Raw genomic sequence first — 57671 nt, forward strand, 5'->3', positions numbered from 1 at the left:
GATAACCCTGATGAAAGCATCACCTGGGAAATCCGGTCTGTGCCTGGAGTTACCAGTATCGATAACAGGGCTATCATGCTCAATTTTTTCAATTATATAAACAGCCCAGCAGAATTAGATCAACTGATCGGTCCTCCGTTGGATCTTTCCGGCGCACGCTCTGCCACACTCTCTTTCAGGCTTGCCTACGCCAATCGCCCTAATAATCCTGACCGCCTCACCGTAGCAGTATCTACCGACTGCGGTAACAACTTTGAAAATGTGATTTTTGATGAGTCCGGCGAAGACCTTGCCAGCACAGAATCCGTGCAAGGCGCGTTTGTTCCCGAAGACCGGTTTGCATGGAAAACAATCACCCTGGACCTCAATGATTATCTTGGTGCCAATGAGGTTCTGGTAGCCTTCAAAGCCCAAAACGCCGGCGGTAATAATTTGTATCTGGATGACATCAGGGTCACTGCGGAGCAGCAATATGACGTCGACTTAAGTATTGAGGAGATCATCGCACCGGCCGTTATCTCTTGCGAAAATACCGTAACACCGAGTATTCTGATCAAGAACCTGGGCGCGGTGCCTGTAAACAACTTTAGTGCCGGATATAATGTAAACGGAGAGCCGCAAACCGGTTTAGAAAGCCTTACACTGAATCCCGGAGAAGAAAGGACGCTGGAATTTCAGGCAATTACGCTGGAAGACGGCGACTACGCGTTCGATTTCCGTTTGATCAACCCATCCGGGCAGGCTGACCAAAACCCTGATAACAACAGCGCCGTTATTAATCAAAGAACAGATAATTTTAAGGTTGAAATTCCCGTACGGGAAAGGTTTGATGACACCAATCCAGGGAATTCGGGGTGGCGGATTTTCAATCCGGATGAGGACATAACCTGGTTGGTGTCACCAGCTAACGGAAATGGCAATGACAATAATGCGGCTTTTATCAATGGCTTTAACTACGAAAACACAGGAGAGGAAGATTGGTTGATAAGCCCCCTCCTGGACATGAGCAAAGCCGACAGGGCCAGCATGACTTTCAAATTTTCTTATGCGAATGTGACTAACTATGTAGACCGCCTGAAGATATTTGTTTCCGGAAATTGCGGTGAATCTTTTGATAACCTTATTTACGTACTGGAAGATGCCTCACTGGGTGTTATAGCGTCTGATCGACCCTGGTCACCAGAGTATGAAAACGACTGGGAAACCGGGTTCATCGACCTAAACGCCTACGCAGGTAATGATGCGGTGAGGGTAGCCTTTGTCTTTGAAAACCAATTTGGTAACAATCTCTACCTGGATGATATCGAATTTTTCCTTACCAGTGACGAAAATCTTCCGGTTCCGGAAACCAATACATTTATCCTGTATCCCAACCCGATTGTTACCAATACTTTTAATACCAGCTTTAATTTATCGGATAAAGAAGACATCCGTCTCGCCATTGTAGATACCAAAGGAAAGGTGGTTTATGAAAAAATACTGGAAAGTACTTTGAACCAGACCTATACGTTGGAACTTCCGCAATTACGTAATGGTGTGTATTTTGTAAAGGCAACGGGGCGTGGGTTGAGCGAGGTCCAGAGGTTATTAATCCAGAGATGATGGGAGGTATGGAATGGTGGAATGAGGGAGTGGATAGAATGAAAGAATGATGAGGGGGTGGACTGAGGTGTCGATAGGGGGACGGGGTGAAAAATTTTTGTGGGGGTTGTCGGTTATCTGATTTTTTTGATGATAAATTAGGTGGCTTTTGTAAATTGCGAAATATATTCAGGAGAGAAAATGGATTATTTAGATAACCTTAATGAGCCGCAGTTGGAAGGGGTCATGAATACCGGAGGGCCCTGTATGATCATTGCAGGGGCTGGCTCGGGAAAGACCAGGGTATTAACGATGCGCATCGCGCATCTGATCAAGGCAAAGGGCGTGGATCCATTTCATATTCTGGCACTCACCTTTACGAATAAAGCAGCAAAAGAGATGCGTGACAGGATCGAGGGTGTAGTGGGCAATGAGGCCAGGAATATATGGATGGGTACTTTTCACTCAATTTTTGCCCGTATTTTAAGGGCAGAGGGCGGAAAACTGGGATACCCGGGCAACTTCACCATCTACGACACCGAAGATTCCAAATCATTAATCAAAAGTATTGTCAAGGAAAAAGGGTTAGATGACAAAGTTTATAAACCCAATACAGTAATCAACAGAATATCTGCCGCCAAAAACAGGCTGGTCTCCTGGCAGGAATACCTGAGTAATCCCATCTATCTTGCCGATGATGAAAGTGCTATGAAACCGGAGGTCGGCAATATCTACCGGATCTATGCAGACAGATGCTTCAAGGCCTCTGCCATGGATTTTGACGATCTGCTGTTTAATACCAATATCTTGTTCAGGGATCACCTGGACGTGCTAAATAAATACCAGCAACGATTCAAGTATGTACTGGTTGATGAATTTCAGGATACCAACCTGTCCCAATACCTGATCACCAAAAAACTGGCAGCGGTCCATCAAAACATTTGTGTAGTAGGAGATGACGCCCAAAGCATTTATGCGTTTCGAGGGGCTGACATTCAGAATATTCTGAATTTCGAAAAAGACTATGCCGATTTGAGGGTCATCAAGCTCGAGCAAAATTATCGTTCCACGCAAAACATCGTTGAGGCCGCCAATTCAGTGATTAATAAGAACAGGGCACAATTGAAAAAAAATGTGTGGACGCAAAATACACAGGGTGACCTCATTGAAGTCATCAAAGCCACCAGTGATAATGAAGAAGGTAAACTGGTCGCAAGCACTATCTTTGAAGAGAGAATGCACCATCAGCTCAGTTACACCGACTTTGCGGTGCTCTACCGGACCAACAGCCAGTCACGGGCCATTGAAGAAGCCCTGCGCAGAAACAATGTCAAATATAAAATCATCGGTGGTCTGTCATTTTATCAAAGAAAGGAAATCAAAGACATACTGGCTTATCTGAGATTCGCTATTAACCAGCAGGATGAACAAGCCCTGAGAAGAATTATCAACCTGCCCAAACGTGGCATTGGGCCCGCATCGGTTGACAAGGTAGTGGTGGCTGCCTATGAACATGACATGTCGATCTGGGAGGTGCTTGAAAATATCCACAGTTTTATCAGTGGCAGAACAGCCAACGCTATCGCCGACTTCGTCACCATGATCAAGGCCTTTAAACTGGAGATAGAAAGAAAGGATGCATTTGAGGCAGCTACGCATATCGCGAAAAATTCGGGCATTTTAAGGGCGTTGTATGAAGATAAGACCATTGAAGGACTCAACCGGTATGAAAACGTACAGGAGCTGTTGAATGCTATCAAGGAATATGTGGATAATCCGGAAAATGAGGATAAAACCCTGGGCGCATTTCTGCAGGAAATAGCCCTGCTTACAAGTGTGGATCAGGATAACAATGAAGACAACGAACTGGTTACCCTGATGACCATTCATATGGCCAAAGGACTGGAATTTAAATACATCTTCGTGGTCGGCATGGAAGAGGATCTCTTCCCTTCCCAGATGATGTTAACCAGCCGTGCAGATCTGGAGGAAGAACGCCGCCTTTTTTATGTTGCCATCACCCGGGCAAAAGCTAAACTATATCTTTCCTATGCCCTGAACAGATACCGGTTCGGAAGACTCAAAAACTGCGAACCCAGCCGGTTTCTGGAAGATATCGATCCTCAGTTTATCAAAGTTAACAGACTGTTTAAGGGCAGTGAAGCAAACAACTTTAACCCTGTCAGTCAGGTGCAGGGTACCCATAGTCGATATGCCAAAAACCTGGTAAACAGTATCCGCAAAACCTCCGGGCCTGCCTCACAAAACTATCATAAACCGGGCAAGGATTTCATACCGAGTGATACCTCCGGACTGACGGAAGGTATGAAGGTGGAGCATGCTAAGTTTGGATTTGGGGTGGTGACGATGATGGACAATCTGGGTGCCAACAGAAAAGCAAAAGTTAACTTCGAAAACTTTGGGGAAAAAACGTTGTTGCTTAGCTTTGCTAAACTTAAGATACATGACAGCTAAAATCAAATAATAACCTATTTTCCAGTGTTTTAAAAAAAATCCTGTATTTTTAAATTTTGTAAACCATTATTTTAAAGAAAAAATCACAATGAGTGAATATAATACGCAGAAGCCACGGTTAATATTAAGGGAATATGGAAGGAATATTCAGAAACTGGTTGAATATATGAGCGGGGTAGACGACAATGAAAAAAGAAATGCCTACGCTGCTGTGCTGGTAGATTTAATGCGGCAGATAAACCCCAATATCAAGGATAGTAACGAGTACAACCAAAAGCTGTGGGACGACCTCTTTATCATGTCAGACTTTAAGGCGGAGGTTGACAGTCCCTACCCCAAGCCGGAAAAAGAAATACTGAGCAGAAAGCCACAAAAGGTAGACTACAACGTCAACCGGATAAAATACAAACACTACGGGCGGAATATAGAACTCATCGTAGACAAGGCTGTGAAAACCGAAGACCCGGAAGAAAGGGAGTCATTTATTATTTATCTGGGTAAATTGATGAAAACCTTTTATGCTAGCTGGAATAAAGAGGTGGTGAGTGATCAGGTAATCATCGATCATATCAAAGAGCTTTCCAAAAACAAGCTGGATATCGACCCGCAAAATGTAAAAGAGGAAAACCTTTTCGAAGTTCTTTTTAAAGAAAAAGCCGCCAAACCCAAAAAAGAAAACATTGGAAAGAGAAGCGGCAACGGAAAAAAAAGGCGAAGAAATTAATGACATCATTCAAAATTAAAGGTGGCAACCGGCTAGGGGGAGAAATTGAACCACAAGGTGCCAAAAATGAAGCCCTGCAAATTTTAAGTGCCACGCTTTTAACCGAAGAACCTGTTACCATCCACAAGGTACCGAACATCAGGGATGTTAATAAACTGATAGACCTTTTAAAACTTATGGGGGTTGAAGTTGAAAAACTTGGATCGGAATCGTACCGGTTCATGGCAAAAAATGTGGATCTGTCTATCCTTGAAACTGAAGAATACAAGGCCATGGCCTCCTCATTAAGAGGATCCATCATGGTGCTGGGACCTTTACTGGCAAGATTTGGAAAAGGCAAAATCCCCAAACCCGGAGGTGATAAAATCGGAAGGAGGAGATTGGACACCCACTTTATAGGTTTTCAAAAACTCGGCGCCAAATTTGTATACCATGCCAGTGACAAATTCTACCATATAGATGCCTCCAACCTCAACGGTACCTATATTTTGATGGATGAAGCCTCGGTTACAGGTACAGCCAACATCATCATGGCCGCAGTACTGGCCAAGGGAAGTACAACGATATACAATGCTGCCTGCGAGCCTTACGTACAACAGTTATGTAGTATGTTAAATGATATGGGCGCTGATATTCATGGCATTGGCTCCAACCTTCTTAAAATTAACGGTGTCAAGGAACTGCATGGTACTGAACACCGTCTTTTGCCGGATATGATTGAAATCGGGAGTTTTATCGGCATGGCTGCCATGACGCAATCGGCGTTGAAAATCAAAAATGCAAGCGTAGATCAATTGGGGCTAATCCCTGATGTATTCAGAAAGTTAGGCATTCAACTGGAGATTACCAACGATGATATCCTCATTCCGGCACAATCCAATTACGAAATTGAAACTTTTATCGACGGGTCAATCATGACAGTAGCCGATGCCATTTGGCCGGGTTTTACACCGGATTTGCTGAGCATCGTGGTAGTCGTGGCCACACAGGCTAAAGGCACAGTGCTGGTGCATCAAAAAATGTTTGAAAGCCGTCTGTTCTTTGTCGATAAACTGATTGATATGGGGGCTCAGATTATTTTATGCGATCCGCACCGCGCCACTGTAATAGGGCTGGACAGGAAGCAGCCACTACGGGGTATCCGCATGAGCTCTCCGGATATCAGGGCAGGGGTTTCACTTTTAATCGCCGCACTTTCGGCAGAAGGAACCAGTATTATAGACCATGTGGAACAAATCGACAGAGGATATCAAAATATCGACGGGCGTTTAAAGGCATTAGGCGCTGACATTACCAGGATCGATTAGCTGATTTTTAGAGGATAAGTCATGTTTTTGCAAAAGTGGCTTAAAACTAACGCGATACTCGTTGTGGCATGCCTGCTTCCCCAATATAATTGGGGTCAGGGTAAGTATGTGGAGTTGGAATTAATAGAACTGAGCCAAATGAATAACGCTCAAAAAAACCGGTTTGATTTGAGTGGAATTGCCAGAAAGGATGGCCGCATTTATGTTGTGGCTGACAAAGGCTGGAATAACTACATCTATGAAATCGGCCTGCAGGGTAATTCCTGGAAGGTGATCCATCCGCCTGGGATTGACCGAACCGATCGATCTGGAAGGCCTGGACTATTGCAACGGAAGTTTTTATTTGATCAACGAATATAACAACAAAGTTTATACGCTGGACGCCAAAGACCATATGAAATCGGTTTTTATTCATTATGAAGGAAAAGGTATTAACCAGGAAACATGGAAAAAAAATACCGGTTTGGAGGCTATTGCGGTCAATTGCGAAGACGCTGTGCTATACCTGGCCAAGGAGAGGGAACCGAGATTTCTACTGGAGGTGGACATGAGGTATGGCACTATTGCCAACCAGTTTACCATACCCGAGGTTGAAAGTAATGACTTCTCTGATATGAAATATGAAAATGGCTCTCTGTACATGCTGGAAAGAAATGGTAGTTGTATTAGTAAAATAGATGTCCGGTCCAGGACAGTAGTAGAAAAGGTAAGCTACAAATACACCAGCAACATGCCGGCAGGAAAGCTTTATGAACCTACCAAGTACGGGATGGCTGAGGCATTGTTATTAACCGGCGATGAAATATGGATTGGCATCGACAACAATGGTCTCAAAGCATCCAAAGGCGCTGAAGACCGGTTTGGGCTGAAAGGTAACCAACCTTCGATCCTGAGATTCAAAAGACCTGCCGGTTTTTAATCAGCCACGGAAGTTTCATACTTAATGACTCCCTCCAGAAACCAATTGGCCAGGGCCTGTCTGTTCGACTCCAATACCAGTCTTTTCTGATCCTTTTCGTTTCTGATATTGCCTAATTCAACATACACGGAAGTAGGCAATGTTTTTTTCAACATATAAAGATTCCTTGCGGCAACGGTACCGTTGTAGCCCCGGTTTTTTTGGTGTAAACCATACTTTTCATCAATATGCTGCCTTAGGCTATTGGCAAATCTTTTTCCTGACCTGCTATTGCCGGCATGGTAAAAAAACAAATCCACACGTTCTTCGGTACTTCTGGAGTCTACGTGAAATATTAATACCCGTTGAATTTTTTCCCCTTCTTTTTTGTGTTTTCTATATAAGCGGTTAATGGCATCGGCCCTTTGCTTCAACCTTGCCAGTTGGTTATAAGGTATTTTACTGCCGCCGTGAACCACCTCGTCCGAATCGCAGGGCAAAACTACCTCATTCCGTATCCCGTCATTCTCATCCTGAACAATCAGATATATGGTGGCTCCGTGCCTGACAAGGTGATTGGCCAGTCTGAGGGTTACGTCATAGGCATATTCATCTTCACACAGATTATACCCCCCGTACCTTCCTATAGCTCCGGGATCCGGCCCCCCATGCCCGCTGACAAGATAATAAATATGATTTTTTAACTTGTCGCTCCTGATATCGACGACTTCATCCTCTTTACCCAACAAGGGAAAAATGATGGTCTCAACCGGTTCATCAATGGTTTTTCCATTATTTAAAGCCAGTGAATCACTTCCTTCTGCCACCAGCAGCCTATCACAGTCAAAAAACCGGTGTGGTACCCAAAGTTGGTCATTAGTCCTGTAATCCCCTGATTTTACACCCTTTGCCAGGAGCCTGTCATTATAGGTTTCAATTGTTTTTGCCCGTTGATAATCGTTTATTCCTATAGTTGTCCGGATACTCTTACCGTTATAATCGTATATTCGGATAGGTAATTGATATAAACGATCCAGATTTAGTCCCTCTTGTTCATCGATATCGTTAATTTCATAAAAGTGCCTGCGGTCACAGGAATCGAGTAATTCGTAGCGGTTCAAAAACGACAGGATACCATCTCCCGGCATGGGCCGCAGAGTCAGGTAGGTGGAGTCCTGGGCATGTGCCCCGGTGAGGCCAGCAATTAGTAGTAAACAAAAAAGTATGAAGCGAGATTTTATAACAACCACTCTTTTATTCTATCGATGTTGATAACTGCCTTTTAAAACGACAAATTTATAATAAAATGATGGTTGAAGAAGTAAAAAAATCGTAAATATACATGCTGTTGTTATTACACAAAATCTACTTAATGCACCCAGTCTACCAGTTCTGCCGAGTCATTCTATGACTTGGAATCATAGTATGACTATCAATCGGAATTTATCCTATGAAACAAGTAATTCATTCAACACTACAATTAATCAGGCTTGCCGAAAGGTTAAAGTTTGAACTACGTCATAGCTGGCTTTCCAATGGCCGCCGTGAAAGTGTTGCCGAACATACGTGGCAAATGGCTTTAATGGCTGTTTTAATGCATCGGTACCTCTCACAACCTGTAAACCTGGAAAAAACTTTAAAAATGATATTAATCCATGATCTCATTGAAGCAGAAGCCGGAGACATTCCCTTTTTTGAGAAAAGCGCACGGAAAGCAGCCAAGCAAAAAATGGAACAACAAGCCATCGAAAACATAAAGCATACCTTAAACAGTGAAACCGGCGATGAAATATATGAGCTTTGGTACGAATTTGAAGGAGCAGCAACTCCCGAGGCCAGGTTTGCCAAAGCATTGGATAACCTGGAAGTGCAGATTCAGCATAACCTGGCAGCATTCGACACCTGGGAAGAAATCGAATATGACCTGGTTTATAATAAAATGGACAAATATTGCGACCATGACCCCTTTTTGAAGGAATTATGCAACCAAATCAAAGAAGAAGCCGAAAACAAAATGATCGATGGGGGAATAGACGTAAAATCAGTAAAAGCCAGGGCTTTGAGACAAAGTTGATGCCAGGTTTGAGGAGGAAACCCGCTTTTAGTTTTTGATATAGTCCAGTTGTTGATTCACCTGTTTTGGGAATACGGCAAATTCCTGATACTGAGTTTTTCCCAGGGTGCTGTGTCCAAGGAAATGATAGATATTCGGATCCCTGAATTTCAGTACCAGGTATTTTCGCTCTAATTTTTCCAGGGTTAAATGCTGCCCACTTACCTTATGCCTTACCTCCTTAAAAAATTTGCATGTTCTGAAAAGTTTTCTGCGTTTTTTGCTATACAAAGTTTCATGTATGACGATAATATTATAGGCATTGAGGTAAAAGGCCTTAATTTCTTCCCTGGACCTGCCTTTCAGACTTATTTTTCCAATGTCTTCATATAATTGCCTGATTCCGGTAGGTTCAATTCGCATCCTTTTGTAGTCAACCTTACCGTTGTTAACATACGTTTGCAGAAGTCGATCGGCCTGCTTGAAGAATTCTTCCAGAGTACTACAGGTACCGGTTTTGATACAACAAAGCAGCAGGCATAACAGAATGATTTTTTTCATTTTAACTTATTTTAAGCCTTTGCAAGAACATCAATTCCGAAGTTTTCCCCAAAAGCATTTGACAAAGTTTTCAGGTGTAGTAAGTATTTGGCAGTTTTTTACCTGATTGACCAACATCCGGGGCTATTGCTTAGGTGTTAATGCCTAATTTTAAGAGAATCTCTTACGGAAAACAGCCCGCCAGCTTTTGGGATAAAAAAACAAAAAAAAGTTTTTTTGAGAAAATTGATCAAAAATTACGGGCGGGCCGCAAAATATTGCCTTACCCTCTGTGTAGAACAATTGCTTTCAAATCCTTATCTTTGTGAGTGCGGATGGTTGCCAAGGCCTCGCTTCTGGGCTAAAATGACTTTCCACGCACTATCACAGCACAAGAAAGTGGGAGCAATCAGGTCACTAAGCCTATGAGAGGGATTATTTTCTTTGTCTTACTACTGGTTTCGGAAATTGCCTCAGGGCAAAAAGCTACCGGGATTTTCCTGACCGTAGACACGGATCTGTCAAACTGCAAAAACAAATACGTATTGCTGAACGGACTAACCGAACATTGCCTGTCCAATGAACCTGCCATAAAGTTTGAAGAATTTGCCGGGTTGAGTGAAATTTATTACCATCCTACGGAAAAAAAACGGCTATTGGACATACACCTGACACCGAAAGGGTCGAAACTCCTCAAAACCATCACCACCACCCTGGGATACAAGGAAATAGCCATTGTCGTCAATGGCAAATTGGTCAGCGTAATCGGCGTCGACGGCGCTTATCGAACCAGGTCCATCTCTATCTGGGATCAATATGATACAAAAACCCTCGAGTGGATTCATAAAAGCCTTATAAAACACATTCCAAGACCTGGAGAGGATTTGAAATTCGAGCGGTGACCTGCAGATTTTAATTTTTTCAATCATCAAGTAAATGGCTAAAGCTTATCAGACTAATTAAATCAGGCGTAGGTAAAATTACCTTTAAACTAAAATGGTCTGCGAGAACCTGTTTTTATGATTAGCTATATTCTTTAGCCGTTTACTATCACTTCGATGGTTTGTGATGCTTCAAATAATGGCTTAATGCGTAAATCAAGTCCTTTCCGAAGTACCGGGTGTTTTGGGCGGTAATGGGCTGAGGGCCGTTGAGGGCATAGGGAAATTCTATGGTAGTGGTGACCAGCAATCCTTTCCCGAAATACGAAGCGGCCCATTCACTAAAAGGCCAGCCCTTCTGATAACTGGTGGATTTATTCCACGACTCGCCAAAGGTCAAAAAATTGTGGTCCTTTTCGAAGCTTAATGGTCCCCTTCTGGTAACAGCGAGTATATGGGCTAATTTTTTTTGTTCCTTATGAAGTGCGGGCTGACTTTTGCCGACAAAAAAAATCTTTTCATGTCCTTCACCTTTGATTCCGGGATTGTGTAAATCAATGGCAACCCAAGGCGTATTACCGGTCCATTCCGGTATTTTTTTTCTGATAGCCGCTGTGGTAGCATACAGGCTGGCGCCGGAGTAATCCCTGTTATGATCCCTTGGCAAACGGTTTTTTCCCTGGTCGCCTTCTTCCACACCATCTTTGTCAACGAATGGAATGATCATGATTTCTGCTTTGGCCAGCAAAGTATCCATTTCGGGAGCGCCGCTTAATAAGGCGTCAATGATGCCTTCAATTAGGTAGTTGGCCATCATTTCACAGGCGTGATTCCGGGCTACAAATAGGATCTTGTAATCAGGCTCATTTTCAAAATCGCTGATCAGGATTTGCTCCACTTCCCTGCCTTTGCCGGAGTGGCAGAAAGTCGATATTTTTAATTGGGAATCACCCTGATATTTTTTAATGAATCTTTCAAAATTTCGTTGGGTGTAGGGCTGTCCAAAACTAAATCGCACGGACTGATCCCCCTTGGTAAAGGTATGGGAAAACAGGTTTGTGCTCAAATGATCATCCGGGTCGATCCTTTGCCAGGTGTATCCCCCATCCCTTGAATAATTAGCTCCTGACGAGGTTAATATATTGGTTTGAGTAGCTTTGAAGTACCAGGTCTGAGGCTCTTCACTGGTAGCCCTGAAATACCAGTAAAACCATTTTCCCTGGGTTCCGGTAAGGTCGGGCCTGAAATATACAGTATCGGAAGATATTTTGTCAATGACTACATTGCCACCGGCAAAATCAGCATCAATCCTGATTTGTGCACAAACCGGGGCGCATGAAATCATCATAAGGGCTGTGATGAATCGCTTCATAAAAATCTACGAATAAACAGGTAAATAATTGTATTAAATCAGATCAAGAACGTAAATCAGGTTAAGACATTAAACAGTAAAGATGTAGTCCGGATCAGGAATAATTAAGAAGGCCTCATTTAATGTTGCGAGGCCTTCTTAAAGAATTGATAAAATATTCAAAAGTCCCGGAAAAAGTCCCCAAGTTTAATTAATAAACAGGCACCCTATCAAACAGTCCCGGTACCGGAGAAGGTATGTTGGCGTTTGAGTTAAGCTCACTCTGCGGAATTAAAAACCTTGCCGGAAGCTGAGACCCCTGGTTTGGCGTGAGCTTGACGCCCATGGCTTCGTCGCGATTCCTTCTCTCGTCACTCCATCCCAAAATCTGGCCATAAAAAGTAATGTACCGCTCTTCGAGGATTTCCCTTAACAAAGCATCGGATGTTGATTGGTTATCCTGATTTTCAATCCCTCCCACTTCAAAATCAGCCAATATATAAGGGTCATACAGTCTGGTAAAAGCATCATTTACACCCTCACTAAAATAGGTACCATCATTCAAAAAAGCTCTGTAATCGTTTAAATGCGCCAGGGCCCGGGCAATATCCTGGTTTCGAAGGGCTGCTTCGGCCAGGGTTAAAAGGTTTTCCTGATAAGTAACCAATGGAAAATCAGCGGCCATGGCAAAGACCCCGTCAAACATTTGCCCCTGACTGGTTGACATGGTATTTGGTTCCAGCTCTGTGGTCTGAAAATTTTCTGCGAAAAAATAATTAAACCTGGCCTCTTCGTTGGTTTTGGCGTTTCCCCGGGAATTACCGGCCAAAGGATCCAGCAATTGCGAGAGATATTGACCGTCGGCACCTAAATCCCCCGAGGCGTTAAATACCCAATAAGTGTTGGCCTTACCTGTGATAGCTTCATGAGGACCCATCAGGGAAGCTTCAGGATCATCAATCCCAAGCAAGGCTGCCGTGTAAGCGGCTGCATAGTCACCCAAATCCAGGTGATACCTTGCTTTTAATGTATTTATCACCTTTACCCATTTTTCAGGGTCACCATTAAAATGAATATCTGCCTCCAAAGGTACTGCCCCGGTTTCTGAAAGCAGATCAGCATTGGCCTCGTCGAGTAAAGCAAGCAGGGCGGCATAAATTTCCTGTTGCTGATCAAAACGGGGATCTTCAAATGGATCGATGTCAGCCGCTTCCGTATAGGGAATATCGCCAAATAATTGCGTAGCTGTTCCCATCACATTTGCCTTGATCACTTTGGCTACACCGGTCAGTAACCTGTTATTGTTTTGTGTTGCTTTTTCAATTACCAGTTCTGATTGTGCGAGTGTTTGTTGGTAGATCCCGTTCCAGGAAAATGTGCCGGCATCGACCTGGTACTGCCAATAGGCAGAAGGCTGCCTGGCAATTCCTCTGAAATAGCCATTCCATAATCCGGCAATGCGTGAGAATTCTCCTTCATGTACCCCCATATTGCCCAGCGCTGCCATGGTTAACAGCGCACCCTCATCAGCATCGACCTGATTGTTAGGGTCCTGGTTAAGATCATCGGTAAAATCGGTGCAGGCGCAAAAGAACAGGCTGACTGCCATGGTACAAATTGTATATTTTAGTTTCGTGATCATGGTCATATTTTTAGTAATTAATTTTAACAGTGAAAGCTGCTGAGCGTATTCCAGGGCTGTTGAAATAATCAATTCCCCTCGAAAGCGCCGCCCCGTTCAGGTTGGTTTCAGGGTCTATACCTACCACATCTGTCCATAAAAACAGGTTTTTTCCGGTGACATAAAATTCCACTGAACTCAGTTTGGTCAGCTCCCTGAAGCGGGCCGATTTCAGGGTATACCCGAGGGTAATTTCACGCAACCTTGTCCATGACCCATCGGTGATATAGGGCTCTATTAAACCATTGAGCCCCCCACCAATGCCCGTATAATAGGATTCATCAAGTAAAACAGCACCGCCACCAAAATCTCTAACCTGTCCCCGCACTGTGCTTCCGGCTGGAATTACCTCGCCGGCATAATTGCGCAAGTCCCGATCCAGGGTTATTTCCTGCCCTGTATCTTCATGCGTTCCGAACTGGTTCAGCACACTTCTGGTACCTTCAAAAAAATCAGCCCCCTGAAAGGTTTCGAAAAGTACGTTGAGTGACCAGTTTTTGTACGACAAGCTGGTGCCAAAACCGCCTCTCCAATCGGGATTCGGATCACCGATCACCTGGGATTCCGGCGCCAGCAGGGGGAAGCCGTTATCATCCAAAACGAGACTTCCGTTATTCTCATCACGCAGATAGCCACCATCGAAGAATACTCCCAATTGCTCACCCGGTATGGCCACAACCCTGGAGATACCACTTCCGCCAATATCAATGGAGGCATTTCCGCCAATATCCAATACTTCATTGCGGTTGGTATTACCATTCAGGTTTACGGTCCATTGCCAGTTTTGATTCCTGATAATATTATACGTCAACTCAAGTTCAAAACCCCTGTTTTGCATCGATCCGGCGTTGGTATATTGGGTATTGAACCCTGTACTGGCAGGCACCTGCACCAACAAAAGCAGATCTTCGATCTTATTTTGATAGTAGGTCAGGGCAGTAGACAGGCGGTTGTCAAAAAACCTCAGATCTGTCCCGATTTCCCATTCGGTTTTAATTTCAGGAGATAAATCTGCGCTTCCCCGGGTAGAACTTTGAATGAGGGCTCCATTGCCATACAGTCCGCCGTTGAGGTTGATCCCAAAAGCCTGTACACTTCCCGAAGAAAAAACCGTATTGGTCCGGTAAGGGTCGGGTTGAACACCGACCGACCCGGCAGAACCTCTCAGCTTTCCGAAAGAAAACCAGTCAAGGTTTTGAAACAATCCAAGACTGTTAAAGGTCCAGGCCATTTCAACAGAAGGGTATAGATAAAGGTCATTGGAAAGATCTCCAAAAGTGGAGGAAGTCTCGGCGGCCAAAGAGGCGCTAAAAAATATATGCTCGAATAAGTCCAGGTTCAGGCTTGTATAGCCGCGGCTATTTCTGATCAGTATTTCGGTGTCAAACGGGTTTCTTGTGTTATTGACAGCATTGGAAAAGTCCCGCGGACCATCGGGTACAATAAAATCTGTCATGACGCCGCCCAGCATCCGGGTTTCTCTTTGGTTTAAATTCATGCCTACCAACCAATCGGCCATCACGTTTTCACTAAGCCTCTTGTTAAATTTACCGATGAGGTCAAAGTTGATTTCGGTGTAGTTGGTAATCATTTCCTCATAGGCACCGGTTCTGCCAGGCTCCAATGCACCACCGCTGATCCGGGTATTCACCGGAAAGTAGGTGGTGGTTTCATCGGAATAAGTATCAACACCCGCCCTGGCTATAATATCAAAATTATTTACCGGGCTGAGAATAGCTTCGCCGCTCATAATGAACCGGTTGATGGATTGGGTATTTTCCAGTTCATTGACAATCCATAATGGGTTACTGTATACCGGTGTGGCACTTCCCAAAGCATTGCGGTAAGCCCTGTGGGCAAATGGCACACCACCGGCATCGGGTGAGGGAAAGTAAGCGCCTTTGTAATCACGAATGTCGAAATCAGGCGGTGTACGGTATAATGCCAGGCCCAGGCCTGATAAATTACTCCCCCGTTGAATGCGGTTAGAGGTCGTGGTAATATAGGATGCATGGGTGGTTAGCTGAAGTAGCTTGCCAAAATTCTTGCTTGAATTAAACCTGACAGAAGTTCTTCTGTAATCGCTGTTTCTGATAACGCCGGTATGGTTGACATCACCCAGGCTAAAGTAATAGGCAGCATCGTCTTTGCCACCGCTCAGGGTCAGGACATTTTCAAAATAATGGCCGTTACGAAATACAGCATCTATGTTGGATCCGGTAAAGGTTTCCCGGGAGTTTTTGGAAGTAACAGGATAATACACATCGCCGGATTCGGCAACAAAAAATTCGCCTGTATTGTCCACCACATCAGCGCCACCGGCACGATCAGCTATTCGATCTCCCCATGAGTGTATGAAGTTTTCCTGAAACTCACCATTACTTCCCTGGCCAAAACGGTTCTGAAGCGGGTGAATCACATTGGCTTCTTCTATCGACAAGGTAGAGCGAAAAGAGATGTTTACTTTTTCTGAAGCTTTTCCACTTTTGGTGGTAATCATGATGACCCCATTGGAAGCCCTTGATCCCCATAAAGCCGCTGCTGAAGCCCCTTTCAGCACCTGAATACTTTCAATATCGTCTACATTGATGTCGTTAAGCCGCGATTGTTGCACCACACCTTTGTCGGTGTCACCACTTCCGGCCCTTTGAAATGGAACCGACCCGTCTACCGGTATACCATTGATGATGATAAGCGGCTGAAAACTTCCGGTGATTGTATTCTGACCCCTGATTTGAATGTACGACCCCGCTCCCGGATCGCCCGCCGACTGAATGATTTGTACACCCGAAGCCTTGCCGGCCAAACTGCCCAACAAACCCGGCTGAGAAGCTTTTACGAGATCATCACCGGAAACCTTATCGACCGAAGCGCCCATTTTATCAGATTCCTTTTTAAATCCCAGTGCGGTAATGGTTATATCTTGTAGCTGCCGGATATCGGGCAGCATCACGATATTAATGACAGATTGATTGGTAACCGGCACCTCTTCCGTGACATAGCCCACCGAGCTAAATACCACTGTGGCCCCCTCAGAAACCTCAAGGGAATAATTACCTTCCACATCCGTGACAGTTCCGTTAGTAGTGCCTTTTTCGATCACATTCACCCCCGGCAACCCCTCATCATCTTCATAGGAGGTTACTTTGCCGTTGATTACACGTGTTTGGATGTGCACCTCAATTTTTTCAACGTGGCCTTGTCTTGTATTCTTTTTTACATAAATATTGTTGTTAATCTGTTTAAATGTGAGATCACAGATTTTGGATAAATGTTTTAAAACATCAGATACTGCCGAATTGCCATCACTCAGATTAACTGTGACACTTTTACCAATATCTTCTTTGTCAAATATAAATCTGTAAGACGTTCGGGACTCGATAGCACGAAATGCCGTGATCAGGCTGGCATCTTTTAACCCAATACTGATGCGTGCCTTAAAAACACTTTCAGCCTTTTGGGATCTGACATCCACTGCAAAAAGCAGATTTATCAGAAACACCTGTATGACCAATCCGTAAAATGAATACTTTGACAACATAAGCAATAGCTTAGTCAATTTGTTTTTCATAACTTTACAAGAGTTTAATGGATAAAATCCGTTAACAAACATTCAATGAAGATACCTGCAGTCGCGACCTGCAGGTATCGCTTTTTATTCTTCTTTTTACTTGATAGTTTTACATTATTTATTAAATTCAATTGCTACTACCTTGCCGGATATCCGAAAGGAAATACCTTTCATAAACCTGATACCTTCCAAAACATTTTCCAGGGGTTCGTTATTAAATGATCCGCTGAACCGCCAGTCCTTTTGAGGGGAATTTTTTAAATGGATAGTTACACCATACCACTTTTCCAACTGCCGTACCATGTCTTTGACGTTGGCTTCATCAAAATACAGATTGCCGTCCTTCCATGAAATCCGTGACAGATAACGGAACTTTTTCTTCTCGATTTGCTGATGCTCTACCCGGTAAACCACTTCAAATCCCGGGGTCAACTCAACGGGTTTAAGACCCGGTGAATTATCCACGGGGTTTATCCTCACGGCGCCTGAAACGAGGGAAACCACAGTTTTTTGTTTCTCCGCATCATGCAGAACGTTAAAGGATGTACCCAACACTTTTGTTTCCAAACCTTGTGTTTTTACAATAAAAGGGGTGTTTTCATCTCTGACCACATCAAAAAAAGCCTCACCAATGAGGGTTACTACCCGGATAGAGTCATTAAAAGGGCTGATGTCCAGCTTACTGCCGGCATTTAATATGACCTTGGTACCGTCGGGCAATTCGGTGGTGAGCTTTTCTCCATTTTTAGTTTTTTTGATAATAGACATCTCCGTTTGGGCCAAAGGGGCATTGTCTTTACCATGAGGGCCGCCTGTGTAATATAATACGACCGACGCGCAACATATCAAAGCAAAAACCGCAGCTATCTTCAATATTCTGTTCCTCTTCTGCTCCTTAAAGCTTATGTGATTAACCTGAATACCAGCTAAAATTTTTTCAAATTGCCGGTCAAAATCGATATCCGGGTCCTCGCCCGGTTCCGCCTTCCAATCCTGCTTCATCAGATCGTGAAGCTGACCGGATAACTTATTTTCCTGAATCCATTTGAGCACTTGTTGTGCTTCTTCCGGACTGGATTGTTTTTGCAGATAACGTTTCAGTAAATCAACATCGATCATATTAGCAAAGATTTCTTTATTTACGATTAAAAGGCTCTTTTACCCCCATTCGTAGAAAATAATATCCGGATATTCTTCCGGCAGGGGCCTGTTCGTGAATTTGAAAGCGCCGGATTGGTTACGGAAGGTTACGGGGTTAAAAGTATGGCGCAAGCGTAATTGAACCGGACTAAAAAACAGCCCGGGAGTTTAAGCGGTTAAAAAAATGATAATCACAACCACCAGAAGCTTGTAACCTGTCAGCTTCTTTTTGACCACCTTTAAGGCTTTTGACATTTGCTTTTCTACGGTGCCGCTTGATATTTGAAGCGCCTCGGTTATTTGTTGATAAGTATATCCTTCCAGACGATTCATTTCAAAAATCCTTCTTCTTTTGGGAGGGAGTTCGATCAGGACTTCAGCCAGCAGTTGCTGTAATTCACTGTATAGAATGTGCTGTTCGGTTTGATCAGTAGCAACAGGTTTGTGATGGACGAAATATTTCGATAAGTTTTCTTTTTCCAGCTTGTAGCTTTTAATTTTATCCAAAACAGTGTTTTTGGTGATGGTAAAAATGAAGTTGTCAAAATTTTGACAGGGGTTGATTTTTTCTTTGTTGTTCCAAAGCTTCATAAACACATCCTGCAACACCTCTTCTGCATCGGCTTTCTCCAAGCAATACCGGTAAGCGAGCCGCGTAACTTTTAACCTGTATATATCATAAATTTCCTTAAATGCTTTTAAATCCCCCAAGCGTAATTTAGTAATCAAAGAATCAGGTATGTTGCTTTTCTTATTCAAGGTATATCTTCCTGTGGATAAATACAATCTTAAGAAATTCTTCTTAAAAAGTCCATTCACCTTTTGAAATTACCGATTTTAAAGTTCTACGCTTACCTTTAGGATTTCGTTTTCCTCAAAATCCGACGTTGAATATACGCTATGTTGAGCGGTTAAAGTTGTCAAGTAATGCTAAGCCCTGTAAAAATCGCCTTTTCTCAACCGGATCAAACTTATTTGGACAGTCCCGCTTATCGGCAAATAGCGCAGCATTTCATATAATACCTATTAATTTCCAGCAAGCTAAACATATCTTACCGTTTGTAGGTATTTACAGGAAAAATATCGAAATTTCTTTATCCAAAAAACACATGCCACCATGGTCAAGCAAATAGAAATGATTTTTTTTACCAGCATTTTTCTATGGACCACCGCCTGCAGTTATCAGCCTAAGGAACCAAAACCTCAATTTCAAAAACAAGTCATCGACGATAAGGTACAGATTGGATATGGTTTGGGAATCGGGGATGTTGACGGTGATGGGAAAAACGATATTTTGCTGGCCGACAAGAAGCAGTTTGTTTGGTACTGCAATCCGGACTGGCAGCGTTTTGTGATGATTGAAAATATCACTGAAAAGGATAATGTGTGCCTTGCTGTCAGGGATATTGATGGTGACGGCAAGGTGGAGGTGGCTGTAGGGGCGCAGTGGAATCCAGGTGAAACCAGTGACGTGACCCAATCCGGATCGGTTCACTATCTGATTCGCCCTGATGATCCGACCCGGATGTGGGAGGCTATTCCTTTGCACCATGAGCCAACCGTGCACAGGATGAGGTGGGTAAAAGTTGGAGAATCACATCACTTGGTGGTGCTGCCTTTACACGGCCGGGGCAATAAAAACGGCGAAGGGGCAGGTGTGAAAGTATTGGCTTACACAATGCCAGACAACCCAAGGGAAGAATTTCATCAACATCCGGGAGTTAGTACAATATAATTCGGATGGACAGCATGTAACGAAGGTGGTTAATTATACCGCTAACATACAAAAGAAATAATCTATTGTTACCTCACTCCATTTCCCTGTGTAATCCATTTACAAACTTCACAGCTACTTATTTCGTTCATTACATGGGTACGGATGTTTTGTGATTTAACTTAATTCTATTAAATATTACGATTTAATTTTATTGGAAATATAGAATTGTGAAACAAACGATAATTAACAATTCAGTAGTAATTTTGGCCAGTTCACATAATCCAACCTTAATATCCGACGTATTCTTAATTGAGTCGGGAATGATTTCAGATATTAAGGAAATAGTGCCACAGAACAAGTTTATAACGCCGGGATATACTCAACTTACTTTTACCTCAGGCGTTAATTTTACTCTTGAACCAAACAGGTTGGTAATATTAAAGCCAAAAAAAGCATAGAAGAAATACTTAACAAAAAAAATTAGCATTCATAACAAAAATCAGTCATTCGTAAATGGTAGTATGATCATATAAGGGATCGCCTTAAAGCTCACCTATATCCTCATTCCACAACGCCGGCTTGTCGGCAATAAACTCTTCCATCATTTGGATACATTCGGAAAGGCTGAGGTCTATCACCTCCACACCATGTGATTCCATGAAGTGCCGGGCACCGGAAAAGGTGACGGACTCCCCTACTATCACTTTGGGTATTTTAAATTGAACAATAGTTCCTGCACACATATAGCAAGGCATCAGGGTAGAATACATGACAGTATCTTTGTAGCTCCCAAACCTTCCGGCGTTATTCAAACAGTCCATCTCGCCATGAAGGATGGGGTTTTGTTCCTGCACCCGTTTGTTATGCCCTCTCGATATGATTCGATGGTCCTGAACAAGGACAGCACCGATCGGAATCCCTCCTTCCGATAAGCTTTTTTGCGCCTGTTCAATGGCTGCTTTCATGAATTCGTCCATTTTATAACAAAATCTAATGATCCTTATTGGTTTTTAACGAAAATTCATCTGTCGAATCTAACAATCACTCAACTTTTCTACTGTAATTTTTGTGCTTAACTTTGAGGAGGCACTCCCCCGGAAATTTCCACTAACAGGTAATGTATTTTGGGGAAAAGCACTACAGGCAACAGGTACATAGCGACTGTCTACCGCCAGGCCCGTACTGGGATCGAAGCCAATCCAGCCTGCTCCGGGTAGAAATACTTCCACCCAGGCATGTAGTTCGAAATCTTTTTCAATGGTCTCGTCCAGAACATATCCGCTTACAAACCTGCAGGCCAACCCACTGTTTCTTCCCAATGCCATTTGTAAATAGGCCAGATCCCTGCAAGATCCTTTCTTGGCCTTCTCCAGGACTTCAGGCATTAAAGGGGGGCCATCATGCCTGTGAATCTTTTGATATTGCTCATGAATCGTATTGGTCAACAAAATAAGATATTGTATGGTATCATAGTGGCATTCCTTCAGCAGTGATTTATTAAGTGCTGCCAATGCGCTGGAAACCTGAATCTCTCTTAAAGCAGCATACAACACCGCCTCATGTGCCTCATCATACTGAAAACCGACCTTCAAATACTGGTCCGGGAAAATAATAAAACCAAAAGGATTGAAATCGGCAATTAATAGCTCAGAGGTGCTGATAATTTCCATCCGGTTGTATTTATTTTCAAAACTCACCGATAAAACGTGGTTGTCTTCAGCGTCAATCATTTCCGTACTCACCGCCGGGTTGGGTCGGATCTTTATAGCATGTGCTTTTGATCGAATATGTGGATTCTTTCTGACCGCAAACCTGAGCAGATGCGGCTCAAAAAAAATAGGGGCGTCATATTCATAAAACGTATGGTGTGTAATAATAAACCCTTTGTCAAAATGCTTCATTTATTTCAGGGTGGTTACTGTTGCCAAAAACCGTATCCAGGGACTCCGAAGGTAAGGTATTGATGGCCTCTGCCAACCTGCCACTCCAAAACTCTGAAATATAGTTGAGCTCGTTTTGGGTGAACCTTTTTTCCGTAAAACAATAGCTGTCCTTTTTGTATAAAGCAATATCCACCGGGTAGCCGACATCATTCGCACTAATCCTGGTAGCATCAAAAGAAAGGAAGGCACACTTAAGGGCAAACTCTAACGAGGAGTTGTATTTCAGTGCCCGGTTTAATATGGGCTTGCCATAACCTGAATTCCCGATAATCACAAAAGGGGTACCGACACCCACTTCGATCCAGTTGCCCTGTGGGTACAGCAGATACAATTTGTGTGTGTCATCATGTTCCAGTTGCCCACCCACAATAGCATAGAGGTTAAATTGAAATCCGGCTTCCTCCAATGATTTTTGGTCTTCGCTGGCAACCCGTTTAACCTGCTCGCCAAATGCATTGACAGCCTGATACATTTTGTTAAACCCCTCATCCTTTTCGTCGATGACTTCATTGAAATAGGTAATAGCCTTGTCACGTACCGATCTCAAACCGGAAGTCATAATGAGCATAGCGTGTTTAGGCCGGTTAATGACAACCGCCTTTCTGGCAGTAGTGGTTTCCGTTCCTGTGGTGATGCGGGTATCGGCAAATCCCAAAATTCCTGAAGCCGTCCTGATCCCTAAGCAGTAAGTCATAATCGGTTAAATCTTTCTGGAAAAATAAACATCAAATAGAGCCTCCGAAATTGATATGATCTTCACCTGAATATCGTCCAGGTATTCATGCAGGCCGGTGCTGAAGATATCGTTTATCTCAGTATATTCCAAATGTGATCTCACACTTCCGATCTTCTTTTCCGCATGGTTTTTAAACCCGTAGTGATCACCCCCCGAAATCTGATGCAATGAATGCTCCGCCTGAATAAGGCAATGTAAAATAGACCTCGGGAATTTTTTATTCAACATCAGATATTCGGCAATATTTGCGGGCACTATTTTCCCATATGACCTGCGATAGGTAGTATAGGCACTTACTGATTTTAGCAGTGCAGCCCAGTGGATCAGGTCGATGGGTGAACCGACCGAAGTCACAGAAGGCAATATAATGTGGTATTTTACATCCAGTATGCGCGAGGTATTGTCCCCTCTTTCCAGGTATTGGCCGATCCTGCCAAAATGCCAGCCATCGGTCCGGGCCACAGTGGCCTGTGCGATTCCGTTCAATAGTTGGCACCGTTTCTTCACTTCGTCAAAAAACTTTCTGGGATCTTTAAGAATAGACTTTTCTTTTCTTTCGCCTCTTTTCACAAGAAAGTACAGTTCGTTGATCTGTTCCCAAATTTCCCTCGTGATATTTTCCCTGATGATCCTGGCATTCTCCCTCGCTTTTGAAAGGCAGCAAAAAATAGAACTGGGGTTTCCCTTATCAAAGCCCATAAAATGAATAACATTTTCTCTGGTTGCTTTACTGTACAGTGATTTAAACAATTCAATATTGCCCGTAGCCACCACAAGCGGCTCCCACTGCTCGAAAACATATTGGGGTAAATCCAGGGTGAGGTTAAAATTCACATCCATAAACCTGGCATTGTTTTCAGCCCGCTCAAGGTATCTATTGGTCCAGTAAATGGAATTAGCTACTCTGCTCAGCATAGATAATTGTTATTCGTCAATGACCCAGGTATCCTTGCTCCCCCCTCCCTGTGATGAATTAACCACCAACGATCCCTTCTTCAATGCCACACGTGTCAACGCCCCCGGGACAACTTCAATTTTTTCACCATAAAGAATGTAAGGACGCAGGTCCACATGCCGGGGTTCCAACTTTGTGTTTCCTGCAATGGTCGGTACTGTTGATAAGCTGATGGTTGGCTGGGCAATGAAGTTTCTCGGGTCGGCTTTTATTTTTTCAATAAATAACTTTTGTTCGGCTTTGGTGGATTTAGGGCCAATCAACATACCGTACCCGCCCGCCGCGTTGGTTTCCTTCACCACCAGTTCGGCAATGTTGTCCAATACAAAAGCCTTGTCTTCTTCAAAGGAACAAATGTAGGTTTTAACATTGGGTATGATCACTTCCTGGTCCAGGTAGTATTTGATTATTTTCGGAATGTAAGCATATACGGCCTTGTCATCGGCCACTCCGGTACCGGGCGCGTTGGCCAGTGCGATATTTCCTTTTTTATATACATCGAATAATCCCGGTACCCCCAGCACCGAATCAGGGTTAAAATGCAATGGATCGATAAACGTATCGTCTATCCGCCGGTACAACACATCTATCCTTTGTAATCCGTTTGTGGTGTACATGTAAAGGTAATCGTCCTTTACAACGAGGTCATTGCCCTCAACCAACTCAATGCCCATCTGCTGGGCCAGATAGGAATGTTCAAAATAGGCAGAATTAAATATCCCCGGGGTCAACAAGGCTACCGTCGCGGGCTGGTGGTTGCTAATGAACTGCAACATCTCCAACAGCTTAATGGGGTAATCATAAACCGGCCTGACATTCAGCTTTTCAAACACCTCCGGGAAAGTACCTTTAAGGATCTCCCTGTTTTCCAACAGGTAAGAGACGCCCGAAGGACAACGCAGGTTATCTTCCAGCACATAAAAGCTTCCGTCTTCGCCGCGGATCAAATCGGTTCCGATGATATGGCACCACCTGTCTTTGGGCGGATTAAGTCCCTGGCATTGCTTCAGGTAACAGGCCGACGAGGCAATCACCTCCTGAGGAACAACTCCATCTTTACAGATTTTTTGATCATGATAGATATCGTCGATAAACAAGTTGAGCGCTTCAATCCTCTGTTGCAGCCCCCGCTCGATCTGATCCCACTCCTTGCCACTGATAATTCTGGGTATTATATCCAGTTGAAGGATTCTCTCGATGCCCTGATCATCACCGTAAACGTTAAATGTCATTCCCATCAGCAGTTGTGCCTTGTCGGTGGCCATCTGTAGTTGTTTGAGTCTTTTGGGGCTGATTCTATCCAATTTTTCCTTAAAAGTCCGGTAGTACGGCCTGATTTTCTCAGCATCCATAAACATTTCATCAAAAATACCACTGGTTTCGTAATTCTTAATAATCATAAATTTTTATTAGGAGAAATGCAATGATTCTTTTTTGGCTTTAAAAATCTAGTAAATATTATCCTAATTTACTAGTAAATGCGTTTTTATCTGCGAAGAAAATTTTCTTTACAGACAATTAAACGCTGTGCCTCTTCGTATCTTGGTGCCTTTGTGGTTCACCATTTTTCACCACAGAGGCACCAAGACACAAAGAGTTGTGAAGACGATCGATATAAGTTGTATTGATGTTCCGGGGCATACTATGGCTTGAACAGGACTATGGTTTTATGGAGCCGGAATGTTAATTATGGTTAAAAATTTGCAAAAATGAGTGATGTATGCGTAAAAATTATTCTAATCGATTAACTTTGCATCACAAAGTACTTTTAAAATGGAAAACAAAACGCAGTATCTCGAAGACATTTCGCAAATCAGATCGATGATGGAGCGGTCTTCCAGGTTCATTTCCCTCAGTGGTTTGTCCGGTGTATTCGCAGGGATTTACGCGCTGGGTGGGGCCTTTATGGCCCATCAAATCATTAACAATGAAATGGGCACCAGCTATCAGATCAAATTTTTAAACCTGTCTTCCGGCCGCCTTGAACAGTTGGTGATCATCGCACTGGCCGTGCTGACAATGGCTTTGGGAACAGGCATTATTTTTACCACCAGAAAAGCCAGGAAAGACGGCCTGAAAATCTGGGATAAAACAGCCAAACTGCTCATTATCAACTTGCTGATCCCATTGATAACCGGAGGCCTGCTCTGCCTGATATTTTTACATCACGGGCTGTTGGGCATTGTGGCCCCTTCTACTTTAATATTTTATGGTCTGGCCTTGATTAACGCCAGCAAATACACTTTTACCGATATCAGGTACCTGGGTTTTGCAGAAATCATTCTGGGGTTAATATCAGCCTATTATGCAGGCTTCGGGCTGTATTTCTGGGCAGTAGGGTTCGGCATTTTACATATTTTATATGGTACACTTATGTACTTTAAGTATGAAAGGTGAAAGATTTGTTAAACAATTTCAATAAGGCTTTTGAAAACCGGGTCAGGTTAGGAATAATGTCCGTCCTGGTGGTGAATGACCAGGTGGACTTCAACCGGTTAAAGGCACTGCTCAACGTCACCGATGGCAATCTGGCCAGTCACTTAAAGGCACTCGAAAAAGAAAAATATATTCTCATGAGCAAAGAATTTATTGGCAGAAAACCCAATACAAAATACAGGGTTTCCAGCAGCGGTAAAAAAGCATTTGAAGCACATATCAATGCGCTTGAAAATCTGATTAAAGGGACACAATAGTTTTTTTTTGCTTATGCACTTTGTAACACAAAGTACTTTCAAAATTTAAAAGTTAATTACTATGAAAAAAGCCGATGTTATTCTTATCATTTCCACGCTGATATTCAGCCTCCTGTTTTATCAGCAAACCCCAGGTATCAACTACCTGATTTTCAATATGGTCTTAATGCTTTTATTATGGACAATCAATCCCTCAATGATCAAGCGTCGGAATATTGTTCCGGTGATGCTGGGGGCCATCATTTCGGCTGGCAACATTCTTTGGAATAACACAGCCATGGCGGTCATCATGAACTGTTTATCGCTGGTGGTCCTGGCCGGACTATCTTTGAATCCGCAAAGCTCATTTCTGGTTGCGGCTATCAATTCATTGTTTTCCTTTTTATCTGCTGTTTTGATCAGGGCGGTCGAAAAGATTGATCGCAGTATAAACGGTGATTCATCCAAACCCCATAAAGGAAGACTATCATGGCTTAAATTCGCCTCATTTTTTGTTCCGGTTGCCATTGCTACCGTGTTTTTCATGCTTTATGCTTCCGCTAACCCTGCCATCACCGAAATGCTGGCCAATATCAAACTCGACTTTATTTCCTGGGATTGGGTAAAATTCACTTTTCTCGGCTTTTTGATTTCTTTCGGTTTTTTTTGCCAGTCACAAATCGACTCCTTAACCCTCGCTGACAACCGGGCGACTAATATATTGATACGAAAAAAGTCCCTTAGAAAATCCCTGAATACCCTGGCTCTGAAATATGAGCTTAAATCAGGGTGGTTGCTGCTGCTGCTGCTTAACCTGCTGCTGTTCGGATTTCACATGGTCGACGGTTATTTCATACTGATGAAAAAGTTCGAAGGAACCCTCCGGTATGCCACCTATCTTCACCAGGGTGTCAATACCCTGATCGCCTCGATTGTACTGGCCATTCTGGTGATTCTTTACTATTTCAGGGCTAACATCAATTTTTACCCACAAAATGGAAGAATAAAAAACCTGGCTTACCTATGGGTAATTCAAAATACGCTGTTGGTGGGTACCGCCGTTTTCAAAAACTTTCAATATATCGAGCAATATGGCCTCACCTACAAAAGAATAGGGGTATACATCTATTTGCTTTTAACACTGATCGGATTGGTTACCACACTGGTCAAAATCAATAAACTTAAAAGCAACTGGTATCTGATCAGGATCAATAGCTGGATATTTTATGGGGTATTTATTGTGGCATCATGTATTAACTGGGATAAGTTGATCACCCATTACAACCTTAACAAAACCACTAACATCGACACCGCCTATCTCATTGGCCTGACCAGTAAAAACCTGCCCGAACTGATGGCTTTGAAAAACGAAGGCAGGATTTTACTGAGCCATCAGGAAAAAAATCTGATTGAAAATAAAAAGCGCAAGTTTCTTAAAAAAATGGAAAATAAACAATGGCCCTCCTGGAATTATCAGGATCAAATTACTTACGAACAAATTAAATAAACCATGAATAATCATTTAAAGTTTCAGGATTTCTCGGGTAAAACATTAACCTATTCCGTGTTTTTAGGACCAATTGCCATGCTGTTCTTTCTCATTCTTGGCGCAGTGTTTGACGAATGGCCTGGGATTTCCCTCTCTGATGTGTTGGGGATATTTCTGTTCGGAAGTATAATTTGTATTGTCATAAGCTTTTTTGCTTCCATCATTGTTTACGGGTTCCTTATTTCATTGGCCCTGAAAAAACATGGTTCTGCCATGGATCATTTTAAACGCTTTTTGCCGGTATTGACGGGCCTCTTTCCTGTCGGTGGTTCGCTGCTGTTGCTAACGGCGGGCATCTTTGAAATTTTTCTTTACAATGTGTTGATCAGTGCTTATTTAACAGCAGCATTGGGATGGTACTGGCTTTCAAGAATCCTGGCAAAAAAACAACAACATTCAAATACTTAATAAAACAGTCATGCATTCAACAACTAATTTCATATCCAAACCTATTAAAGCACTGGCATTAAGTGCTTTGTTAAGTGTAATTTTAATGTTTTCAAGGATTTTTCTGACCGAAAATACCGCTTATATATTTTTATCATGGAACTTATTTCTTGCCTGGGTGCCTTTGATACTGGCCTTCATGCTTAGAAAAATACACCGGACGCAGCGCCGCCCGTTTTCTAAGATAATGCTGTGGCCACTTTTCTCCTTATGGCTACTCTTCTTTCCCAATGCGCCTTACCTCGTTACTGACCTTGTCCATGTGAATTATCAATATGGGGCAAAATATTGGTTCGACCTGGCGTTAATTTATCTTTTTGCCTTTTCAGGGCTTAGTACCGGCATGATGTCCCTGTATTGGGTTCATCAGGTAATCAGAGAGATTTTTAGTCCTTTTTGGGGCTGGACAATGGTAGTCTGCTGCAGCCTTCTGGCAGGATACGGCGTATATCTTGGAAGAATTTTGCGTTGGAATAGCTGGGATTTGTTTGCCAATCCATGGCAGTTATTACAGGACAGTACCACCCAAATTTATGATCAGACTGCCCAGGCCATTACTTTGGTATTTGGTTTGCTGTTGTTTTGTTCGTACTTTCTCTTTATTAGCCTTTTACATTACAAATATGAAACTTATGGCAGCATTCAGGATTAGTATCAGAAAGAGTCTTCGCAGCTTCACGTATGCTTTCAAAGGGCTCCGTGAGGTAACCAGGAACGAAAACAATTTTCGTTTCCATCTTCTGGCGGCGGCACTGACACTTAGTCTGGCATTTCATTTTCCTATAACTACCACTGAGTGGTTGTTTATCATACTTTTTATCGGTCTGGTTACCATGGCGGAGGTCTTTAACACTGCCCTGGAAAAATTAGTCGACTGGCAATCACCCGAGCACAATCCCCGGGCCGGCCAAATCAAAGATATGGCTGCCGGCGCCGTTATGCTGGCTTCTGTGACAGCACTGGCAGGCGGGATGATCATATTTTATAAATATTTTGTGGCACTTATCCTTTAGGAAAGGAAAAAATTTCAGCATTGAAATGATTATTTTTTTGCCATCCCAACCATTTAAACCACCTTAATGCTGATAGAAAAATGATAACCGGAAAGTTATTACCCATTAAAAACCAAAAGAATACCCTCCTTGACTATTTGGTTCGACAATCACAAACCGTCCGTGCCCCGTGACACCCGGGATAAATAAACTGTTTGCTTCAATACACTTTTTCCTGCTTGCCATCAGGATCCTAAGTAAGACGTATCAGTGTTTTTAAGCATATTTATTACATCCAAACCAAAATCGCCAGGAATTAAGGCATAGGATTTTAAAATTTCACCGTTATTTAGAGCGGGGAAGTGTTAAATTTATTTATGGTGAAAAAAATCTTTTTCTGGTGTCTTTTAACCGGGGTTTTGGGAAGCATAGCATGGGGCATTTACAATTTTCTTTTTACTACACAGGAAGGATTGCGGCCCATATATGTGGTTCCGGAAAATGCGATCTACATCATCGAAACCGGGGAACCGGTCAATGTCTGGGAATCAGTCAGCACCAGTGAAATCTGGGCACACCTCCAAAACAACAGTTATATCGCCAATCTGACCTATGAGGCAAACAGCCTGGACACCCTTTTTAAAAATAACAAAACACTGTTTAAATTATTAGGGTCGAGGTCTCTGCTGATTTCATCACACATGTATAAGCAGCATGACTTTGATTTTTTATTTGTTGTCGATTTGAAAAAAGTCAGCAGGCTCACACAGCTCAGGAATTATTTAAGCACTATTCTCAGTGATAATTATAAAGTCACCAAAAGAACTTACCATGACCACGAAATCTTCGAATTGTATGATAAAGAAACCCGTGAAACCTTGTACATGGTTTTTATCAAAAATTTACTGGTAGCTTCCTATACGCATATACTGGTGGAAGCATCGATAGATGAAGTGGCCGAACCCGTTATAGGCCGTGACATTAACTTTATTGAAATCAACAGAAAAGTGGAAGAAGATGAACAATTCCGGCTTTTCTTTCAATACAAATATTTGGATGACTACATGCGGACTTACACGCAAAACATCAATCAATACGTAAAATCGCTGAGTGAAACTTTAGGGTATTCGGGCTTTACCTTTGCGTATGATGAAAATAATATGTTAGTGGCTAACGGTTTTACCAACATGATGGATGACTCCTTGTCCTATTTGCATGTACTGCATGAATCCGGGAAGGGACAAATATCCATTCCTGAAGTGGCCCCGCAAAGAACGGCATTCTACCTGAGTATGGGCTTTGACAGTTTCAGCGAATTTTATGAAAACCTCGAAGCTTTACAACAACAGCATCCGGCCGGGTTCAGGCTATACAAAGAAAACTATGAAAAGATTGAAAAGCTGCTCAAAATCGATATCGAAGAAAATTTTATCAATTGGATCGACGATGAAATTGCTTTTTTGCAAATGCAGAATACAGGATTAGGCAAAAAAAATGAATTTGCCCTGGTGCTGAAAGCCAAAAAAGGGGAAGACGCCCTCAAAAACCTGGATATCATTCTCCATCAAATCAGGAAAAAGACACCGGTAAAGTTCAAGAAAGTGACCTATAAAGGTTATCCTATCAATTTCATGTCGATAAAAGGTTTTTTTAAAATATTGTTAGGTGATTTTTTTGCCGATCTCGAAAAGCCATATTTTACCGTAATTGAGGATTACGTGATTTTCAGTAATCACCCTCAGACCATTAAAAATGTTATCAGCGATTATCAGCTCGAAAATACCTTATCAGTGTCTGACGATTTTAAAAGTTTCAGCCGTCATCTCAGTCGTAAATCCAACCTTTTTGCCTATGTTAATACACCGGTTTTACATCAGAATCTCAAGTCGATGGTAAATAACGAAACCAGGTCAAACCTGGACAGAAATAAGGAGTTTATAACCTGTTTTTCACAGATAGGTTTTCAACTGGTGGCTTCGGGAGATATTTTTGAAAGTAAACTTTCGATTCAATATCAGGATCCTGATCAGTTGGAGAAAAAGATTCAATTTGCCCGCAGGCCCGAGCAACTTATGCTGGCCTCCTTTGGTAAAATGCCGGAGTTACCCATTGATGTCGCTCTTTCAGATCAGGTATTATTGAATATGGTTGAAGAAGAAGAGCTTATAAAAGTCGAAGAGATAAGCCCGGAAGATCTGGACGACAAAACTTATAAAGAATACTATGATAACGGCGCCTTAAAAATCGAGGTCCCCCTCAAGGACGGATTAAAACACGGCACCTACCGCGAGTACCATACCAACGGAAACATCAAACTAAAAGGAAAATATCGCCGCGACCAACAGGTCGGCCTCTGGAAAGCCTACGACCAAAACGGCCATACCGTTGAAAGAAAACGATTCTAACCGAACCCTCCATCTCCACCCCTTACCCTCCAACATCTCATTACCCCAAAATTCCATCTTTCCAATACCCCATCATTCCATCATCCCACCATTCCCATTTCCCCCCATAATTCCTTAACTTTACCCCACCACGCCCTCCGGCCACCACACTCTGGGCTCCCCAAAACAATTTAACTATGAAAAAAATCATCATCACTACCCTGTTCCTCTGCTTGTCCGGCATCGCGAGCCATGCACAGGAGACAAAAGACAACACAAACGACATCTGGTATGTTTGGATCGACACCATGACCGGAATGGAAGGAAAAACATCCGGAATTCTGATTAAGCAAGCCTTTGAGATCAGTTGCTGTGTCAAATCACCCAAATACCGCAGACTTTTGAAAAAGACTGAAAAACGGATCCGAAAAAACATTGACAAAAACTACCGGGGTGAATCTCCGCTAAACAAAATACAGGATGTAAACCTGGCTGCGGCCATGATCGAAGAGGCCAGCGAGCCAAACGCCGAAGGTGCCAAACTGATACTGGTCGATTATCAGGAAAAATGTATCTAGCAGGGTCTTCAGCTAACTTAAACCTAACCCTATTCGAATGAAAAAAATAATAAACCTGTTTGTAGCATTTCTCTTAACATATTCAGCCTCATTGGCACAAAACGAAAAAATCCTGGGCGACTGGTATGGTGTCGGGGATATCAACGGCACAAAACTGAGGCTAGTCTTTCATATCAATCAGGAAAATAACCGCCTGAACGCAACCATGGACAGCCCGGATCAAATGGTTTTTGGTACCCCGACAGATACGGTTTCCTTCGCCGACGGTGAACTGCTTATAAAAGTAAACAGCATACAGTTAACCTATCAGGGTAAATTAAACGACAATGGCCGGATTAACGGACGCATCCTTCAACGGGGCATACTGGATATTCCTGTTACCCTGGGCAGAAAACCCGTGGAAGCGGTAAAACCCGAACGTCCTCAGGAGCCTAAGCCACCATTTGATTACCAGGTATTAGAGGTAAGTTTCAAAAATACCCGGGGAGGGCATAGCCTGGCAGGAACCTTAACCATTCCTGATACTACGCAACAATACCAGGCGGTAGTTTTGATAAGCGGCTCCGGCCCACACGACAGAAATGAGGAAATGTTTGGGCACAAGCCCTTTTGGGTTATTGCCGATTACCTGACGCAAAAGGGCATTGCTGTTTTAAGATATGATGACCGGGGTTTTGGCCAATCCACGGGTAATTATGCTGAGGCAACTACCATTGATTTTGCCAATGATGCCATGGCCGCCGTTAACTACCTGAAATCCAGGCCGGATATTGATCCCCGGAAAATAGGACTCATCGGTCATAGCGAGGGAGGTATGATAGCGCCGGTAGTAGCCTCCCGGGACAAAACCATTGATTTCATTGTTTTACTGGCCGGGCCAGGCACCACGGGAAGAGAAGTGTTTGAAACCCAGCAGGTGCTTATCGGAGAAGCCAAGGGCATTCCGCCGGCTTTTGTACAAAAAACCAGTAACGACATCAAAATCATTATCGATGCAGTGGTAAACCACGATGATCCCGAAGAATCTGCTGAGGTAATCAGCGATTTTATCAACAGCGAACTCGACCGGTTGCCAAAAGAACAGGTGGAAGCTATGGGTGGCCGTGCAGCCAAAATCAAGGAAAACCTGAGCATTTATAACAACAAATGGATGCGTACATTTTTAAGATTTAACCCAACCGACTACCTTGTACAGGTTGATTGCCCCGTTCTGGCCTTGAACGGAACCCTGGATCTGCAGGTTTCCTGCCAGGAAAACCTGGAAGCCATCGAAAGCGCCCTCACCTCCGGCGGCAATACCAACTACCGAGCCATCCCCCTGGAAGGGTTGAATCACCTCTTCCAGCACGCCAAAAAAGGCATCCCGGATGAGTATGAGAAAATTACGGAAACTTTTGCGCCGCAGGCGCTGGAAATTATGGGGAGGTGGATAAAGGAACAAAAGTAGAGTGAGAGTGAGTTTGAGAGTGAGTGTGGGTTTGGGTGTGGGTGTGGGTGTGGGTGTGAAGTATTTCTTATAGGGGAAGGGGGGTTTATTGTTTTGAAGGGATGTTTTGGGGGGGAAGGATATTTTTTTATCCTTTTACGGAAAAGCGGTAAACGGTTCGATGGGAATAGATATCACCCGGGTTGAGGAGGGTGGAGGGAAATTGTGGCTTGTTAGGGGAATCGGGAAAAAACTGCGTTTCAAGACAGAACCCATCCCTGGGTTGATAAACATAGCCTTCTTTTCCGGGGCTGCCATGCCCGAGATAGTCGGCGGTGTAGAACTGTACGCCCGGCATGGTGGTCAAAACCTCAAGGCATCGCCTGCTGGCGGGGTCAAAGACTTCAGCGGCTTTGGTCAGGCTTTGCTTTTCATGGTTCAGGACAAAATTATGGTCATAACCCCGCCCAAGGACCAATTGAGGATGGGAAGAGGCAATATCACGGCCTATCGGTTTGGCGCTTGTGAAGTCCATAGGGGTCCCCTGAACGTCCTGAAACTCTCCATTGGGAATGCCTTCCGGTGATTTCGGAGTGAATTGGCTGGCGTTTAGCCATAAGATATGATGGGAAATTTCCCGCTTGGGGGTATTGCCAAGGTTAAAATAGGCATGGTTGGTGAGGTTGATGACCGTGGATTTATCTGTTTCCGCCAGATAATCTATCACCAATGCATTGTCATCATTTAATGAATAGGTGACCTTTACCCGGAGGTTCCCGGGGTAACCTTCCTCCCCATCGGGCGATAAGTAAGAAAGCTGTAACTGATGTCCTCGCGTCTCGGCCTCCCAAACCATTCTTCCAAATCCCATAGGTCCGCCATGCAGCGCATGAGGGCCATGGTTGCGGTTTAACTGATGTTCCTGCCCATTGATCGTGAATTTCCCGTGGCCAATCCTGTTGGCAAACCTCCCTACAATGGCCCCGTGAAAATATGGGTCCGACGCGTAATCCTGTATATTTTCATACCCAAGTACCACATCTTCAAACCTGCCCTCCTTATCCGGTGCAAAAACCCCCACCAACGCGGCACCGTAGTTGGTAATCTGGGCAGATAAGCCAAGATTATTTTTCAACGTGTAAAGGCTTGTTTTTCTACCGTTGATTTCTGCTATGAAGTTTTCTTCGTGAAGCATAATGGTGAAAATTTTAAAATAACCAAATCAGTCAGCGTTAAAGTAGGGTTTTCAATGATACCCTGATCAAATTAGAAAGTCAGCAACAAAAATCACAGCCACGGTTCAGGTCCGGTGCCATCGTCAAATCCTTTCACCATCATCAGAAACTCACTTAACATCATGGCGGTAGCGCCCCAAACCACATGGCCTCCGACATCATAATAAGGCGCTTTCAGCCAGTACCTGCCCCTGACCAACAGCTCTTTTTCCCGGCGGTTGCGGTCATCCTGCAAGTGATCGATACTCACTTCCAATACCTCAGCCACCTCATGCAGATCGGCTATAAACCTGGGCCGGTAACCCAGGTAACCTATCACAGGCAAAACGTTAAAATTACTGGCAACCACCATGTGTTCGGTCAGGTTACCCAGCACTTTCACATCTTCAGGCCTTATTCCTATTTCCTCCTGCCCCTCCCTGAGCGCCGTGAAAATCAGGTCAGGATCACTCTCCTCCATTTTCCCTCCGGGAAAGCTTATCTGACCACTGTGAACCCCATCGTACTCCGGGCGTTTCATTAAAGGCAAATAAACCTTGCCCTTATGTGGATACAGTAACAATAATACACTCCCTAATTTAGCTGTTTTTTTTTGATTAAAGCTAAACCTATCCTGTTTAGTAGCTTTAGGCATCATCAGCATTTGCGCCTCGTAGCCCGGCAGGGGGCCTTTCAGTCTTTCCTCCAGCCAAAGTATAAACTTTTCAAACGGATCATGCATCCAGACAGGTATCTATAATTTTCAATCCCTCAAATCTAAAATAATTAATACATAAGTCCTCGATTTTGTTTTCCTGAAAAAGCAGATTTTAATTACTTTTGCAAACTTAAATTGTTTAACTCCTATGTCCATATCAACAAAATATAATCCGGGACCGGTTGAAGATAAATGGTACCGTTATTGGATGGAAAAAGGCTTTTTCCACTCCGAGCCCCATCCTGAAAAGGAGCCTTACACCATTGTGATTCCACCACCTAATGTGACCGGTATATTGCATATGGGACATATGTTAAACAATACTATCCAGGATGTGCTGATCAGAAAAGCGCGCATGCAAGGCAAAGAGGCTTTGTGGGTGCCGGGTATGGATCACGCTTCTATCGCTACGGAGGCCAAAGTGGTAGCTATGCTGAAGGAAAAGGGTATTCAAAAAAGCGACATTTCCCGGGATGAATTTATGGAGTATGCCTGGGAATGGAAAGAAAAATACGGAGGGATAATTCTGGAACAGTTAAAAAAGCTGGGCGCCTCCTGCGATTGGGATCGCACCCGCTTTACCATGGATGATAAATATTACCGCGAGGTAATCAGAGTTTTTGCAGACCTTTACAACAAAGGTTACATCTACAGGGGCGTAAGGATGATCAACTGGGATCCGCAGGGACAAACCGCTCTTTCGGATGAGGAAGTTGTTTACAAAGAGGTCCGTTCGAAACTTTATTATGTTAAATACAAAATCGCCGGTTCGGACAACGAATGGCTGACGATTGCGACAACAAGGCCAGAGACCATATTAGCCGATACGGCAGTTTGTGTGAACCCTGGTGATGAAAGATTCACGCATCTGGTTGGAAAAAAGGCCATTATACCTGTGGTAAACCGGGAGGTACCCATAATTGCCGATGACTACGTGGATCCCGAATATGGAACCGGATGTTTGAAGGTCACCCCGGCCCACGACCTGAATGACTATGAAATCGGGCAAAGACATGGATTAGAAGTCATCGACATTATTGCCGACGATGGCAGCCTGAATGAGAAGGCACAGTTTTATATAGGTGAAGATCGCTTTGCTGTCAGAAAAAAGATTGCCAGGGACCTCGAGGAAATGGGGCAACTGGAAAAAACCGAAGATATGGTCAACAAAGTAGGGTTTTCAGAGCGCACCGATGCAGCCATTGAACCGAAGCTCTCCATGCAATGGTTTATGAAAATGGAAGAAATCTCCAGGCCTGCCCTGGAAAATGTATTGAATGGTAACATAAAATTTCATCCTGCCAAATTCATCAATACCTACAAACATTGGATGGAAAATATCCGGGACTGGTGTGTGAGCAGGCAGCTTTGGTGGGGACACCGCATTCCTGCCTATTATCTGCCCGACGGGACATTTGTGGTCGCGGAAAATCCGGAGGAAGCCCTGGCCCTGGCAAAGAAAAAAGATCCGTCACTCACCACGGAATCACTCAGGCAGGAAGAAGATGTGCTCGATACCTGGGCCTCTGCCTGGCTGTGGCCCATTTCTGTGTTTAACGGGATCATGGATCCGGAAAATGAGGATATTAAATATTACTATCCTACCGATGACCTCGTCACCGCACCGGAGATATTATTTTTCTGGGTGGCCAGGATGATCATTTCAGGCTATGAATATAAAGGGGAATTACCTTTCAGGAATGTGTACCTCACGGGTATTGTAAGGGATAAATTAAGGAGAAAAATGTCCAAATCACTGGGCAATTCCCCCGATCCGCTGGCGTTGATAGAAAAATACGGGGCCGACGGTATCCGTACCGGCATGTTGTTCAGCTCACCGGCCGGCAATGACCTGTTATTCGATGAGAAGCTTTGCGAGCAGGGCAGAAATTTTGCCAATAAAATATGGAATGCCTTCCGCTTAATCAAAGGCTGGGAAGTGGCTCATCAAACGGAGAACCAAAATCAAACAGCCCTGGCATGGTTTGAGTCCAGGTTTAACCAGGCCCTGGGCGAAATTGAAGGCCATTTCGAAAATTTCAGGATTTCAGATGCTTTAATGACCACCTACAAGCTGGTATGGGACGACTTTTGTTCGCAATACCTGGAAATGATCAAACCTGCTTATGGCCAACCTATTGATGGGGATACCTATGATCGAACCATCGACTACCTTGAAAGGGTGATGAAGCTATTACATCCATTTATGCCTTTCATCACAGAAGAGATCTGGCATGAAATCAGGGAAAGAGGGGACAAAGCATGTATCATAGTAGCTTCCTGGCCGGAAAAACACACTTTTGACAACGAGTTACTGGATAAGGCCGCTTTGAATTTTGATATTATTTCCAATATAAGAAACATCAGAAACAGCAAGCAAATCCCCCAAAAGGAGGCGTTGAAACTTTTGGTAAAAACGAAGAACAAGACGGTTTTGGATGGTTTCACCGGTATTATCAAAAAGCTCGCCAACGTTAGTGAAATAGGATTCACCAGTGAAAACATCGACAATGCTCTGAATTTTGTCATCAGAGGCAATGAGTTTTTTATCCCCGTTGCAGGCCAGATAAATGTTGAAAAAGAAATTGAACAACTGGAGGGGGAACTGAATTACACCAAAGGATTCCTGGTTTCCGTAAACAAAAAACTGAGCAATGAACGCTTTGTCAACAACGCCCCCGAGCAGGTAGTTGCCAATGAACAAAAGAAAAAAGCCGACGCCGAAGCCAAAATCAAAGCCCTGGAAGAAAGCCTGGCCGCACTAAAAGAATAACATACAAATACCATAACCACAAACCCTGACACCTGACTCCTCTCCCCTCAACATATCCTGACACCTCTCTCCCGACCCCTGGTTCCATAAGCTATTATTAAGAATACCAGGCATGTAAGTATAGGTGAGGTAATTATTAGGTTTTTCTATAAGATGATAATCTTGTGTTTGGAAACCACATTGTTTTGATCCACTTTCAGAAGGTAAATGCCCTTGTGCATTTTCTCATAAGGTATAACCTTGTAATCCTTGGCAAATTCTTTCACATCTACAAGCTTATTCAGAAACACTTTGCCGGACAAATCCATGAGCAGGAGTTTTACCTTATTACGCTTGTTGGTAGTTGTTAACCTGATGTTGATATTTTCTTCGGAAGTTGGATTGGGATACACAGTTACCTGCATGGGCCGCCTGGAATGCTCAACATTTACACTTTGAACAGGTGAATATTCAAATCGCTCGTCAAAGTCTACCTGCTTCAACCTGTAATATGACATCCCGAATAAAGGTTCATGATCCGTATAGCTGTATTGGATCACTTCGTTGATCGTTCCGTTGCCTTTCACAGTACCGATCACAACCCAGTCCTCCCCCGCTTCCGAACGTTGGATCTCAAAAAAGTCGTTATTCGATTCACTGGTTGTCTGCCAGTCCAGTAACACTTTGCCATTATCTTCACGGGCAGTAAATGAAACTAACTCCACCGGAAGGGGATTATTACCATTGACCGACCCAAAAGTAAATGGGCTAAAACTGGTAACGCCTGTCACAGTAATAGAACCCGGATCGGAAGACACGATGGTATTTTGTCCCATGTTCTCCCATACCAAACCATTAAAATGCGCAATTTGCAGGTAGGAGTAATCTCCTATCTGACTAAAAGTCTGATCTTTCCAGAAAAGTGTTATATCCGCATGGGAGGCAGTTCCTGAATTAGTCAAATTCCAGTACTCCAACGTACTGACGTTGTTCAAATCCCCGTTCGGATCACCTAACAGCAACAGATCTGTTACAAGATAAGGCTGCCTGACATAAGCAGCAGAGAACTGCGTGGCGGCATCACCTGTCAGATTAGACACAGCCATTGGTGCCCAATCGGTGCCGTCGCCTATTGGAAATTCAAAATCGGTATTGCCAATTTTTGTCATTCTTCCATTGACAAAACTCGCCGCAGAGGCCCCTGTTACGGAAGCACTGCTGTTCATGGTCAAAGGATTACCTTGCGTGTTAATAATCCCATCGGTGAGGGTCAGCACGCCGTTTATGTTTTGTGCATCATTTAGCAATATATCCCCTCCCACGTTATTGATCGTGATATTTTGCCAGTTTGATGTTCCTGTGATTTGCTGGGTACCGGTTCCCTGAAAGACCACTGTACCTGTGCCGATAGCGGCATTCCCCTGGTTTTCCCAGTGATTACAAACATTTAAAGTGCCACCTGTGTTGATGTTAATCGAGGCATTTGTCTGAATTTGAATACTTCCTACATTGCCTGTCAGACCGGCGCCTATTACGGGGAAAAATCCGGAACTACCACTGACATCGGGAATAATGGCAAGGGAACCGCATCCGGGCACACCATTGGACCAGTTACCGGCTGTTCCCCAGGTAGTGGTGCCCTCATTGCCCGTCCAATTGGTCAGGGTATTGGGGGCGTAAACGGCAATATTGTCAAACGCCATCCCGTCATTATTAGCGATTCTTCGGTTGTCATATTGTTCGATGCTGATTACAAACTGATCGGTCAGCGACAGGCCTGCTCCGGAGGCCAGTGCATCTACATCCAGTACCACCTGATTCCAGGTGTTGTTGGTATTGCTGGCCGGATCAAAAGCATACACCCGTTGAAAGGTTACCCCATTATCATCTGAGAAATAAATAGCATCCCGTACATGTGTTTCATCACCAAAATCCTTCCAGTAAAACGACATCTCTACCTGAGAATGGCCTGAAAGATCGAGGCGCACCATGGATTGATTCAAAGCAAAATTATTGTTGTTTACAACATCCATAGTCAGATGGTAATTACCCTCATAAGGCAAATTTTGGTTAGTAACGATCGTGTTGCTGTTATTAGCCGTACCAATGCTCCACTCCTCTCCCAAATTGCCGGACTCAAAACCGTCGAAGTAAGGCAATGTGGCAAAAATTGTCGTCCTCAATTGTACATCATCGATGGCAAATCCATCGTTATTTATAGGATAGTTATCACGCTGCTGAAACCTGATAACAAATGTATTATTCAATGTCAGGCCATTGGTGGTGGCCAGATGGTCAATATCCAAAACTATTTGATTCCAGGTATTGTCAGTAAAATCCGGCCCGGAGATTTCATATACATACGTAAAATTCAACCCCCCGTCGTCTGACAAATAGATACCATCGACATTCTGATCCTCATCACCAAAATCTTTAAAGTAAAAATCAAGAATAACATCGGTTTCTCCGGATAAATCGACGCGTAGGTCAGCATAATTGGTCGCAAAATTATTACCGGTATTCACATCCATGGTCATGTGATAAAGGCCCGTATTAGGTGCGTTGTTGGTGGTGACCTGTACACGACCGAAACTATTGGAGCTGGAGGTCGACCATTCCTCCTCAAAATATCCCAGCTCAAAACTGGTGGCATATGGAAAACTGGCGTATAAGGGGGTGGTCTTCACCTGCAAATCATCGATGGCAAACCCATCGTCGTCGATTCTAAAGTTATCATATTGAAGGATTCTTATAACAAACGTGCTGTTCAACGTGAGTCCGTTGGATACGGCCAACTGATCGAGGTCTAAAAGAATATGGTTCCAGGTGGCGTTTGCATAATTACCCGGAACAATTTCATGAACGTAGGTAAAATTGACCCCACCATCATCCGACAAATAAATACCGTCAACATTCTGATCCTCATCACCAAAATCTTTAAAGTAAAAATCAAGAACTACGTCAGTTTGCCCATCCAAATCAATGAACAGGTCGGCATAATTGGTGGCAAAATTATTATTGGTGTTTACATCCATGGTCATGTGATAACTGCCTGTCCTGGGGCTGTTGTTGGTCGTAAGCTGTACACGACCAAAACTGTTGGAACTGGATATTTTCCATACATCCTCAAAGCTGCCACTCTCAAATCCGGTGGAATATGGAAAACTGGCATAGGGCTGGATGAAAATCGTTCTTGCACCGGGAGGTGCGGTTATCGAAGGAACATAGTTGCTGCCACCTATTGTGATTTGAGTAGCTTCGGCATCCACGAGATTGCCCCCCGTTGCCCCACTGTTGATGTCATATGATAACCAAAAGTAGTTTGTGCCTGCGGCCAACGTTAAGGTACTGTTTATTGTGAACGTGCCATTAGGGCTTACGACCGTCGATCCTATCTGGTTAGCTGTAGCAAACGTATTGCTTCCTCCTGTATAATATAATTTGGCGTTGGAGAAGTCATTGGCGGGATCGGAAGAACCCGCAGTACTAAAATTAATGGCAGTCAGGTTTAATTTATTACTGTTACCGGATGTGACCACCTGTATTCCGATAATTTGCTGATCAGTGGTGCCAACATTAACGTCTTCAGTGTTTTGAGTAACTGTACCGGAGGTATAGGTCATATCGCCGGGCGAAAGGGGTGAATCGTCAAGAGGGGATGAACCTGTACCGGAGCCGGTAAAAAACCTGAAAGTACCATACTTCTCCAATACCAGCATATCCGTGTCACCATCCGCATTCAGGTCAATAGCCATGGGCCTTGACTCCTGGCCAAAGTCTATTCCATTGAATGGATTCCCTCCCCCAGTTATTTCGGTAAATGCCGGTGCGTTGACAGAACCCGTGTTGCGGAAATAATCAATATAACCGTTACTGGCCCCTACAAACATATCGTAGTCCCCGTCGTTATCAAAATCCATCAATGTCGGTGCAGACTCTGCCCCCACATCCTCGCCATTCATCGGATTATTAGCTCCTGTTCGTTGTGTGAAAGCCGGATTGCCGGCATCGCCCGTGTTTTCGAAATAGTTTACATTGCCCATAGCCTCCCCGATAAAAGCATCCGCGTCCCCATCATTATCGATATCCGCAAAGGCAAGATCGGCTTCAAGGCCAATATCAACCCCGTTGAAAGGGTTGTCGGCACCGGTTTGCCGGGTAAATACAGGGGCGGAAGGTGAGCCCGTATTTTGAAAGTAAAAAATACCACCGTCATTTTCACCCACAAAAAGGTCGAAGTCCCCGTCATTATCTATATCCCAAAAGATGGGCCTGGCCTCTCTCCCCACATCCTCGCCATTCATGGGATGGTTAACACCAAATTGTTGGATAAGTACCGGTGCAGCAGATGTACCTGTATTCTGATAGTAAATAAAAGTACCGTCTTCCCATCCGATCAGTAAATCCCAGTCCCCATCGGCATCCAGGTCGGCAAAAGCGGTATTCCCGTCTTCTTGCGCCAGGGTTACCCCATCCATGGGGTTGGCAGGGCCTGTCTGTTCGGTAAATGTTTGGGCTAATGCTCCTTGTAGGACCACCAGGGTAATCAAACAAAAATTTGGAAAAAAACCAACTAACTGATTTCTCAGGACACAAAATTTTCTAAAACTTTTCATCTTTTCTCAGGTAAGCTTATACTTTTATACTGGGTAGCAATGACAGATCGCTACCATTAAATTGCCAGCCCGTATTTGTTTATTGTTAAAAAATCACCCACCCGTACCAATAGACCACTCACAAAAGTATTAAATGAACACTTATTTAGGTCTTTAAATTAGGCAAGCCTCACATGGATGTCATGAAAAGCGGGAAATAGCACTTTTTTTCTAAAAGGTTTTCTTTAGCCTGCAAACTAAAACCCGGATCAGGACATTAACAAAATTCAAAATTTGCCGGTTTCAAAAAATTATCGAACCCTGTTTGATAAATGTACAAAGTTATTACCTGCTAATCCATTGACCGGTAAGAATATAAGAACTATGCCTCTAAGTGATCATTAAATCAATTGAAAAGTAGAATCCTGTCCCGGTAACCGGGTAAAAATACAAGAATAGTACAAATATTTTCCTGTATAACACAAAAAAATAGTTGTTATAACACCTTTTCGTTTCTGTAATTCTACAGGCAAAACTTCACTTCTCATATCCAAAACCTGAGAATAAACAACCAAACAAATGTTGTTTTAGCATTAATTCTTACACCGGTTCCGGCGATTTCTACCTGTATTAACGCCATAAAACACAAGAAAAATTCAATAAAAAATAAACAAAATACTACGTTTTTATGCTTCGGGAAGGGGCATTCTTCTTTAGTTGAAAGTAAAAAATAGCGGCGATGATAAATAAAACAGCGGCGATAAATTGAGAATGTGACAGATATTCATCCACAATAAACCCCCTGACGAGGTCACCTCTGAATGTTTCCACGATGGCCCTGCCGCTGGCATACAGCATGATATACAGCAAAAATACCTGTCCATCAAATGATTTCCGGTTTTTCACGACCATCAGCACTACAAAAATAGTCAAAATCATGGCAGCACTGTAAAGCTGAGTGGGATGCAGCGGGGTATTCAGAGGCCTGGCCATGCACACAGGATTGGTAAATATCACTGAAAATATACCTTCGTGTACGTGTCCGTAACAACAACCGGCATTAAAACAACCCAGCCGGCCAAAAAAGTGTACAATACAAGTGGTAATAGCGATAATATCCAACATTTTCAGGGTCGGAATTTTTTTGATTTTAAAGAAAATAATAATGGCGGTGACAGAAAAAATCAGTGAACCATAAAAAACAAACCCTTTACCAGGATCTTCGATCATATTGGCCGGTTGACCAAAATAGTAGCCAGGGTTTTCGAAATAAAAAAATAGCTTTCCTCCCAGAAAGGCCGTAATTAAAATCAATAAAAGCAGATTATTGATAACATAATAAGGCACACCCAGTTCCTTTTTGGCCCTGATACCTGTGTATAAGGCTCCCAGCAAAGCGCCAAAGGCAATGAATGCCCCATAGGTATAAACAGTAATCGTATCGGCAAGAAAACCTTGCAAAAAATCCGGTGTTTTAAACTGAAATAAGATCGGGTGCATGGTAAATTCGGTTTATTGCCGGCCTACCAGTTCTTTGATAATTTTGGTCATTCCGGGCTCAGCTTTCATAGCGGCAGCGATTACTTCTTCGACAGTGACTTTTTTAAGGGTTTCAGGGATACATAAGTCCGTAATTACCGAAAGTGCAAAGCATGGCATTTCCATATGCCGTGCAACAATGACCTCGGGAACAGTGGACATACCCACTGCATCCGCTCCAATAATACGCAGGTATTTGTATTCTGCCCTCGTTTCAAGATTAGGGCCGGTCACAGCAGCATATACCCCCTCGTGCACCCTGATACCATGCTCTTGCGCAATTGCCGTAGCCTGACGGATCAACTGCGCGTCATAAGGTTCACTCATATCCGGAAACCTCCCACCAAACTTGTCAAGGTTCTTTCCTGTCAGCGGATTCTCAGGCATCAGATTTATATGATCTTTAATAATCATTAAATCACTGATCTCATAGCGCTTGTCTAATCCGCCCGCCGCGTTGGACACGAATAACTTTTTTATCCCCAACAATTTCATCACGCGCACCGGAAATGTGACCTCCTTCATAGTATAGCCTTCGTAATAATGAAACCTTCCCTGCATTACTACCACGTGCTTACCCGCCAGTCGACCGAAAATCAATTTACCTTTATGACTCTCGACCGTAGAAACCGGAAAATTGGGAATATCTTCGTAGTTAATGATTTCTTTGACCTCCACCTCCTTTGCCAACGATCCTAACCCGGTGCCCAAAATAACGCCATAATCGGGTTTTATACTGATTTTTGATTGAATATAGTTGTGGGCTTCTTCAATTTTTTTTATCATTTGTAATAATTGACTTCGGTTGAATATCAAATATACTATTAAGTATCATTAAACAAATCAGTCTTTTTTAATTAGTTTTAACAGGTGAACATAAATGACATTTACTTTGGTACTCATCAATAATCCGGTCCTTTTTGGTATTTTACTTTCATGAATGGGTGGCTTTCTGGAAAAATCTAAAACCGGCTTTCGATTATTTTGAAGAAAATCGCCGGGTTCCTGCTGTAAAAGTCAGGCAAAACGGGGAATATTATTTGAACCATTGAAACCTTAAATGAGCAGCTACCCACAGGCTTTAACCATGATCAGGATCAAAGATTATGAGCAAACCTGAGTTTATTTTCAATTATCATGCAATTTTTTAGAAAGAATGCTCAAAACTCATTAAATTTGCATTGGCAAATCGATACGACCAGCTCCTGTCGAACTCCCCCAGGTCCGGAAGGAAGCAAGGGTAGATGGTTGAGCGGTGCGATATTTGGTTTGCCTTTTTTATACCTCTGGTTTTAAAGATTCAAATCATAAGAATTCTTTGTTAGTTCATTGAATTTTATCTGTAGCTTTATACGACAACTTTAAAAGTTTAAAACATGAAATTCTTTATTGACACCGCGAATCTTAATGACATAAAGGAAGCCCATGATCTTGGAGTACTCGATGGGGTGACCACCAATCCCTCGTTGATGGCCAAAGAAGGAATCAAGGGTGAAGAAAATATAAAGAAACACTACAAGGCCATTTGTGACATTGTCGACAACAATGTCAGTGCCGAGGTGATTTCCACTGACTTTGAAGGTATTATCAGGGAAGGAGCGTCACTTGCCCGGATCGATGATAAGATCGTTGTCAAAGTTCCGATGATCAAAGACGGTGTAAAAGCCATAAAATATTTAACCGGACAGGGGATCAGGACCAACTGTACGTTGATTTTCTCCGCAGGTCAGGCATTGCTGGCGGCCAAGGCCGGCGCCTCTTACGTTTCTCCGTTTATTGGCAGGCTCGACGATGTTGGAACCGATGGGTTGGATCTGATAGAACAAATTGTTGGCATTTATCAGAACTATGGATTGGCCACCGAAGTGCTGGCCGCGTCCATTCGACATACACAACATCTTATTCAATGCGCAGAAATTGGCGCAGATGTCGCCACCTGCCCTTTGAAGGTGATCACCGGTTTACTCAACCACCCATTAACAGACAAGGGTCTGGCGCAGTTCCTCAGCGATTATAAAAAATCCCAGGCACCGGCCGAGGGTGCTCTGGCTGGTTAGTATTCGGAAGGCGGTAATCACATCAGCATGTACATCATCAAGGTGAAGGGCAAAGCAAAGATTCCGAATTACATTCAATTAAGGGATGATAACTTTGTCTTAATTGCCTATTTCAGGGCTGACAGGCCGCTGAAGAAACTGGAGAAATACGGTCTGGAAGGCCATGAAGAAATGCTGCAGAAAATTATCAATGAACTCCCCTTCGGCAAGTTAAAAAAACTAGAGTTGTCATGATCGCTTTTTCCAATGAGCCGGTGGTGTCTGTCAGCAACACTACCATTTTTCAGGATCAAAATGCCGTGTTGAAGGATGTAAATTTTGAGATAGAAAAAGGTGAATTTGTCTATTTGGTAGGTAAGACCGGAAGTGGTAAATCCTCTTTACTTAAAACATTATATGCGGATCTGAAACTGTATGCAGGCAGCATTCATGTCGGTGGTTTTCAACTCAATGGGATAAGAAGCAGTAAAATACCCTTGTTGCGCAGAAAGTTAGGGATAATTTTTCAGGATTTTCAGCTTTTTCCCGACAGGACTATCAGCGAAAATTTATACTTTGTGATGAAAGCTACCGGTTGGCGGGAAAGGTCAAAAATGAAGGCACGGCTGACTGAAGTGCTGATAAAAGTAGGACTGGGTGCTTATCTGAGCAAGATGCCTCATCAGCTGTCGGGCGGAGAGCAGCAGCGTGTGGTGATTGCCAGGGCACTGATCAATGAACCTGTTTTACTGATTGCCGATGAACCCACCGGAAACCTGGACCCCGATGTGGCCGACGGTATCCACAAAATTTTTCAGGATATTAACAACAGCGGCACAACCGTCTTAATGGCCACACACGACCACCGGCTAATCAACATACATCCTGGCAGGATCCTCAAATGTGTCGACAGCCAGTTACTTGATTCCAAAATTGAGAAATTCGATTTAACGGACAGTGTCTGAGCCTTGTCGATTATCCCTGTCATAGCATGGCTCAAAGTCAAACTATGACTTCAACAAATTTATTACCTCGTCCCTGGCCGGAATTATATAAGATAACCCAGGTGTTATGTTTTTATCCTGAAATACCAACCTCGCGCAAGCATCCGTGGCTGTTGCACAACGTTCCCGACAAAACTATTTGTGTCCCTTCGTGTCTTTGTGTCTTGGTGGTTGGTTCACCATTGTTCACCACGGAGGCACCAAGACACGAAGAGGCACAAAGGTTTTCGATTATAAAATAAAAATACAGGCACATGCTTGAGTTGTGCAATACCCACAGAAGCTTGTGCCATTCGTGGTATCCGTTTAAATTTGATTTTCCAATACTTACCAATGCTGCTAGTTGCCATCATTTAGCTGCCGTTCTATCTCCTCAATTTCAGCGCGGACATCGACCGTATCGTTGATGGTATGCAATTGCATCAGCAATTTCTTCAAAAAATTTCGATGATTTTCAGATTGAGGGTGAAAAGGCCTGTGAGCCAGGGCCTTGCGTATTTTCTGCCATTCCCGTATAAAGGTCCTGGAATCTGTGGAGAAATAGCTTTGCCCGAACATTTCCCAAATATAGTCTTCTGCCACTGAAGAAGGATGAATCATATCCCGTTCATAAAACCTGTAATCCCTCAAGTCATCCATCATTATTTCATAACCGGGAAAGTAAGTCACATGCGCAAAGTTTTCGGCAAGATAATGACTGGCCACACGAAGGATCGACTTGCTCACAGCATTAGACTCCAGACCGTCTTTTATATGGCGCACAGGGCTTACCGTTAGCATAACCTTAAGATGTCGATTCAACGGTTTCAATCTGTTTATCAACAATTCAAACCTGCCTCTGATTTCCTCGCCGGTCAAAAACCTTTTATTGAAAAGGCGTGAAGGCATTTTATGGCAATTCGCGACAGTTTCGCCATTGTCAGCCCTCTCATAAATAATCGCCGTGCCAAAAGTCAGTATCAGCCAGTCCGCCTCAGACAACCAGGTAGCGGTGCTTTTGATGGCCTGCTCAATCTGATCTTTCAACGGTCTGTGGTCAGGGCTTCCAAAATCGGAATGCAAATGATAATTATAAAAAATACCCTGGTTTTTTATATAAGTATGTGGAGCGGGAAAATGATGATTAATGCTGAAATCCAAAAGATTGAATATTGATTCCGGATTGAAAATAATGCCGTAGGGATTAACCTTTACAGTAAACTTATGCTCATCCAGTTTCCGGCCCACCATGTTGGCGAAGCATGATCCGATACAAAGTATCCGGTCAGACAGGTTGATTTTCACCTCACTTTCACCAGGTGGAATGACAGTTCGAAACATTTGGTAAAAATAACCATTCCCATACACATAAAAAAAGCCCTGGTTTTGTTCCCCAGGGCTTTTATCTCTTTAACAATGCCTTAATTAAGCCGGCACTACGGTAAACTGAAGCTCGTGTTTTACTTCCTTGTGCAAATCCAGCACGGCGACGAAGTCACCGGAGGTTTTCACCTCAGTTTTGAATGAAATCTTCTTTCTGTCAATATCAAATCCTTTTTCCTTTAAAGCGTCTGAAATCTGCAAGGTAGTAACGGCACCGAATATTTTACCACTTTCGCCAACTTTAGCAGGTATTTCCAACGCCAATTCGCCGATGGAGACTGACAATGCCTCTGCATCCTGTTTTACCTTCTCGGCTTTATGAGCGGCTTGTCTGATGTTTTCTTCGATCATTTTCCTGTTGGAAGGGCTTGCTAAAATGGCAAATCCCTTAGGAATAAGGTAGTTCCTGGCATAACCCGGTTTTACTTTAACAAAATCGTTTTTATAACCCAGGCCTTGTATATCTTCTTTTAATATGACTTCCATGATATTTCTCTTTATGAATTCTCGATTAAAAGCTTTACTTAAACCGCAGGATTTATTTCAGCGAATCTGTTACATAAGGCAACAGGCCAAGATGTCTCGCCCTTTTCACAGCCTGCGTAACCTTTCTTTGGTATTTGGCGCTGGTGCCTGTTATTCTGCGCGGTAAAATCTTGCCTTGTTCATTAACAAACTTTAAAAGGAAGTTTGCGTCTTTATAATCGATATATTTGATTCCGTTTTTTTTGAATCGACAATATTTCTTTTTATTATCGGCTCTGTTGATAGGTTCGTTTACTAAAGTCATGATTTACTCTCCTCGGCGGTCGCTGGGGCCACATTTTTTTTGTTAAATTCTCCTTTTCTTCTTTTGTTGTTGTATTCTACCGCATGCTTGTCTAAAGCAACAGTCAAAAATCGCATAACCTTTTCATCCCTCCTGAATTCAGTTTCCAGCTTTGCAATGGTCTGTGGTGTCGCCTTATATTCAAACAGGCCATAAAAACCGGTGGATTTATGTTGAATGGGATAGGCCAGCTTTCTGAGTCCCCATTGCTCAACGTTTATCATTTCCGCCTTCTGATCTTTTAGTACCTTTTCGAATTTGTCGACAGCATCCTTCATCTGAGCTTCAGATAAAACGGGAGTTAAAATGAATACCGTCTCGTAATTTTTCAATTCCATTTTTATTCAAATAATAACGTATTAATTTGGCCTGCAAAGATATGTATAAAAAAATTGTATTCAAACACCTCTAACCATTTCAATGCACCGCGTAGATTTATTTAATGGTAAAATTCCTGGAACCCATCACATAGTCATCGGTATAAATTTCCAGTGTGTATTGACCGGGTTCAAATTCGGTAGGTTTTTGGTAAAGAAAGGTAAGGGTTTGTTTTGTGTTGTCAAATAAAATGTCCTGTTTTACCGTGTAAAATTCCTCCCGGCCATCAATCATAAAAGTGCCTGAGCCGGTGGCAACATCAAAAATAACGTTACCTGCAGGCTCTATAACACGCACAAGTATTTCCTTCCCTTCAATAGGGGCCACGTTGTTTTCCCCGATATTGAATTCCATCTTTAGCTTATCGATCTGCCGGCTTTTAAATTCGCCTTCACGTTCTTTACCGCGCTTATTTACCCCGTAAACCTTAATATTTTCAGCTTTCAGCCTTCCGGCAAAGGCTACCCGTTCTTCCAGCTTTCCTTTATCCTCTTCCATGGTCATCAATACATCCTGCAGCTCATTTTGCTGACTTTTAAGTGCTGTATTTTCGCTCATCAATGAGTCCGCAATTCCCCTCAATTTGGTTATTTCTTCATCTTTGTTTTTCAACAAGGTTTCATAACCTTTTACCCTTTCCCTTAGCCTTGAAATCTGAACATTAGATGATTTCCTTAAATTTTCTTTTTCCTTTTCAATTTCTTCCCTGGCCAGTTGAAGCTCTTCAATATCACCGCCCAGCTTTTGTATTTCTTCTATTTTTTGGTCAAGCTCCATGCTCAGGGATTCCAGTTTTGCAGAAGCATCTACCAGTTCCTGCTTCGTCAGCGCCCCTTCTTTTCTAAGCTCACCCTGCTTTTTGTAGCCAAATATGATAAATATAATGGCAGTTAACAAGGCGGCCGCCAAAACGCCAATGATGATTTTGGTTTTCTTGTCGCTCCTTTCTTCTTCAAAAACTGGTCTGTTTGCTCCGGTATTTCCTGGCATATCACTTCTGTTTGCTTCCATTTTTTTAATATTTGGATGACAAAAATTTTGGTCGTTGTAAATTTACCGCTATTTAAAATAAACGCAAAAATACTTTTTTATTGAATTAATACAAGAAAAACACGTAATTAAGCCCATCCCATGCCTTTATGCCTCAGCATTTTAGTATATACTGTATAAGTAAATTATTAATCTGGCGCCAGCAGACGTGGTGGTTGTACACCGGCATGCACCTGTATCCCCATCCCATCGGCTAAACCCTCTGTGACCCTTTGTGTATTTGTGCCTCCGTGGTTAACCATTTTTCACCACGGAGGCACAAATACACAAAGAGGCACAAAGAATTTTGTCAAAAACGTTGTGCACCACCCAGGGACGATGCTTTCTGCCACCAATCGCGGGAACACGGTGCTGATAACCGAACATAAAATTAGCAAAGCCAAAAGTTAAAACGCCAGCACATAATGTTCTTTATAAAAATCCTTATTAAAAAACAACAACCCTGCATCAAATATATCTATGCTGAGGGTCACTTCCGGTTGTTGCACCAATTCCTTCCAGGCTTTACCCATAGATTTTGACCAGTAAATATCATCGATCACAAAAACCGTATCTGCGTGAATCAACGGGAGGAATTGGCTATAATAGCGCAAAGTGGCGTCAAACTGATGGTTTGCATCGAAATAAACCAAATCCACTTTATTCGTTTTTTTTGCAAAACCGGGTAAGGTCAGATCAATATTGCCCCGGATCACCTCGATGTTAAACTGGTGAGCACGCTTAAACAGATCAATGGCTATTTGGGCCGATTCCCGGCAACCTTCAAAAGTAGTCACCCTTGCTTTCGGGCTGCTTTTGGCCAGGTAAAGGGTGTTGATTCCCAATGAAGTCCCTAATTCGACAATATCAACACTCTCCATATAATCTGACAACCGGAATAACATTTCGGAAAACTTCCTGCTGCTCAATCCACTTCTGGCCAGGTCTTTGACTGTTCGTTTTGCCGACTTACTCACTCTTGAGCCCGCTCCAAAATCTTCAATGGTGATGAGCGTTTTATTTTTCAGCAATTCCCTTCTGTAACGCTCAATTTTATCAAAAACGCCAGACCTTTTTTTGCCCTTCATCACATTTTCATAAAAATTAAAGATAAACGGAGCCTGCAATGAATGGCGGTCAACCGCATTCAATTTATATTCCAAAAACTTGGATATTTGATAAAACGAGGACAAGTGCCCGATGAGGTTTATCTAGTTAAGCTTGTAAGGCACGATCATAGTAAACTGGGGGATGGTGACTTTAAAACGGCTACCGTCTACAAGTCTTTCCATCACGTAATGACCATACATTTTGCCCATTCCCGATTTCAGATTGCATCCTGAAACGTATTGATGGTACTGCCCAGGTTCCAGGATAGGCTGCTGTCCAACCACCCCTTCGCCTTCAACTTCCCTGATAATATTGTTGGCATCATGAATATACCACTGTCTTCTTAACAACTGAATGGTGTTCTCACTTCCGTTTTCAATGGTAATCCGATAGGTAAATACAAAGTGAAACTGGCTCGGACTTGAATACTCCGGCTGATACTCGGTTTCGACTATTACCTTGATGCCTTCTGTTATTTCGGTAACCATTATTTTAAAAATGATGATTATTTTAACGATTAAATATACCCATTAGTTTTAAATTTGTTCAGCAATTAAAATATAAAAAATTACTTTTCCATAAATAATTATTAAGAAACAATATGGATGTAAGAATTGAAGCATCATGGCGTGAAAAACTAAAAGAAGAATTCGAAAGGCCATATTTTCACGAGCTTGTAGAATTCGTTAAGTCCGAATACAGCCGTTACAAAGTCTATCCGCCGGGCCAGGAAATATTCAGCGCATTTGATCATTGTCCTTTCACAAATGTAAAAGTTGTGATTATCGGACAGGATCCCTATCATGGCCCGGGACAAGCAAACGGCCTTTGTTTTTCAGTTCACGACAATATTAAAAAACCACCTTCATTAGTTAACATTTTTCAGGAGATCAATCAGGATCTTGGCAAGCCCATTCCCGAATCAGGTAACCTGGAAAGGTGGGCCGGTCAGGGTGTTTTATTGTTAAACGCCACGCTTACCGTCCGTGCCGCTTCACCTGGATCACATCAGGATAAAGGCTGGGAAACCTTCACCGATGCTGTCATCAAAAAAGTTTCAGATGAAAAAGAAAATGTCGTTTTCATCCTATGGGGCGCGTATGCCCAGAAAAAAGGAAGCATCATTGCCCCATCAAAGCACTGCATCCTCAAATCCCCGCACCCCTCCCCCTATTCAGCCGACCGCGGATTTTTCGGCAATCGCCACTTTAGCAAAACAAACGATTTTCTGAAGCAACAGGGACTGAAGAGCATAGCATGGTAGAGTGAAGGCGGTTTTGAGCGGTCAGACAATAGAATATATCCACCCTACCCCCATAAAAATTGTCAATTATCCATTGTCAATTGTCAATTGCACCACTTACTCTATCCCTTTAAAAATCCTATTCCACCGGATTTTTTTGAGAAAGCTTTCATGAGGATCGAGGGACAGCCAGATAAACAGGGCCTTGCCGACCACGTGATCTTCGGGCACAAACCCCCAATACCTTGAATCCAAGGAATTATGACGGTTATCACCCATCATGAAATAATAGTTTTGTTTAAATGTGTAGGAAGTAATACCCTCGCCGTTTACGATCAGTTGTCCGTCCTGTTCCAAAACCGACTCATTATGCTCGTAATTTTCGATTACGTACCTATACTTGGCAATATTTTCTTCCGATAAATCTATGGTCATGCCTTCGGAAGGAATGATAATGGGCCCGTAAAAGTCCTTGTTCCAATTGAAAAACCCGGAGGCCGGATAGATGCCCGCCTCAGACTTGTTTTCATTTGTCTTATTGATTTGAACGGTTTCAATAAATGGAAAATCTGACAACTTTTCGGCACTTTCTGTGGTAGCGTTAACACGATAGCCATTACTGATTCTTTCATAATCCCAGATTCCCGCCTTTTTAAACACCCTGTCGTTGATAGAGCTGTTGTTCCGGGTTTTGATCAAATAGCTAAACTCCATGTCCGGCGGGTTATCCACAGGTTGATCGTTGATGATCACCTGGGTATCTGTAATTTCAATTTTATCACCTGCAATGCCTACACAACGCTTTATGTAATTGGTTTTTAAGTCAGTGGGATGATTTTCGGCCGGATAGTTAAATACGACGACATCATTTCGTTCAATGTCAGAAAACCCGGGTAATCGATACTGGGGCAACTGTATGACGTCCAGGTAAGAAGGAATATTGGTCCACCAGATTTTTTGATGGGTAAGGGGTATTTGCAGCGGCGTCTTGGGTGTCCGGGGGCCATAGTGAATTTTACTCACAAAGAGGAAATCCCCAACCAGCAGGGAGCTTTCCATAGAGGGTGTGGGAATGGTAAAAGCTTCAAGCAAAATCCATCTGATCAGTGTTGCGGCAATAATCGCAAACAAAATGGCATCTACCCATTCTCTGGCTTTCGACTTTGGTTTTTCTTCCTCATGCTGGTTCTTTTCCTTTCTTTTCCAAAACTTCAGACTCATATTGGGAATGCTTGAAAATACATTTAATCACTGATGAATAAGGAACGACAAAAATAAATATAAATATGCTGAAATAACGGGAATTTTTAAAAATTAAGGTAATCTTCCATACCGAGTATTCCCTTTTTATCAACCACCCATTCAGCGACCAGCACCGCGCCAAGGGCGAAACCATGCCTGGAGTGGGCGGTATGTTTAATTTCAATATCATCAACAGGTGACGTATATTGCACGGTATGAGTTCCTGGAACTTTATCGATGCGCTTTGAGACGATACCCACTTCGTTTTTATGCGTCGTAGTTTGGTCGACCCATTTTTGTATTTTATTATTTTGCTCCATGATTCCCTCGGCCAGCGTAATGGCGGTACCGCTGGGAGCATCCTTTTTTTCAGTATGGTGTATTTCTTCCATAGAAACTTTGTAATCCGGAAACTGGTTCATGACCCTGGCCAGGAACCGGTTAATTTTGAAAAAAATGTTTACCCCCAGACTAAAATTACTGGCATAGAAAAATGTGCCATCCTCGTTAAGACAAGCATTTTTTACTGTCTCCAATTGCCCAAGCCATCCTGTTGTACCTGAAACAACGGGAATCTTCTTACTAAAACATTTTAGAAGGTTAGCAGTGGCTGCATCCGGTTGACTGAATTCGATAGCCACGTCCACGTTTTGATCGGAGATTTGCTCAAATAATTCCTGATCTTCTTTATCAATGATAAAGGCGATGTTGTGTCCTCTTTCAATGGCTATTTTTTCTATGGTTTTACCCATTTTACCATAGCCCAATAATAAAATCTTCATGTTTGTATGGTGTTAGCCTGAAGTTACCGTAGGCTTCAGGGTTTTACTTTTAGTTGTAATGATAAGCCTACATTGGCGATATTCCAAGGGTTTTGTACCATTGCCGGCTTAATACTGAAGGCAAGTTGATCATTAACATCAAATTCCCGCAAATGGGCATCTACATGAGCATCCAAAATATTGAGTAAATAAAGTGCTCCGGTAAGAATGATAAAAAAATCCCTGTTTCTTCTGAAAAAGTCCACCCGTCTTCGAATTTGGGACTCATTCAGACCGGTTCCATTAATCGTGTCGGGATCTCCATCCACCTCTAAAAACAGCGCGTCTCTGAAAAAAAGATATTGCGTATTGTAATTTATCGAACCAAAAACGAGGGTCATACCACCCCCATAGATGATAGGAAGTTTCCAGGCCTTTTTATTATATATTTGTCCCAGTCCGGGAAGAATCGCCGAGTATAGCGCCACTTTATTGGGCAGGTTGCGGGGAGTTTCGGTGACGATTTCCTGTATACCTTCCTCGGTTATGAGTACATTATCTTCGGTGTAAATAATAGAGTCCTGCCTGGCATTCTCATTTTCCTGCGCTAAAAGTAATGTCCAGCAAAAGCTTAATAAGATGAGCAGAAAGCCCTTTTTCATGAATTAAACCTCAATTATTTCCAATATACGGTTAAGATCTTCCACAGACATATAGGGGATCTTAATTTCTCCCTTGTCATTTCCTTTCGCTACTAAGTCAACTTTCGTGCCAAAATGCGATGATAACCGTGTTCTCACCTCTTTCATTTCATAACTCAATTCATGACCTTGCTTTTCCCGGGGTTTTGAGGGGTTGGCGGCCAATGCAGCTTCCCTTACCAGGTTTTCTGTTTTTCTGACTGAAAGATCCTGCGCCAGTACTTTGCTGAAAATATCCAGTTGTTTTTCAATGTTTTCGACGTTTATCAGGGCCCTGGCATGCCCCATTGAAATTTTATTATCTCTCAATGCGGCCTGAATATCGGGGGGCAATTTCAACAGGCGTAAATAATTATTCACAGTGGACCTGTTTTTTCCTACCCTTTCGCCCAGCTCCTCCTGTTTCAAATCGCACTCGGTCAGCAGCCTCTGATAGCTCAGGGCTATTTCCAAAGCATTTAAGTTTTCCCTTTGGATATTCTCTATCAGGGCCATTTCCAGCATTTGCTGATCGTCGGCTGTCCTGATGTAGGCAGGAATCGTTTCCAAACCCGCCAGCCTGGAAGCTTGAAGCCTTCGTTCACCGGATATAATCTGGTAGCTGTCTTCATTCAGCTTTCTTACCGTAATCGGCTGGATGATGCCTTGCACACTGATTGAATCCGCTAATTCCCGTAAAGCCTCCTGATCAAAGTGATTTCTGGGTTGATATGGGTTAACCTCAATATCACTTATGTCAATTTCATCAATTCTACCTGCCGAACTTGCCAGGGCATCTCTGAGGATTTTTTCTTCGTTGGAAGGGGTATCATCTAACAATGCGCCTAAACCTCTGCCCAGCGCGTTCCTTCTTTTTGGTGTTTTTTTTGCTGTCATGGCAATTAGCTTTTAATCTTTTCATTCTTTTCGGCAATTTCTTTTGCCAAATTTAAGTAACTTATTGCTCCTTTGCTATCGGCATCATGAGCGATTGCCGGCAGACCAAAGCTAGGCGATTCACTTAATTTGATATTTCTTGGAATCAACGTATTGAAAACCATTTGTTTAAAATGCGTTGTGACCTCTTCAACCACCTGATTGGATAACCTTAGCCTGACATCATACATGGTCAATAAGATTCCCTCAATCTCCAGGTTTTTATTTAAACGCTTTTGAATTATTTTGATGGTCTGAAGTAATTTACCCAGGCCTTCCAGCGCAAAATATTCGCATTGTACCGGAATGATTACCGAGTCTGCGGCTGTTAACGCGTTAATAGTAATCAGCCCCAGAGATGGTGAGCAATCGATAATAATAAAATCATATTCCTCCCTCAACGGCTTCAAGGCACTTTTCATCTTTTTTTCCCTGCCCTGCAGATCAACCATTTCAACCTCTGCCCCCACAAGATCGATATGCGAAGGCAATACATGCAGGTAATTGATATCTGTTAGCTGCACAGAATCCTTTGCGTTTACACCATCGACCATACATTCATAAATGCTGTTTTTAACTTCCTTGGGATTAAGACCCAGTCCGGAAGTCGAATTGGCCTGAGGATCTGCATCGACCACCAAT

The 57671-nt window shown here is 43.0% G+C and carries 51 protein-coding genes, 1 other RNA gene and 1 pseudogene (2 of these 53 only partly in view); 24 read left to right on the forward strand and 29 right to left on the reverse strand.

The genetic code is table 11. The features are described from left to right. From AC04NP_RS09510 to AC04NP_RS09535, 6 genes are all read left to right on the forward strand, one after another. Positions 1-1602 carry the 3' portion of a choice-of-anchor J domain-containing protein gene (locus AC04NP_RS09510; protein ID WP_482859407.1) on the forward strand. 1434 nt of this gene lie to the left of the window's left edge, so only the last 1602 of its 3036 coding nucleotides appear in the window; the start codon falls outside the window, past its left edge; it ends in the stop codon at positions 1600-1602. Positions 1603-1782: 180 nt separating this feature from the next. Continuing rightward, on the forward strand, positions 1783-4056 hold the full coding sequence (locus tag AC04NP_RS09515; RefSeq protein WP_482859409.1) for an ATP-dependent helicase: 2274 nt from the start codon (positions 1783-1785) through the stop codon (positions 4054-4056). Positions 4057-4144: 88 nt separating this feature from the next. Further along, on the forward strand, positions 4145-4780 hold the full coding sequence (locus AC04NP_RS09520) for a DUF4290 domain-containing protein (RefSeq protein WP_482859410.1): 636 nt from the start codon (positions 4145-4147) through the stop codon (positions 4778-4780). Continuing rightward, positions 4780-6087: a UDP-N-acetylglucosamine 1-carboxyvinyltransferase gene (gene murA, locus AC04NP_RS09525; protein ID WP_482859411.1), complete on the forward strand. Its 1308-nt coding sequence runs from the start codon at positions 4780-4782 to the stop codon at positions 6085-6087. The genes AC04NP_RS09520 and murA overlap by 1 nt, the downstream gene beginning before the upstream one ends. A 21-nt stretch (positions 6088-6108) precedes the next feature. Beyond that, complete coding sequence (locus tag AC04NP_RS09530; RefSeq protein ID WP_482859413.1) at positions 6109-6447, forward strand: hypothetical protein; 339 nt, start codon at positions 6109-6111, stop codon at positions 6445-6447. Then, a complete protein-coding gene (locus tag AC04NP_RS09535; RefSeq protein WP_482859414.1) occupies positions 6377-7006 on the forward strand; it encodes an SdiA-regulated domain-containing protein in 630 nt (209 codons plus the stop codon). Before AC04NP_RS09530 ends, AC04NP_RS09535 begins: the two co-directional genes overlap by 71 nt. On the opposite strand, the gene AC04NP_RS09540 is transcribed toward AC04NP_RS09535, so the two are convergent. Beyond that, positions 7003-8235 carry an N-acetylmuramoyl-L-alanine amidase family protein gene (locus AC04NP_RS09540; protein WP_482859415.1) on the reverse strand — a complete coding sequence of 411 codons (1233 nt, stop codon included), beginning with the start codon at positions 8233-8235 and terminating at the stop codon, positions 7003-7005. The two genes, AC04NP_RS09535 and AC04NP_RS09540, sit on opposite strands and share 4 nt — an antisense overlap. A gap of 200 nt (positions 8236-8435) precedes the next feature. Between AC04NP_RS09540 and AC04NP_RS09545 the strand changes: the two genes are divergently transcribed. After that, positions 8436-9059 carry an HD domain-containing protein gene (locus tag AC04NP_RS09545; protein ID WP_482859416.1) on the forward strand — a complete coding sequence of 208 codons (624 nt, stop codon included), beginning with the start codon at positions 8436-8438 and terminating at the stop codon, positions 9057-9059. 27 nt (positions 9060-9086) lie between these two features. Here the strand turns inward: AC04NP_RS09545 and AC04NP_RS09550 are convergent, their stop codons facing one another. After that, entirely contained in the window at positions 9087-9599 is a 513-nt protein-coding gene (locus AC04NP_RS09550) for a DUF547 domain-containing protein (RefSeq protein ID WP_482859417.1), read from the reverse strand. A 404-nt stretch (positions 9600-10003) separates the two neighbouring features. Between AC04NP_RS09550 and AC04NP_RS09555 the strand changes: the two genes are divergently transcribed. Next, complete coding sequence (locus tag AC04NP_RS09555; protein WP_482859419.1) at positions 10004-10480, forward strand: hypothetical protein; 477 nt, start codon at positions 10004-10006, stop codon at positions 10478-10480. 148 nt (positions 10481-10628) lie between these two features. On the opposite strand, the gene AC04NP_RS09560 is transcribed toward AC04NP_RS09555, so the two are convergent. From AC04NP_RS09560 to AC04NP_RS09580, 5 genes are all read right to left on the reverse strand, one after another. Then, on the reverse strand, positions 10629-11831 hold the full coding sequence (locus AC04NP_RS09560) for a M14 family zinc carboxypeptidase (RefSeq protein ID WP_482859420.1): 1203 nt from the start codon (positions 11829-11831) through the stop codon (positions 10629-10631). A 190-nt stretch (positions 11832-12021) separates the two neighbouring features. After that, positions 12022-13452, reverse strand: a complete 1431-nt coding sequence (locus AC04NP_RS09565; protein WP_482859421.1) for a SusD/RagB family nutrient-binding outer membrane lipoprotein — start codon at positions 13450-13452, stop codon at positions 12022-12024. Between the two features lie 10 nt (positions 13453-13462). Beyond that, the gene (locus AC04NP_RS09570) at positions 13463-17062 is read right to left on the reverse strand and encodes a SusC/RagA family TonB-linked outer membrane protein (protein WP_482859422.1); all 3600 of its coding nucleotides are present in this window, start codon (positions 17060-17062) and stop codon (positions 13463-13465) included. A 114-nt stretch (positions 17063-17176) separates the two neighbouring features. Next, on the reverse strand, positions 17177-18181 hold the full coding sequence (locus AC04NP_RS09575; RefSeq protein ID WP_482859423.1) for a FecR family protein: 1005 nt from the start codon (positions 18179-18181) through the stop codon (positions 17177-17179). 189 nt (positions 18182-18370) lie between these two features. Next, positions 18371-18931 (reverse strand): RNA polymerase sigma factor, encoded by a 561-nt coding sequence (locus AC04NP_RS09580; RefSeq protein ID WP_482859424.1) that lies wholly within the window; start codon positions 18929-18931, stop codon positions 18371-18373. 406 nt (positions 18932-19337) lie between these two features. Between AC04NP_RS09580 and AC04NP_RS09585 the strand changes: the two are divergent. After that, a pseudogene (locus tag AC04NP_RS09585) lies at positions 19338-19901 on the forward strand (FG-GAP and VCBS repeat-containing protein); the annotation flags it as partial. Between the two features lie 560 nt (positions 19902-20461). Here the strand turns inward: AC04NP_RS09585 and AC04NP_RS09590 are convergent. The 5 genes from AC04NP_RS09590 to AC04NP_RS09610 are packed head-to-tail and all read right to left on the reverse strand — an operon-like array spanning position 20462 to position 24953. Beyond that, a complete protein-coding gene (locus AC04NP_RS09590; protein ID WP_482859425.1) occupies positions 20462-20896 on the reverse strand; it encodes a nucleoside deaminase in 435 nt (144 codons plus the stop codon). A gap of 57 nt (positions 20897-20953) precedes the next feature. After that, positions 20954-21820 (reverse strand): transglutaminase family protein, encoded by an 867-nt coding sequence (locus AC04NP_RS09595; RefSeq protein ID WP_482859426.1) that lies wholly within the window; start codon positions 21818-21820, stop codon positions 20954-20956. Further along, a complete protein-coding gene (locus AC04NP_RS09600) occupies positions 21807-22556 on the reverse strand; it encodes a proteasome-type protease (RefSeq protein WP_482859427.1) in 750 nt (249 codons plus the stop codon). The genes AC04NP_RS09595 and AC04NP_RS09600 overlap by 14 nt, the downstream gene beginning before the upstream one ends. A gap of 6 nt (positions 22557-22562) precedes the next feature. Beyond that, positions 22563-23513, reverse strand: coding sequence for an alpha-E domain-containing protein (locus AC04NP_RS09605; protein WP_482859428.1), 951 nt, complete (start codon positions 23511-23513; stop codon positions 22563-22565). A 9-nt stretch (positions 23514-23522) separates the two neighbouring features. Continuing rightward, a complete protein-coding gene (locus tag AC04NP_RS09610) occupies positions 23523-24953 on the reverse strand; it encodes a circularly permuted type 2 ATP-grasp protein (protein ID WP_482859429.1) in 1431 nt (476 codons plus the stop codon). A 373-nt stretch (positions 24954-25326) separates the two neighbouring features. Here AC04NP_RS09610 and AC04NP_RS09615 point away from each other — a divergent pair, with 373 nt between their 5' ends. The 9 genes from AC04NP_RS09615 to AC04NP_RS09655 all read left to right on the forward strand — a co-directional run bounded on the left by AC04NP_RS09615 (position 25327) and on the right by AC04NP_RS09655 (position 33622). Further along, positions 25327-25950: a hypothetical protein gene (locus AC04NP_RS09615; RefSeq protein WP_482859430.1), complete on the forward strand. Its 624-nt coding sequence runs from the start codon at positions 25327-25329 to the stop codon at positions 25948-25950. Further along, positions 25947-26246 (forward strand): winged helix-turn-helix domain-containing protein, encoded by a 300-nt coding sequence (locus AC04NP_RS09620; protein WP_482859431.1) that lies wholly within the window; start codon positions 25947-25949, stop codon positions 26244-26246. Before AC04NP_RS09615 ends, AC04NP_RS09620 begins: the two co-directional genes overlap by 4 nt. A 61-nt stretch (positions 26247-26307) precedes the next feature. Further along, the gene (locus tag AC04NP_RS09625; protein WP_482859432.1) at positions 26308-27732 is read left to right on the forward strand and encodes a DUF4153 domain-containing protein; all 1425 of its coding nucleotides are present in this window, start codon (positions 26308-26310) and stop codon (positions 27730-27732) included. 3 nt (positions 27733-27735) lie between these two features. Then, positions 27736-28182, forward strand: a complete 447-nt coding sequence (locus AC04NP_RS09630; protein WP_482859433.1) for a hypothetical protein — start codon at positions 27736-27738, stop codon at positions 28180-28182. Positions 28183-28192: 10 nt separating this feature from the next. Then, on the forward strand, positions 28193-28873 hold the full coding sequence (locus AC04NP_RS09635; protein ID WP_482859434.1) for a DUF1361 domain-containing protein: 681 nt from the start codon (positions 28193-28195) through the stop codon (positions 28871-28873). Continuing rightward, positions 28854-29234, forward strand: a complete 381-nt coding sequence (locus AC04NP_RS09640; RefSeq protein WP_482859435.1) for a diacylglycerol kinase family protein — start codon at positions 28854-28856, stop codon at positions 29232-29234. Before AC04NP_RS09635 ends, AC04NP_RS09640 begins: the two co-directional genes overlap by 20 nt. Before the next feature lie 356 nt (positions 29235-29590). Beyond that, positions 29591-31618, forward strand: coding sequence for a DUF3352 domain-containing protein (locus AC04NP_RS09645; RefSeq protein WP_482859436.1), 2028 nt, complete (start codon positions 29591-29593; stop codon positions 31616-31618). 176 nt (positions 31619-31794) lie between these two features. Then, the gene (locus AC04NP_RS09650) at positions 31795-32175 is read left to right on the forward strand and encodes a hypothetical protein (RefSeq protein WP_482859437.1); all 381 of its coding nucleotides are present in this window, start codon (positions 31795-31797) and stop codon (positions 32173-32175) included. A gap of 37 nt (positions 32176-32212) precedes the next feature. After that, positions 32213-33622, forward strand: coding sequence for an alpha/beta hydrolase family protein (locus AC04NP_RS09655; RefSeq protein ID WP_482859438.1), 1410 nt, complete (start codon positions 32213-32215; stop codon positions 33620-33622). A gap of 127 nt (positions 33623-33749) precedes the next feature. Here the strand turns inward: AC04NP_RS09655 and AC04NP_RS09660 are convergent, their stop codons facing one another. Further along, positions 33750-34796: an aldose epimerase family protein gene (locus tag AC04NP_RS09660; protein ID WP_482859440.1), complete on the reverse strand. Its 1047-nt coding sequence runs from the start codon at positions 34794-34796 to the stop codon at positions 33750-33752. A 92-nt stretch (positions 34797-34888) separates the two neighbouring features. Further along, entirely contained in the window at positions 34889-35557 is a 669-nt protein-coding gene (locus AC04NP_RS09665) for an NUDIX hydrolase (protein ID WP_482859442.1), read from the reverse strand. Positions 35558-35681: 124 nt separating this feature from the next. On the opposite strand from AC04NP_RS09665, the gene AC04NP_RS09670 reads away from it, so the two are divergent. Further along, positions 35682-38306 (forward strand): valine--tRNA ligase, encoded by a 2625-nt coding sequence (locus AC04NP_RS09670; RefSeq protein ID WP_482859444.1) that lies wholly within the window; start codon positions 35682-35684, stop codon positions 38304-38306. Positions 38307-38452: 146 nt separating this feature from the next. Here AC04NP_RS09670 and AC04NP_RS09675 read toward each other — a convergent pair whose 3' ends face one another. From AC04NP_RS09675 to AC04NP_RS09685, 3 genes are all read right to left on the reverse strand, one after another. Next, on the reverse strand, positions 38453-42901 hold the full coding sequence (locus AC04NP_RS09675; RefSeq protein ID WP_482859446.1) for a T9SS type A sorting domain-containing protein: 4449 nt from the start codon (positions 42899-42901) through the stop codon (positions 38453-38455). A 657-nt stretch (positions 42902-43558) separates the two neighbouring features. Continuing rightward, on the reverse strand, positions 43559-44380 hold the full coding sequence (locus tag AC04NP_RS09680; RefSeq protein ID WP_482859448.1) for a prolipoprotein diacylglyceryl transferase: 822 nt from the start codon (positions 44378-44380) through the stop codon (positions 43559-43561). 12 nt (positions 44381-44392) lie between these two features. Then, complete coding sequence (locus AC04NP_RS09685) at positions 44393-45205, reverse strand: purine-nucleoside phosphorylase (RefSeq protein ID WP_482859449.1); 813 nt, start codon at positions 45203-45205, stop codon at positions 44393-44395. Positions 45206-45602: 397 nt separating this feature from the next. On the opposite strand from AC04NP_RS09685, the gene ffs reads away from it, so the two are divergent. The 4 genes from ffs to AC04NP_RS09705 all read left to right on the forward strand — a co-directional run bounded on the left by ffs (position 45603) and on the right by AC04NP_RS09705 (position 47420). After that, positions 45603-45696, forward strand: an RNA gene (gene ffs / locus AC04NP_RS09690) — signal recognition particle sRNA small type. 99 nt (positions 45697-45795) lie between these two features. Next, the gene (gene fsa, locus AC04NP_RS09695) at positions 45796-46476 is read left to right on the forward strand and encodes a fructose-6-phosphate aldolase (protein WP_482859451.1); all 681 of its coding nucleotides are present in this window, start codon (positions 45796-45798) and stop codon (positions 46474-46476) included. 27 nt (positions 46477-46503) lie between these two features. Continuing rightward, positions 46504-46710 carry a fructose-6-phosphate aldolase gene (locus tag AC04NP_RS09700; RefSeq protein ID WP_482859452.1) on the forward strand — a complete coding sequence of 69 codons (207 nt, stop codon included), beginning with the start codon at positions 46504-46506 and terminating at the stop codon, positions 46708-46710. Next, entirely contained in the window at positions 46710-47420 is a 711-nt protein-coding gene (locus tag AC04NP_RS09705) for a cell division ATP-binding protein FtsE (RefSeq protein WP_482859520.1), read from the forward strand. The genes AC04NP_RS09700 and AC04NP_RS09705 overlap by 1 nt, the downstream gene beginning before the upstream one ends. Positions 47421-47798: 378 nt before the next feature. On the opposite strand, the gene AC04NP_RS09710 is transcribed toward AC04NP_RS09705, so the two are convergent. The 7 genes from AC04NP_RS09710 to apaG all read right to left on the reverse strand — a co-directional run bounded on the left by AC04NP_RS09710 (position 47799) and on the right by apaG (position 52655). Further along, on the reverse strand, positions 47799-48779 hold the full coding sequence (locus AC04NP_RS09710) for a GSCFA domain-containing protein (RefSeq protein WP_482859454.1): 981 nt from the start codon (positions 48777-48779) through the stop codon (positions 47799-47801). An 84-nt stretch (positions 48780-48863) separates the two neighbouring features. Beyond that, complete coding sequence (gene rplI / locus AC04NP_RS09715) at positions 48864-49307, reverse strand: 50S ribosomal protein L9 (RefSeq protein ID WP_482859455.1); 444 nt, start codon at positions 49305-49307, stop codon at positions 48864-48866. A 52-nt stretch (positions 49308-49359) separates the two neighbouring features. After that, positions 49360-49611, reverse strand: a complete 252-nt coding sequence (gene rpsR / locus AC04NP_RS09720) for a 30S ribosomal protein S18 (RefSeq protein ID WP_482859457.1) — start codon at positions 49609-49611, stop codon at positions 49360-49362. Continuing rightward, positions 49608-49988: a 30S ribosomal protein S6 gene (rpsF, locus tag AC04NP_RS09725; protein WP_482859459.1), complete on the reverse strand. Its 381-nt coding sequence runs from the start codon at positions 49986-49988 to the stop codon at positions 49608-49610. The genes rpsR and rpsF overlap by 4 nt, the downstream gene beginning before the upstream one ends. Before the next feature lie 97 nt (positions 49989-50085). Further along, a complete protein-coding gene (locus tag AC04NP_RS09730) occupies positions 50086-51039 on the reverse strand; it encodes a chromosome segregation protein SMC (RefSeq protein WP_482859461.1) in 954 nt (317 codons plus the stop codon). Positions 51040-51464: 425 nt separating this feature from the next. Then, entirely contained in the window at positions 51465-52220 is a 756-nt protein-coding gene (locus tag AC04NP_RS09735; RefSeq protein WP_482859463.1) for an O-methyltransferase, read from the reverse strand. A 48-nt stretch (positions 52221-52268) separates the two neighbouring features. After that, positions 52269-52655 (reverse strand): Co2+/Mg2+ efflux protein ApaG, encoded by a 387-nt coding sequence (apaG, locus tag AC04NP_RS09740; RefSeq protein WP_346759392.1) that lies wholly within the window; start codon positions 52653-52655, stop codon positions 52269-52271. 113 nt (positions 52656-52768) lie between these two features. Between apaG and ung the strand changes: the two genes are divergently transcribed. After that, on the forward strand, positions 52769-53431 hold the full coding sequence (gene ung, locus AC04NP_RS09745; RefSeq protein ID WP_482859465.1) for a uracil-DNA glycosylase: 663 nt from the start codon (positions 52769-52771) through the stop codon (positions 53429-53431). A 96-nt stretch (positions 53432-53527) separates the two neighbouring features. Here ung and lepB read toward each other — a convergent pair whose 3' ends face one another. From lepB to AC04NP_RS09770, 5 genes are all read right to left on the reverse strand, one after another. Further along, the gene (gene lepB / locus AC04NP_RS09750; protein WP_482859466.1) at positions 53528-54631 is read right to left on the reverse strand and encodes a signal peptidase I; all 1104 of its coding nucleotides are present in this window, start codon (positions 54629-54631) and stop codon (positions 53528-53530) included. Between the two features lie 86 nt (positions 54632-54717). Continuing rightward, the gene (gene dapB, locus AC04NP_RS09755; protein ID WP_482859467.1) at positions 54718-55434 is read right to left on the reverse strand and encodes a 4-hydroxy-tetrahydrodipicolinate reductase; all 717 of its coding nucleotides are present in this window, start codon (positions 55432-55434) and stop codon (positions 54718-54720) included. A gap of 35 nt (positions 55435-55469) precedes the next feature. After that, entirely contained in the window at positions 55470-56075 is a 606-nt protein-coding gene (locus AC04NP_RS09760) for a DUF5683 domain-containing protein (protein ID WP_482859469.1), read from the reverse strand. Between the two features lie 3 nt (positions 56076-56078). After that, the gene (locus AC04NP_RS09765; RefSeq protein WP_482859470.1) at positions 56079-56990 is read right to left on the reverse strand and encodes a ParB/RepB/Spo0J family partition protein; all 912 of its coding nucleotides are present in this window, start codon (positions 56988-56990) and stop codon (positions 56079-56081) included. 5 nt (positions 56991-56995) lie between these two features. After that, positions 56996-57671, reverse strand: partial view of a ParA family protein gene (locus AC04NP_RS09770; RefSeq protein ID WP_482859472.1) — the 3' portion only. It continues 101 nt past the right edge of the window; 676 of the gene's 777 nt are visible here — the last part of the coding sequence; its start codon lies off the right edge, out of view; it ends in the stop codon at positions 56996-56998.

It is taken from the genome of Agaribacillus sp. DX54 (assembly GCF_056858335.1).

Excerpts from the sequence above, each read along its gene's own strand:
- AC04NP_RS09590 (WP_482859425.1), bottom strand. The coding sequence starts at position 20,896 with ATGGACGAATTCATGAAAGCAGCCATTGAACAGGCGCAAAAAAGCTTA.
- AC04NP_RS09655 (WP_482859438.1), top strand. The coding sequence starts at position 32,213 with ATGAAAAAAATAATAAACCTGTTTGTAGCATTTCTCTTAACATATTCA.
- ung (WP_482859465.1), top strand. The coding sequence starts at position 52,769 with ATGGATGTAAGAATTGAAGCATCATGGCGTGAAAAACTAAAAGAAGAA.
- fsa (WP_482859451.1), top strand. The coding sequence starts at position 45,796 with ATGAAATTCTTTATTGACACCGCGAATCTTAATGACATAAAGGAAGCC.
- AC04NP_RS09515 (WP_482859409.1), top strand. The coding sequence starts at position 1,783 with ATGGATTATTTAGATAACCTTAATGAGCCGCAGTTGGAAGGGGTCATG.
- rpsF (WP_482859459.1), bottom strand. The coding sequence starts at position 49,988 with ATGGAATTGAAAAATTACGAGACGGTATTCATTTTAACTCCCGTTTTA.
- murA (WP_482859411.1), top strand. The coding sequence starts at position 4,780 with ATGACATCATTCAAAATTAAAGGTGGCAACCGGCTAGGGGGAGAAATT.
- AC04NP_RS09560 (WP_482859420.1), bottom strand. The coding sequence starts at position 11,831 with ATGAAGCGATTCATCACAGCCCTTATGATGATTTCATGCGCCCCGGTT.
- AC04NP_RS09610 (WP_482859429.1), bottom strand. The coding sequence starts at position 24,953 with ATGATTATTAAGAATTACGAAACCAGTGGTATTTTTGATGAAATGTTT.
- AC04NP_RS09595 (WP_482859426.1), bottom strand. The coding sequence starts at position 21,820 with ATGAAGCATTTTGACAAAGGGTTTATTATTACACACCATACGTTTTAT.
- AC04NP_RS09670 (WP_482859444.1), top strand. The coding sequence starts at position 35,682 with ATGTCCATATCAACAAAATATAATCCGGGACCGGTTGAAGATAAATGG.
- AC04NP_RS09645 (WP_482859436.1), top strand. The coding sequence starts at position 29,591 with ATGGTGAAAAAAATCTTTTTCTGGTGTCTTTTAACCGGGGTTTTGGGA.
- AC04NP_RS09530 (WP_482859413.1), top strand. The coding sequence starts at position 6,109 with ATGTTTTTGCAAAAGTGGCTTAAAACTAACGCGATACTCGTTGTGGCA.
- AC04NP_RS09630 (WP_482859433.1), top strand. The coding sequence starts at position 27,736 with ATGAATAATCATTTAAAGTTTCAGGATTTCTCGGGTAAAACATTAACC.
- AC04NP_RS09660 (WP_482859440.1), bottom strand. The coding sequence starts at position 34,796 with ATGCTTCACGAAGAAAACTTCATAGCAGAAATCAACGGTAGAAAAACA.
- AC04NP_RS09555 (WP_482859419.1), top strand. The coding sequence starts at position 10,004 with ATGAGAGGGATTATTTTCTTTGTCTTACTACTGGTTTCGGAAATTGCC.
- AC04NP_RS09640 (WP_482859435.1), top strand. The coding sequence starts at position 28,854 with ATGGCAGCATTCAGGATTAGTATCAGAAAGAGTCTTCGCAGCTTCACG.
- lepB (WP_482859466.1), bottom strand. The coding sequence starts at position 54,631 with ATGAGTCTGAAGTTTTGGAAAAGAAAGGAAAAGAACCAGCATGAGGAA.
- AC04NP_RS09730 (WP_482859461.1), bottom strand. The coding sequence starts at position 51,039 with ATGGAAGCAAACAGAAGTGATATGCCAGGAAATACCGGAGCAAACAGA.
- rpsR (WP_482859457.1), bottom strand. The coding sequence starts at position 49,611 with ATGACTTTAGTAAACGAACCTATCAACAGAGCCGATAATAAAAAGAAA.
- apaG (WP_346759392.1), bottom strand. The coding sequence starts at position 52,655 with ATGGTTACCGAAATAACAGAAGGCATCAAGGTAATAGTCGAAACCGAG.
- AC04NP_RS09565 (WP_482859421.1), bottom strand. The coding sequence starts at position 13,452 with ATGATCACGAAACTAAAATATACAATTTGTACCATGGCAGTCAGCCTG.
- AC04NP_RS09680 (WP_482859448.1), bottom strand. The coding sequence starts at position 44,380 with ATGCACCCGATCTTATTTCAGTTTAAAACACCGGATTTTTTGCAAGGT.
- AC04NP_RS09675 (WP_482859446.1), bottom strand. The coding sequence starts at position 42,901 with ATGAAAAGTTTTAGAAAATTTTGTGTCCTGAGAAATCAGTTAGTTGGT.
- AC04NP_RS09665 (WP_482859442.1), bottom strand. The coding sequence starts at position 35,557 with ATGCATGATCCGTTTGAAAAGTTTATACTTTGGCTGGAGGAAAGACTG.
- AC04NP_RS09635 (WP_482859434.1), top strand. The coding sequence starts at position 28,193 with ATGCATTCAACAACTAATTTCATATCCAAACCTATTAAAGCACTGGCA.
- AC04NP_RS09760 (WP_482859469.1), bottom strand. The coding sequence starts at position 56,075 with ATGAAAAAGGGCTTTCTGCTCATCTTATTAAGCTTTTGCTGGACATTA.
- AC04NP_RS09545 (WP_482859416.1), top strand. The coding sequence starts at position 8,436 with ATGAAACAAGTAATTCATTCAACACTACAATTAATCAGGCTTGCCGAA.
- AC04NP_RS09615 (WP_482859430.1), top strand. The coding sequence starts at position 25,327 with ATGGAAAACAAAACGCAGTATCTCGAAGACATTTCGCAAATCAGATCG.
- AC04NP_RS09550 (WP_482859417.1), bottom strand. The coding sequence starts at position 9,599 with ATGAAAAAAATCATTCTGTTATGCCTGCTGCTTTGTTGTATCAAAACC.
- AC04NP_RS09600 (WP_482859427.1), bottom strand. The coding sequence starts at position 22,556 with ATGACTTACTGCTTAGGGATCAGGACGGCTTCAGGAATTTTGGGATTT.
- AC04NP_RS09765 (WP_482859470.1), bottom strand. The coding sequence starts at position 56,990 with ATGACAGCAAAAAAAACACCAAAAAGAAGGAACGCGCTGGGCAGAGGT.
- AC04NP_RS09520 (WP_482859410.1), top strand. The coding sequence starts at position 4,145 with ATGAGTGAATATAATACGCAGAAGCCACGGTTAATATTAAGGGAATAT.
- AC04NP_RS09710 (WP_482859454.1), bottom strand. The coding sequence starts at position 48,779 with ATGTTTCGAACTGTCATTCCACCTGGTGAAAGTGAGGTGAAAATCAAC.
- rplI (WP_482859455.1), bottom strand. The coding sequence starts at position 49,307 with ATGGAAGTCATATTAAAAGAAGATATACAAGGCCTGGGTTATAAAAAC.
- dapB (WP_482859467.1), bottom strand. The coding sequence starts at position 55,434 with ATGAAGATTTTATTATTGGGCTATGGTAAAATGGGTAAAACCATAGAA.
- AC04NP_RS09575 (WP_482859423.1), bottom strand. The coding sequence starts at position 18,181 with ATGATCGATGTTGATTTACTGAAACGTTATCTGCAAAAACAATCCAGT.
- AC04NP_RS09625 (WP_482859432.1), top strand. The coding sequence starts at position 26,308 with ATGAAAAAAGCCGATGTTATTCTTATCATTTCCACGCTGATATTCAGC.
- AC04NP_RS09685 (WP_482859449.1), bottom strand. The coding sequence starts at position 45,205 with ATGATAAAAAAAATTGAAGAAGCCCACAACTATATTCAATCAAAAATC.
- AC04NP_RS09700 (WP_482859452.1), top strand. The coding sequence starts at position 46,504 with ATGTACATCATCAAGGTGAAGGGCAAAGCAAAGATTCCGAATTACATT.
- AC04NP_RS09570 (WP_482859422.1), bottom strand. The coding sequence starts at position 17,062 with ATGAAAAACAAATTGACTAAGCTATTGCTTATGTTGTCAAAGTATTCA.
- AC04NP_RS09605 (WP_482859428.1), bottom strand. The coding sequence starts at position 23,513 with ATGCTGAGCAGAGTAGCTAATTCCATTTACTGGACCAATAGATACCTT.
- AC04NP_RS09650 (WP_482859437.1), top strand. The coding sequence starts at position 31,795 with ATGAAAAAAATCATCATCACTACCCTGTTCCTCTGCTTGTCCGGCATC.